This is a genomic window from Hydrogenovibrio sp. JE_KL2 (genome assembly GCF_009296185.1).
Classification (GTDB): domain Bacteria; phylum Pseudomonadota; class Gammaproteobacteria; order Thiomicrospirales; family Thiomicrospiraceae; genus Hydrogenovibrio.
The window spans coordinates 459585-515937 of record NZ_WBJR01000001.1; the positions used below are offsets into that span (position 1 = coordinate 459585).

The 56353-nt window shown below is 43.8% G+C and carries 62 protein-coding genes (2 of these 62 only partly in view); 25 read left to right on the plus strand and 37 right to left on the minus strand.

Annotation, left to right across the window (positions count from 1 at the left end; all coding sequences use genetic code 11):
* Both F8R13_RS02195 and F8R13_RS02200 read right to left on the minus strand, forming a co-directional pair.
* A protein-coding gene (locus tag F8R13_RS02195; protein WP_152831690.1) for a hypothetical protein crosses the window boundary here: on the minus strand, window positions 1-830 show its 5' portion. Its footprint begins 406 nt before the window's first position; the window shows 830 of its 1236 coding nt (coding positions 1-830); its start codon is at window positions 828-830; its stop codon lies beyond the left edge, outside the window.
* Between the two features lie 2 nt (window positions 831-832).
* Window positions 833-2218: a cytochrome c gene (locus F8R13_RS02200; protein ID WP_152831691.1), complete on the minus strand. Its 1386-nt coding sequence runs from the start codon at window positions 2216-2218 to the stop codon at window positions 833-835.
* Between the two features lie 258 nt (window positions 2219-2476).
* Here F8R13_RS02200 and F8R13_RS02205 point away from each other — a divergent pair, with 258 nt between their 5' ends.
* Both F8R13_RS02205 and F8R13_RS02210 read left to right on the plus strand, forming a co-directional pair.
* Entirely contained in the window at window positions 2477-3790 is a 1314-nt protein-coding gene (locus tag F8R13_RS02205) for a sensor histidine kinase KdpD (protein WP_172967669.1), read from the plus strand.
* On the plus strand, window positions 3783-4355 hold the full coding sequence (locus tag F8R13_RS02210; RefSeq protein WP_216642577.1) for a response regulator: 573 nt from the start codon (window positions 3783-3785) through the stop codon (window positions 4353-4355). Before F8R13_RS02205 ends, F8R13_RS02210 begins: the two co-directional genes overlap by 8 nt.
* A gap of 75 nt (window positions 4356-4430) precedes the next feature.
* Here the strand turns inward: F8R13_RS02210 and F8R13_RS02215 are convergent, their stop codons facing one another.
* The 4 genes from F8R13_RS02215 to F8R13_RS11435 form a co-directional block, all read right to left on the minus strand.
* The gene (locus F8R13_RS02215) at window positions 4431-4691 is read right to left on the minus strand and encodes a hypothetical protein (protein WP_172967670.1); all 261 of its coding nucleotides are present in this window, start codon (window positions 4689-4691) and stop codon (window positions 4431-4433) included.
* A gap of 176 nt (window positions 4692-4867) precedes the next feature.
* A complete protein-coding gene (locus tag F8R13_RS02220) occupies window positions 4868-5359 on the minus strand; it encodes a DinB family protein (protein WP_152831694.1) in 492 nt (163 codons plus the stop codon).
* A gap of 31 nt (window positions 5360-5390) precedes the next feature.
* On the minus strand, window positions 5391-6245 hold the full coding sequence (gene ilvE / locus F8R13_RS02225) for a branched-chain-amino-acid transaminase (RefSeq protein ID WP_152831695.1): 855 nt from the start codon (window positions 6243-6245) through the stop codon (window positions 5391-5393).
* 22 nt (window positions 6246-6267) lie between these two features.
* Complete coding sequence (locus F8R13_RS11435; protein WP_172967671.1) at window positions 6268-6405, minus strand: hypothetical protein; 138 nt, start codon at window positions 6403-6405, stop codon at window positions 6268-6270.
* A gap of 155 nt (window positions 6406-6560) precedes the next feature.
* On the opposite strand from F8R13_RS11435, the gene F8R13_RS02230 reads away from it, so the two are divergent.
* A complete protein-coding gene (locus tag F8R13_RS02230) occupies window positions 6561-8027 on the plus strand; it encodes a PLP-dependent aminotransferase family protein (protein ID WP_152831696.1) in 1467 nt (488 codons plus the stop codon).
* A 35-nt stretch (window positions 8028-8062) separates the two neighbouring features.
* Here F8R13_RS02230 and F8R13_RS02235 read toward each other — a convergent pair whose 3' ends face one another.
* Window positions 8063-9466: an SLC13 family permease gene (locus tag F8R13_RS02235; protein ID WP_152831697.1), complete on the minus strand. Its 1404-nt coding sequence runs from the start codon at window positions 9464-9466 to the stop codon at window positions 8063-8065.
* A gap of 88 nt (window positions 9467-9554) precedes the next feature.
* Between F8R13_RS02235 and F8R13_RS02240 the strand changes: the two genes are divergently transcribed.
* The gene (locus tag F8R13_RS02240; protein ID WP_172967672.1) at window positions 9555-10358 is read left to right on the plus strand and encodes a helix-turn-helix domain-containing protein; all 804 of its coding nucleotides are present in this window, start codon (window positions 9555-9557) and stop codon (window positions 10356-10358) included.
* A 30-nt stretch (window positions 10359-10388) separates the two neighbouring features.
* Here the strand turns inward: F8R13_RS02240 and F8R13_RS02245 are convergent, their stop codons facing one another.
* From F8R13_RS02245 to F8R13_RS02270, 6 genes are all read right to left on the minus strand, one after another.
* Entirely contained in the window at window positions 10389-11189 is an 801-nt protein-coding gene (locus F8R13_RS02245) for a hypothetical protein (protein ID WP_152831699.1), read from the minus strand.
* Between the two features lie 269 nt (window positions 11190-11458).
* Window positions 11459-12217, minus strand: coding sequence for a hypothetical protein (locus F8R13_RS02250; protein WP_152831700.1), 759 nt, complete (start codon window positions 12215-12217; stop codon window positions 11459-11461).
* A 94-nt stretch (window positions 12218-12311) separates the two neighbouring features.
* A complete protein-coding gene (locus F8R13_RS02255; protein ID WP_152831701.1) occupies window positions 12312-12599 on the minus strand; it encodes a YciI family protein in 288 nt (95 codons plus the stop codon).
* A gap of 27 nt (window positions 12600-12626) precedes the next feature.
* A complete protein-coding gene (locus tag F8R13_RS02260; protein ID WP_152831702.1) occupies window positions 12627-13217 on the minus strand; it encodes a TetR/AcrR family transcriptional regulator in 591 nt (196 codons plus the stop codon).
* A 39-nt stretch (window positions 13218-13256) separates the two neighbouring features.
* Window positions 13257-13970, minus strand: coding sequence for a DUF4395 domain-containing protein (locus F8R13_RS02265; protein ID WP_152831703.1), 714 nt, complete (start codon window positions 13968-13970; stop codon window positions 13257-13259).
* Between the two features lie 20 nt (window positions 13971-13990).
* Window positions 13991-14386: a hypothetical protein gene (locus tag F8R13_RS02270; protein WP_152831704.1), complete on the minus strand. Its 396-nt coding sequence runs from the start codon at window positions 14384-14386 to the stop codon at window positions 13991-13993.
* Between the two features lie 207 nt (window positions 14387-14593).
* On the opposite strand from F8R13_RS02270, the gene F8R13_RS02275 reads away from it, so the two are divergent.
* Window positions 14594-14893, plus strand: coding sequence for a hypothetical protein (locus F8R13_RS02275; protein WP_152831705.1), 300 nt, complete (start codon window positions 14594-14596; stop codon window positions 14891-14893).
* A gap of 124 nt (window positions 14894-15017) precedes the next feature.
* Here the strand turns inward: F8R13_RS02275 and F8R13_RS02280 are convergent, their stop codons facing one another.
* The 15 genes from F8R13_RS02280 to F8R13_RS02350 all read right to left on the minus strand — a co-directional run bounded on the left by F8R13_RS02280 (window position 15018) and on the right by F8R13_RS02350 (window position 25032).
* Window positions 15018-15401 (minus strand): carboxymuconolactone decarboxylase family protein, encoded by a 384-nt coding sequence (locus tag F8R13_RS02280; RefSeq protein WP_152831706.1) that lies wholly within the window; start codon window positions 15399-15401, stop codon window positions 15018-15020.
* A gap of 57 nt (window positions 15402-15458) precedes the next feature.
* A complete protein-coding gene (locus F8R13_RS02285; RefSeq protein ID WP_152831707.1) occupies window positions 15459-15827 on the minus strand; it encodes a MerR family transcriptional regulator in 369 nt (122 codons plus the stop codon).
* Between the two features lie 130 nt (window positions 15828-15957).
* The gene (locus F8R13_RS02290; protein WP_152831708.1) at window positions 15958-16182 is read right to left on the minus strand and encodes a hypothetical protein; all 225 of its coding nucleotides are present in this window, start codon (window positions 16180-16182) and stop codon (window positions 15958-15960) included.
* A gap of 271 nt (window positions 16183-16453) precedes the next feature.
* Window positions 16454-17266 (minus strand): DUF2189 domain-containing protein, encoded by an 813-nt coding sequence (locus F8R13_RS02295; protein ID WP_152831709.1) that lies wholly within the window; start codon window positions 17264-17266, stop codon window positions 16454-16456.
* A gap of 367 nt (window positions 17267-17633) precedes the next feature.
* Window positions 17634-18194 (minus strand): histidine phosphatase family protein, encoded by a 561-nt coding sequence (locus tag F8R13_RS02300; RefSeq protein ID WP_152831710.1) that lies wholly within the window; start codon window positions 18192-18194, stop codon window positions 17634-17636.
* Between the two features lie 127 nt (window positions 18195-18321).
* Window positions 18322-18876, minus strand: a complete 555-nt coding sequence (locus tag F8R13_RS02305; RefSeq protein WP_152831711.1) for a VOC family protein — start codon at window positions 18874-18876, stop codon at window positions 18322-18324.
* Between the two features lie 28 nt (window positions 18877-18904).
* Entirely contained in the window at window positions 18905-19354 is a 450-nt protein-coding gene (locus tag F8R13_RS02310; protein ID WP_152831712.1) for a GyrI-like domain-containing protein, read from the minus strand.
* Between the two features lie 45 nt (window positions 19355-19399).
* Window positions 19400-19654 (minus strand): DUF2164 domain-containing protein, encoded by a 255-nt coding sequence (locus tag F8R13_RS02315; RefSeq protein ID WP_152831713.1) that lies wholly within the window; start codon window positions 19652-19654, stop codon window positions 19400-19402.
* Window positions 19655-19675: 21 nt separating this feature from the next.
* Window positions 19676-20167, minus strand: a complete 492-nt coding sequence (locus F8R13_RS02320; protein WP_152831714.1) for an ATP-binding protein — start codon at window positions 20165-20167, stop codon at window positions 19676-19678.
* A gap of 43 nt (window positions 20168-20210) precedes the next feature.
* Window positions 20211-20855: a DUF4386 domain-containing protein gene (locus F8R13_RS02325; RefSeq protein ID WP_152831715.1), complete on the minus strand. Its 645-nt coding sequence runs from the start codon at window positions 20853-20855 to the stop codon at window positions 20211-20213.
* Between the two features lie 123 nt (window positions 20856-20978).
* Window positions 20979-21590, minus strand: coding sequence for a hypothetical protein (locus F8R13_RS02330; RefSeq protein ID WP_152831716.1), 612 nt, complete (start codon window positions 21588-21590; stop codon window positions 20979-20981).
* A 6-nt stretch (window positions 21591-21596) separates the two neighbouring features.
* Entirely contained in the window at window positions 21597-22223 is a 627-nt protein-coding gene (locus tag F8R13_RS02335) for a hypothetical protein (RefSeq protein ID WP_152831717.1), read from the minus strand.
* 123 nt (window positions 22224-22346) lie between these two features.
* Window positions 22347-24065: a proline--tRNA ligase gene (locus F8R13_RS02340; RefSeq protein WP_152831718.1), complete on the minus strand. Its 1719-nt coding sequence runs from the start codon at window positions 24063-24065 to the stop codon at window positions 22347-22349.
* Between the two features lie 114 nt (window positions 24066-24179).
* Window positions 24180-24806 (minus strand): hemolysin III family protein, encoded by a 627-nt coding sequence (locus F8R13_RS02345; RefSeq protein ID WP_152831719.1) that lies wholly within the window; start codon window positions 24804-24806, stop codon window positions 24180-24182.
* 25 nt (window positions 24807-24831) lie between these two features.
* Window positions 24832-25032 carry a hypothetical protein gene (locus F8R13_RS02350; protein ID WP_152831720.1) on the minus strand — a complete coding sequence of 67 codons (201 nt, stop codon included), beginning with the start codon at window positions 25030-25032 and terminating at the stop codon, window positions 24832-24834.
* Between the two features lie 125 nt (window positions 25033-25157).
* Between F8R13_RS02350 and F8R13_RS11715 the strand changes: the two genes are divergently transcribed.
* The 3 genes from F8R13_RS11715 (at window position 25158) to F8R13_RS02360 (ending at window position 28032) form a co-directional block, all read left to right on the plus strand.
* Entirely contained in the window at window positions 25158-25286 is a 129-nt protein-coding gene (locus F8R13_RS11715) for a hypothetical protein (RefSeq protein WP_256370029.1), read from the plus strand.
* A 94-nt stretch (window positions 25287-25380) separates the two neighbouring features.
* Window positions 25381-26697, plus strand: coding sequence for an anti-phage deoxyguanosine triphosphatase (locus F8R13_RS02355; RefSeq protein WP_253806336.1), 1317 nt, complete (start codon window positions 25381-25383; stop codon window positions 26695-26697).
* Between the two features lie 63 nt (window positions 26698-26760).
* Entirely contained in the window at window positions 26761-28032 is a 1272-nt protein-coding gene (locus F8R13_RS02360) for a cation:proton antiporter (protein ID WP_152831722.1), read from the plus strand.
* A gap of 9 nt (window positions 28033-28041) precedes the next feature.
* Here the strand turns inward: F8R13_RS02360 and queG are convergent, their stop codons facing one another.
* Entirely contained in the window at window positions 28042-29220 is a 1179-nt protein-coding gene (queG, locus tag F8R13_RS02365) for a tRNA epoxyqueuosine(34) reductase QueG (protein ID WP_152831723.1), read from the minus strand.
* A gap of 297 nt (window positions 29221-29517) precedes the next feature.
* On the opposite strand from queG, the gene tsaE reads away from it, so the two are divergent.
* The 11 genes from tsaE (at window position 29518) to F8R13_RS02420 (ending at window position 41682) form a co-directional block, all read left to right on the plus strand.
* The gene (tsaE, locus tag F8R13_RS02370) at window positions 29518-30165 is read left to right on the plus strand and encodes a tRNA (adenosine(37)-N6)-threonylcarbamoyltransferase complex ATPase subunit type 1 TsaE (RefSeq protein WP_371414877.1); all 648 of its coding nucleotides are present in this window, start codon (window positions 29518-29520) and stop codon (window positions 30163-30165) included.
* 17 nt (window positions 30166-30182) lie between these two features.
* Window positions 30183-31805, plus strand: coding sequence for an N-acetylmuramoyl-L-alanine amidase (locus F8R13_RS02375; RefSeq protein WP_253806299.1), 1623 nt, complete (start codon window positions 30183-30185; stop codon window positions 31803-31805).
* Window positions 31806-32082: 277 nt separating this feature from the next.
* Entirely contained in the window at window positions 32083-33936 is a 1854-nt protein-coding gene (gene mutL / locus F8R13_RS02380; RefSeq protein ID WP_152831724.1) for a DNA mismatch repair endonuclease MutL, read from the plus strand.
* A gap of 4 nt (window positions 33937-33940) precedes the next feature.
* The gene (gene miaA, locus F8R13_RS02385; RefSeq protein WP_152831725.1) at window positions 33941-34912 is read left to right on the plus strand and encodes a tRNA (adenosine(37)-N6)-dimethylallyltransferase MiaA; all 972 of its coding nucleotides are present in this window, start codon (window positions 33941-33943) and stop codon (window positions 34910-34912) included.
* A gap of 189 nt (window positions 34913-35101) precedes the next feature.
* A complete protein-coding gene (hfq, locus tag F8R13_RS02390) occupies window positions 35102-35365 on the plus strand; it encodes an RNA chaperone Hfq (RefSeq protein ID WP_029908759.1) in 264 nt (87 codons plus the stop codon).
* A 51-nt stretch (window positions 35366-35416) separates the two neighbouring features.
* Window positions 35417-36712, plus strand: a complete 1296-nt coding sequence (gene hflX / locus F8R13_RS02395) for a ribosome rescue GTPase HflX (protein WP_152831726.1) — start codon at window positions 35417-35419, stop codon at window positions 36710-36712.
* A 93-nt stretch (window positions 36713-36805) separates the two neighbouring features.
* Window positions 36806-38002, plus strand: coding sequence for an FtsH protease activity modulator HflK (gene hflK / locus F8R13_RS02400; RefSeq protein WP_152831727.1), 1197 nt, complete (start codon window positions 36806-36808; stop codon window positions 38000-38002).
* A gap of 1 nt (window position 38003) precedes the next feature.
* On the plus strand, window positions 38004-38861 hold the full coding sequence (gene hflC / locus F8R13_RS02405) for a protease modulator HflC (RefSeq protein WP_152831728.1): 858 nt from the start codon (window positions 38004-38006) through the stop codon (window positions 38859-38861).
* A 59-nt stretch (window positions 38862-38920) separates the two neighbouring features.
* Complete coding sequence (locus tag F8R13_RS02410; protein ID WP_152831729.1) at window positions 38921-39109, plus strand: DUF2065 domain-containing protein; 189 nt, start codon at window positions 38921-38923, stop codon at window positions 39107-39109.
* A 49-nt stretch (window positions 39110-39158) separates the two neighbouring features.
* Window positions 39159-40334, plus strand: a complete 1176-nt coding sequence (locus F8R13_RS02415; protein ID WP_152831730.1) for an ATP phosphoribosyltransferase regulatory subunit — start codon at window positions 39159-39161, stop codon at window positions 40332-40334.
* A 25-nt stretch (window positions 40335-40359) separates the two neighbouring features.
* Window positions 40360-41682: an adenylosuccinate synthase gene (locus F8R13_RS02420; RefSeq protein WP_152831731.1), complete on the plus strand. Its 1323-nt coding sequence runs from the start codon at window positions 40360-40362 to the stop codon at window positions 41680-41682.
* 94 nt (window positions 41683-41776) lie between these two features.
* Here the strand turns inward: F8R13_RS02420 and F8R13_RS02425 are convergent, their stop codons facing one another.
* A complete protein-coding gene (locus F8R13_RS02425) occupies window positions 41777-42133 on the minus strand; it encodes a response regulator (RefSeq protein ID WP_152831732.1) in 357 nt (118 codons plus the stop codon).
* A 177-nt stretch (window positions 42134-42310) separates the two neighbouring features.
* Between F8R13_RS02425 and F8R13_RS02430 the strand changes: the two genes are divergently transcribed.
* A complete protein-coding gene (locus F8R13_RS02430; RefSeq protein ID WP_152831733.1) occupies window positions 42311-44212 on the plus strand; it encodes a SurA N-terminal domain-containing protein in 1902 nt (633 codons plus the stop codon).
* 78 nt (window positions 44213-44290) lie between these two features.
* Here F8R13_RS02430 and F8R13_RS02435 read toward each other — a convergent pair whose 3' ends face one another.
* The 4 genes from F8R13_RS02435 to F8R13_RS02450 are packed head-to-tail and all read right to left on the minus strand — an operon-like array spanning window position 44291 to window position 47051.
* Window positions 44291-44563 (minus strand): cupin domain-containing protein, encoded by a 273-nt coding sequence (locus F8R13_RS02435; RefSeq protein ID WP_152831734.1) that lies wholly within the window; start codon window positions 44561-44563, stop codon window positions 44291-44293.
* 26 nt (window positions 44564-44589) lie between these two features.
* The gene (hflD, locus tag F8R13_RS02440; protein ID WP_152831735.1) at window positions 44590-45279 is read right to left on the minus strand and encodes a high frequency lysogenization protein HflD; all 690 of its coding nucleotides are present in this window, start codon (window positions 45277-45279) and stop codon (window positions 44590-44592) included.
* The gene (gene mnmA / locus F8R13_RS02445; RefSeq protein WP_152831736.1) at window positions 45276-46469 is read right to left on the minus strand and encodes a tRNA 2-thiouridine(34) synthase MnmA; all 1194 of its coding nucleotides are present in this window, start codon (window positions 46467-46469) and stop codon (window positions 45276-45278) included. Before mnmA ends, hflD begins: the two co-directional genes overlap by 4 nt.
* 21 nt (window positions 46470-46490) lie before the next feature.
* The gene (locus F8R13_RS02450; protein ID WP_152831737.1) at window positions 46491-47051 is read right to left on the minus strand and encodes an rRNA large subunit pseudouridine synthase E; all 561 of its coding nucleotides are present in this window, start codon (window positions 47049-47051) and stop codon (window positions 46491-46493) included.
* A 216-nt stretch (window positions 47052-47267) separates the two neighbouring features.
* On the opposite strand from F8R13_RS02450, the gene F8R13_RS02455 reads away from it, so the two are divergent.
* Window positions 47268-49487, plus strand: a complete 2220-nt coding sequence (locus tag F8R13_RS02455) for an NADP-dependent isocitrate dehydrogenase (RefSeq protein ID WP_152831738.1) — start codon at window positions 47268-47270, stop codon at window positions 49485-49487.
* Window positions 49488-49583: 96 nt separating this feature from the next.
* Window positions 49584-50945, plus strand: a complete 1362-nt coding sequence (locus tag F8R13_RS02460) for a diguanylate cyclase (RefSeq protein ID WP_152831739.1) — start codon at window positions 49584-49586, stop codon at window positions 50943-50945.
* Between the two features lie 89 nt (window positions 50946-51034).
* Here the strand turns inward: F8R13_RS02460 and F8R13_RS02465 are convergent, their stop codons facing one another.
* Window positions 51035-51604 (minus strand): alkylphosphonate utilization protein, encoded by a 570-nt coding sequence (locus tag F8R13_RS02465; RefSeq protein WP_152831740.1) that lies wholly within the window; start codon window positions 51602-51604, stop codon window positions 51035-51037.
* 192 nt (window positions 51605-51796) lie between these two features.
* On the opposite strand from F8R13_RS02465, the gene F8R13_RS02470 reads away from it, so the two are divergent.
* The 3 genes from F8R13_RS02470 (at window position 51797) to clpA (ending at window position 55306) form a co-directional block, all read left to right on the plus strand.
* On the plus strand, window positions 51797-52597 hold the full coding sequence (locus F8R13_RS02470; protein WP_152831741.1) for a DnaJ domain-containing protein: 801 nt from the start codon (window positions 51797-51799) through the stop codon (window positions 52595-52597).
* Window positions 52598-52742: 145 nt separating this feature from the next.
* Window positions 52743-53057 carry an ATP-dependent Clp protease adapter ClpS gene (gene clpS, locus F8R13_RS02475; RefSeq protein WP_152831742.1) on the plus strand — a complete coding sequence of 105 codons (315 nt, stop codon included), beginning with the start codon at window positions 52743-52745 and terminating at the stop codon, window positions 53055-53057.
* Entirely contained in the window at window positions 53057-55306 is a 2250-nt protein-coding gene (gene clpA / locus F8R13_RS02480) for an ATP-dependent Clp protease ATP-binding subunit ClpA (protein ID WP_152831743.1), read from the plus strand. The genes clpS and clpA overlap by 1 nt, the downstream gene beginning before the upstream one ends.
* Before the next feature lie 153 nt (window positions 55307-55459).
* On the opposite strand, the gene infA is transcribed toward clpA, so the two are convergent.
* On the minus strand, window positions 55460-55678 hold the full coding sequence (gene infA / locus F8R13_RS02485; RefSeq protein ID WP_024851017.1) for a translation initiation factor IF-1: 219 nt from the start codon (window positions 55676-55678) through the stop codon (window positions 55460-55462).
* Window positions 55679-55795: 117 nt separating this feature from the next.
* Window positions 55796-56353, minus strand: partial view of a leucyl/phenylalanyl-tRNA--protein transferase gene (gene aat, locus F8R13_RS02490; RefSeq protein WP_152831744.1) — the 3' portion only. 210 nt of this gene lie beyond the right edge of the window; the window shows 558 of its 768 coding nt (coding positions 211-768); its start codon lies beyond the right edge, outside the window — the gene reads right to left on this strand; the stop codon is at window positions 55796-55798.

Sequence of the window (56353 nt, forward strand, 5' to 3'; positions counted from 1 at the left end):
GCAAAAATAGCTAATGCCAAGGGGCTAGAGAATGCATGAAAACTAGCGGGTAGATCCGCTAACCACCAAGTGAAAGTGACAATTTGAGCGACGACTCCAACAAGAATGATTTTGGTTCCTAGTCGATTAACAAATGTTAGATAGTCTGCTTCATAGTCCTCTCTAACGCGGTAGTAGTTAACATAGGCTTTCAGAAAAGCGCCTAGTACAGTTACACTCATGGCGATAAAGAATAAAAAGCGTCCAGCTTGCCATGCATGGATATGCGTGCCTGACATATCGACTTTCCCGTTCGGCGCATACCAGCTCATCCATTGATCCGGTAACAAGGCTTGATAGGAAAGTGCGTGCATGATGAAACCATCTAGAAGAAAAAATGCCAGTCCGATGATTCCCCACCAGACAACAGTGCCGGAAGCCCCTTGATGGTTTTTGAAATAAAAAGTGAACCAGCTTGAATAGCCTAGTATGAGTGTGAAAATAAACCCGATAGCCCATGCGCCGGACAAAATGTTGGAAGAATACCATTGCGGATCATAGATAACTTGCGTAAACAGCAGGGGAGCAACGCCCAGCACAATAAGCATACTGACGCTGACTTTAGCTGCTTTAGTCATCCCTATCGACAGACGTTCCCAGTGTGGGGTCTGTCGTTTAGCAAATGCATAAAGAGACAATCCGGCTGTTCCCAGCGCGATATTGACAAATAGTATGTGAAAAACCCAAGTGGCAATCATGAGAACCTGAAATACAATTGGGTGAGACGGTATACCAGCTGGGTCTCTGAGTACTTGCAAAGTCGTTGCAATGCTATGACTGTCTAGTTCCATATTTATTCTCCTTTGGTAGCAAGCGCAATGGTTTGCAGGTGCGATGATTTTTGTGAAAGAGAGGCAAGGTATTCCGCAACCAGTTCTTGTTCTTTATCGGGTAGTGGAATACGTGGCATATAAGGTACTAAGCCGTTATAAAGCGCGCCACTCAAGTAGGCTTTGATTTGTGCGACATCCGTTGAGCCATGCAGTTTTTGAATCATCGGTCTTAATCCGGTTGCTCCCATACTGTGGCAGTTGGCACACATAACTTTAGTGATAAATTCTCCGGCTTGTAAGCGGTTGGCTGCCGTTACATGGCGCAGGCTTTCCGGTACGAATGGATGGGTTGCCAAAATCCCTTTTTCAGCAATCAAAGGTAAGTTGGATTTAATTTGTTTACCAGGAACATCGCGCGCAATGGTTTGGTTGGAATAGATATACTGTCCCGCCACATAAGGCTTTCTTATTGATTCACGAGAGCGTTCTTCCGGCCAAAGCCCTGCAATAGCAATAATGGCAGTCATAGCAATGGCAAAGCCTTGTTTTAGCTGCATGGGTTTCCAGGCTGTCCAAGAAAAATACACCAGTGTTGCACCCAGAACGGCAAACAAAGTGGGAGCAATGTAGCCAGGTAGCTGCGTCTGCATGATAATTTTTGCATTGGACGGTAGTGTTTGCACATACCACATCCACATAATCATGCCTAGAAACACGCCTGCTAAGCCCATTTTAGATAAAAAACGGGTGATTTCGATGCGCACGTTTTTGTCTTTCATGGTGGCTGCAAGAATACCTCCGACAGCGCCAGCTATGGCAAACATAAAGGCAGTTCTTAACCCAAGGTGTGCAAAAAAGTTCAGGTTGAAAAAGGCATCAAGTGTCGACCCTGTGTCGTACCAAGACTTGTTTCCAGGCCACATCATAAAGGATAAAATACCCACTATGAGTAGCATCGTTGCCCAAGAAGCTAGTGCAAATACCCAGGTTAACTTGAGGTGAGTACGGGGGTCGATTTTGCCGATCAGATAAACCAAGGCATAAACCCCAATAACCTCTACGGTAAAGTAAACCCATTCGGCTGCCCAGACCCAAACAAAGTTATGGATCAACCCGCCAACGCCTCTGGGAGAGGCTACCGTGATGGCATACCAAATACCTGGACCAGTAATAGAACCGATGATGTAGGAAAATACCAATAGAAATACGCCGTACTTCTTAATGTATTCCATGAGTTCCGGCTTGTTTTCGGTGACGGATTTGGTCTCAATTAAGGCAAATAGCCAAGAGGCACCTACTGATGTATGGGACGCCAATACATGAATTGTGCCGATGATTCCCATTACCCAAGCTGTTCCGATGGTTGGAACATACCATGTGGGATATAGCCCAAGGGTGTCGAGCATAGTTTTTCTCCATTCTTATAAGTTAAAGCTTATGTGCTATAAAGTGTTTTTATAACAGTTTGTTTTTACTGGATTTTTTGTCCGGGTAACATCTTAAATAAAAATCAAACGCTAACTCTGCGACACAATGTCGCATGCGACAAAATACCGCAGAGCGAGAAAATGTTTAAAATAGTGAGCCTGATTTGATAAAACTAAAGAACAGACGTTTAACTGACTGGATTTGAGAGAAGAATGCCGCATCACCGAAAGAGAGCTATGACCCCTGAGTTGCGTTACTTGAGCAGTATGCTGATATTTTTGGCGCTCATCTGGTCTGTGACGTTGTCGTGGTTTTCTCTGTATTTAAAAATTCACTTTTCCGTGCCGCTTGTCGGGCTGTGGTTTGGCCTGATGTTGTTCACCTTAGGTTTCAGTTATTTCTTTACCTATTTACCTATACTGCAGCCTAGCGGAAAGCATCAGTTTAACTTTGCGTGGTTTGGGTTGCTGGTTTGGATCATGTTTCTGAATGCCGGATTGCTTTATGAAACAGGTGGCTCAATCAACCCATTAATCAACTTGCTCTTGTTGCCTTTAGCGTTGGGAATGTTGATACTCTCGCCGCAATACTTCATTGGCTTGGCGGTGATCTCAGCCTTCTTTTATTTGTTTGTAAGCAGTCATTACGTACCAATCATGTCGATGAAGGTACAGAGCCTACAGGCATTTTTCGCTTGGTACCTACATGGTTCTGTGCTGGTCTTCATGCTCTTGGTGTTGTTCTTGGCGCTGTTCATTCTGCCTTTGAAACAACGGCTGGAAAAACAAAAGGCTATTTTGGAGCGTCAGAAAAAACTGGCACTGCAAAACGAATATTTTATGTCTATCGCCGGGTTGGCATTGTCGTCGGTGCATCAGCTTAGTACGCCGCTCAATACTATGGCGCTGCTAACGGAGCTGATGAAAAACGAAGTTAGCACGCCGGAAGGCAAAGATTATATCGAGACCTTTTCCGAGCAGCTGGCGGTGTGTAACCGTGCCCTTGAGACGCTGAGAAACCGTGCTGATTACGCACAACAGACGCAGAGACACCCGGTTGCTTTGCCGATATTCCTGTCGGAGCTAAAACAGGAATTTGCGCTGATTCAACAACAAAGTGTTCTTAAAGTTCAGTTGGGCGAAGCCCTTAAACCCATGGAAAATTTTGTATTGCAAACCGACCCGAGTCTCAAGCTGGCGTTATTGAATTTGCTGGACAACGCGGCAAGATATAGTCGGGATTTTATTTTGATTACTTGGCAAGTTACGGATAACGCTTTGATTATCTCCATTCTCGACCATGGCGGCGGCGTGGCGGAATCTGAACTATCTTTGCTGGGCAAACAACCACAGGAGAACAGTCATGGATTGGGTATGGGCGTGTTCTTAAGCCGCATGATTATCGAGCGCTTTCACGGCAGATTGTCGTTCAGTAATTATGTGGACGAAGTCGATAACAAAACAGGAAATAAGACCGGTTTGAAAGCAGAGATTCAGTTACCCAAACAATTGATATTTTTGAAAGACCAACTTGAGGAAGGAAGTGAGTGAAATGGTAACTTCTCCGATTTTAATCGTCGATGATGATGAAACCTTTCTAAGAGTGCTACAGCAAGCTTTGAAGCACGCCGATGTTCCGGCAGTATCGGCACGGACACCGGATGATGCCTTGGCGGTTATCCGCGAACAAACGTTCGAATACGCCGTCTTGGATTTGAATATCGACGGGCATAGCGGACTCAATTTAATGAAAGAGCTTTTGCAGCTACAACCAGACTGTCAGGTGTTGATTTTGACCGGTTATGCCAGTGTCGCTTCCGCGGTGGAAGCCATGCGTTTGGGGGCGATGGATTATTTGTGTAAGCCGGCATCCGTATCGGACATTATCAAGGCATTAAAGTTAGAAGCCTCTGAAGAAACCGTGTTAGAGCAAAGTGATGCCGATAATGAGGCATCGGAAGACTTTCAACCCATGTCCGTCAAACGTTTGGAGTGGGAGCACATCCAAAAGGTGTTGGTCGAGCATGACGGTAATGTCAGTGCTACGGCACAAGCGCTAAACATGCACCGCCGAACCCTGCAAAGAAAGCTACAAAAACGCCCGGTAGAAAAGTAATGCCAAGGGAGGAGAGCCCTATATAAAAAGGCCCCGAAACGGGGCAAGGTTAGTATGACAGATAAGCTTAAAGTTTTATTCAAAACTGTAGGTGTCGTATACCTGACCATAGACGCGAGGTTTATCTGCACAGGCGTCCCATGACCAGCATAGTGCTTTGTTTTGGTACACTTCCGTGTACATTTTCTTTGAAGCTTCAATGGCATTGACTTTTTTGGCCAATTGCGTAATTTCTTCTTCACTACCATCAAAAGCCCAAGTATCGCCAGCAACACTTGCTTGTGACCAACCTAAGATTGCGGTCGCTGTAATTGCATAAACTGTATTTTTCATCATTACCTCTCAGGTAAATAATTATTCAAAATAAGAATATAAGTTAATTTTATAAGTTATTAACTTTATTAATATTAGAGTTTACTTATTTATTATTGAGGTGCAATGAAACTTTATGGCTAAAGTCTTGATAAATCATGACAGCGTTAATAAAAATCTACCAGGTTGGGGTAAGAGAGTTATTCAACCCAGAGAATATCGGTTTCACCGAAGTCATAGCCCAACTGACCAATCAGTGTTGAAACCTGTCCTCGGTGATGGGTTTGGTGCAGAAACAGGTGGGTGAGAACTTGCCCAAGGCTAAACGCCTGGGCGCTGTTGGTCATGATGCTGTGGTATGAAAGCACGCGATTCAAATCCGGCTCCTTGAGTTTGCCGATCAAAGTCATGATTCGCTCATCCGTGCGTTCTCGTTCGGCACGTAGTTCGTCAAAATCTTCATACAGGATCTCACGCAAACTGCTCACCGAAAAAGGTTGGTTTTCAATTCTGCCTAGCCAAACCTTATCGGTGAGCAGTAGATGGTTCAAGGTGCCGTGAATCGACTCAAAGAAAGCTTTCATATCGCGCTTGCGCTCTTCATCCGACAGGGTGGCACAGGCAGCATAAAACTGTTGATTCATTGCTTGATTGTAGTGCGCCTGCCATTGAAAGTTTTCAACCTGAGTCATCGGTGATTTCCTCTAAGTTTGCGTGCGAAATTTATGCATGCGTCATTTCGTAAAACGCCTGCTTCAATTTCAAAAACATAGGGCCGACAGCGTGTTTAAGCTGGCGACCATCCACTTGTGATACGGGAATCAGTTCGGCTCCACTTCCTGTCAGAAAGGCTTCGTCTGCATTGTAAACATCATACAGAGTCATGGGTTTTTCTTCGACGGCAATATTTAACCTGATTGCCAATTCCATCACTGCATCCCTTGTGATGCCTTGTAAAGCACCGGCTTCGCAGGGTGGCGTTGCCAACACATCATGCTTGACGATAAACAGATTCGCCGCACTCGCTTCGGCAACTTGCCCGCTGTGATTCAACATCAAGGCATCGTCAGCACCCGCCTGATTCGCTTCCATTTTAGCCAAAATATTATTGATGTAATTCAGCGTTTTGATTTTCGGGTCAAGCACATCTAAAGGGGTACGGCGAACCGAAGCAGTAATCAATTTAGCACCATGCTGTTGGATGGCTGCATCTCCCATTTTCAGACCACGATACAGAATGAAAACATTTGGTGTGTCGCAATTTTTTGGGTCAAGTCCCAAGAAGCCTTCGCCGCGAGTGACCACCAGACGGATATAACCGCTGTCCATTTTATTGGCGGCAATCAAGGCTTCGCAAGCTTGTGTCAAAACATCAAGAGGGTAAGGAGTCGTCAGCTTCAATGCCTGTGCGGATTGCTGCAAACGAATCAAATGTTCACGCAGTCTAAAAGTGCGCGCCTGATAAACGCGCATGCCTTCAAATACGCCATCGCCATAAAGCAGACCATGATCCAACACAGAGATGCGTGCTTCGCCAACCGGTATAAGGTTTCCGTTAAACCAACAAAACTCTTCCATTTCCGTTCCTATTTTGAGTCAATCAATGAATGTTCCACCACCAGTTTTCACGCAGTGCGTAACTGATAGGCGGGCTTGGGTCGATAAATGCCTGCCAATAAAGAAATAGTAACAATGAAATGATGAATAACCACAACCCTGTTTTTTTCCAATGCGACATTGCATTTTTCCTTAAAAATCATAGAGATTTAGTCTAGTGGTCGTGCTATATTAAATACAGATTTAAAAAAATAAAATTTTTTCGGTACAGATTGTTTTTCTATAATTTTGTACCGGTATTTTTTAAACATTTTGTACTGGTATGTGGATGGTGTAATGAACCCTAAGCTTTCTAAACCGAATGAGAACACGGATTTTCTCTATCAAAAATTAGCGACTCAGCTTGCCCAACAGATTCGTGACGGACTTTATCAGCCCGGCGATAAACTCATGCCAGTTAGGCGGTTTGCCGAGAATCAGGGCGTGAGTATCGCCACGGTGGTGTCGGCATACTACCAACTTGAAGCCATGGGGTATGTTGAAGCGCGCCCTAAATCCGGCTTTTATGTCAAACGGCTTTATCAAGAACAAATTGACCGCCCTTCACAAAGTGAACCGGATGCCGTGCCGACTGTGGTGACAGGGCAGGAGATGGTGTTGCATCTGGTCAAAGCCACTAACAATCCTGACATGACGCAGTTCGGTGCCGCAGTGCCGGATGCGTCTTATCTACCAACCCAGTTGATTGCTCAAGCCGTCAGACAAGCCGCTAAGAAGGATGTTGCGGTATTGAACGACTATCTGTTTCCACCGGGTTTGCCGGAGTTGCGCAAGCAGATAGCACGGCGGATGGTGGGGAACGCCTGTGATGTGTCTGCCAAACAAATTGTGATTACCAATGGGTGTCAGGAAGCGATACGTCTGGCACTAAGGGCTTGTGCGGGGCCGGGAGATGTCATCGCTATTGAGTCGCCCACGTTTTACGGCTTATTGCAGGTGATTCACTCTTTACGTATGAAGGCGATAGAAATCCCCACCGACCCGGATACCGGCATGTCGATTGAGGCGCTTGAAATGGCGATAGACCAATGGCCGGTCAAAGCCTGTGTGTTGGTGCCGAGTTTTAGTAATCCATTGGGTTTAAGCATGCCGGATGATAAAAAACGTCGATTGGTTGAATTATTGTCAAAGCGGGAAATTCCGATTATTGAAGATGATGTTTACGGAGAAATTTCTCATGAAAGCCCAAGACCAAAACCACTGAAAGCGTTTGATAAGGGGGATTGGGTGATCTACTGTTCGTCTTTTTCCAAAACCTTGTCTCCGGGGTTGCGTGTCGGTTGGGTAGCGTCTAAACGCTACTACGACAAGTTGGAGTATTTCAAATATGTGTCCAATCTGGCAACGGCATCCGTCTCGCAACTGGCGGTCGCCGATATGCTTCAATCCGGCAAATATGATCGTTACCTGAGTAAAATCCATAGTCAGTATGCTTATGCCGTAGAGCGAATGACGGCTGCGATCGTCAAGTTGTTTCCCGCTGGTACGAAAGTAACGCGACCGAAAGGCGGTTTTGTATTGTGGATAGAATTACCCTTTAAGATTGATACCTTCGAGTTGGCGAATCGATTGATGCGCCATCAAATCAGCATCGCACCAGGGCGGATTTTCTCCACCACCGACAAGTACGATCACTTTTTTAGGGTTTCCTGTGCGGTGGACTGGAACCACGAAACCGATTTGGCATTGCTGAAAATCGTCAATGAAATTCAACTGATGCAAAGCGGCATGAGCGCCTCCTAATCTGGCAGAAAATCTGCCAGGTTGGGGTGTTGGGTTTATAGCATTCCTAGGAATTTCCACCAGAAGTAATCCAGTGGTAGCAGCAACAGAACCGTCGCTATAGCCAAAATCAGTACCAGCTTCATGCCGTGAATCATCTTTTCACCTGCCAATTGCATTCCAATTACCAGTGGCGGTACTTGGTAGATGAAAATCGGTGTAGAGAACCCCAGTACCTGAGTCATCAAGACGCTGTTCAAAGGCAAGCCTGCGGCCTGTGCCAATTGTTGCGCCAGAGGCGTTAATACAGCCGGAACTCCAGGGGTTGTGGTGGCAATTGATGTCATCATTGCCATAAATGCCAGAGACATAAAGTTCATGAAATCGTGCCCGGCAGACAAGGGTAATATCTGTGTCAGTTGCTTGGCCATGACGACACTTAATCCTGAGCTAGACAACAAAGCTCCTAACCCCAATATCCCGGCAACAATCAGAAAAGGTGGCAGTTTGATGTCATCATTAAACTGTTTGCCGCTCACTAAGCCAAACCCGGGAAGCAACAACAAAAAGGCCGCGCCTACCGCAATCCATGCCGGAGAAATATGATGTATGAAATCTGTTAACCATAGGCCGACGGTAAGCGCCAGAATCACCGACATTTTGAACTGTGCATTGGTGAAAGGCGGTTTGGTTTCATGGGGCGATACATAAGGTTTGGGGGTGTCCGGGAATTGCCACAAGATCAATCCCCAAATCATCAAGGCTTTCAGTAATCCCAATACTGGAAAATGTAGCATGAGGTATTCACCGTATAGTGGTTCGATTTTATAAAGGGTTTCGATACTTCCCACCAAAACCATATTGGGTACGTTGTTCGGAAGCACCGAAAAGGTCGGGAAAAAAGTGCCGAAAATAGCGGCCAGTACTAACCCGGTTCTGCCCTTTGAACCGCTGTGAAAGCCGAATCCTTCTGCCATGACAATAATGATGGGAATCAGCAAGGCAATGCGTGCAGTTGCAGACGGCATAACAAAGCCCAATAAAATGCCCACTACAATGACACCTAACACCAGCCGTGCATAGCTACCGTTCAATTTGTCTGCCACACTGTGGACGATGCGGTCACTTAACCCGGTATTTTTTACTGCGGATGCAATCACCAAACCACCAAAAATCATCCAGAAGGCCGAAGAGGCAAAGCCTGAGAAAATCACTGAAGGCGCGCCCAGGTTCATCAACATCGCAACGAGGAAAAACAACACGGCAGTTAAGTGTTCAGGGAGTTTTGCCGTCGCCCAAAGGCTGATAATAATAATGCCCAGTCCTGCGACATGCCGTTGTTCGGACGGTAAATTCAAGATAGGGAAAAACATGATTACGATGCCGGAGATGGCAGCAAACAAAGTCACTAAGCTTGAAAAAGAGAAGTAAGCGGGTTTGTGTTGAATGATAGATGACATGGTCTTGCTCCAAAATAATGGGTTATGAGTATTTTCTTGAAAACCATGGGGTCTGTCTTGCTACAATTTGACAATGAATATCGAAAAAGTGACAAGTGAATCACCGTCAATAGAGCCGCCATCTCCGGCTTCTTATTATCTGGATGAAAACCGGCCGGTGCTGGCTCGCGCTGTGGAAATGCAAAAAGCGAGACAAACGCGGTTTCATAACCATCCCAGAGCCCAGTTGATTTACGCTATTAATGGCGTAGTGAGAGTGCTGACCGCTGAAGGCACTTGGCTGGTGCCGCCCTCTCAGGCAGTGTGGATTCCATCCGGTGTCATGCATGAGACTCTGGCAGTCAATAAGGTGTCGGTGCGTAATCTGTTTATTGATCCTACGGCAACAGAAGGCTTACCCAAAAACGTTTGTGTTTTTAATGTTTCTACTTTGCTGAGAGAGTTGATTTTAAAGGCCGTTTCAATCGGAAATGACTATCAACCGGACTCCAGTGAATACCGCATCATGCAGGTGATTCTGGACACGCTCAAAGAAGCACAGCCAACAATCTTGCACCTACCGATGGGAAAAGATCTGAAACTAAACAAAGTGATCGGTGAACTGCTCCAAAATCCTGATGACAGCCGAACTCTGGAAGAGTGGGCATCCTATGTTGGAGCAAGCAGTCGAACGTTGGCAAGACTATTCAACAAGGAAACCGGCATGAATTTCGGGCAATGGCGCAATCAGTTACGCTTGATTGAAGCAATAGATCGACTAGGGCAGGGGCAATCGGTGACTAACGTTGCGATTGACTTGGGTTATAACAGCCCCAGCGCGTTTATCGCCATGTTTCGTAAGAAGCTGGGTAAACCGCCGGTAGCTTATTTTAGAGATATTTTTGAAAATTAAATGAGTAAAAACTTCTGATAAAAAATTGTTTTACCCGTCAATCTCCTGCATCTCGTTTTTTGTTTTTAAGGTTTTGAATGTCATGCCAATCAGAATTGCCATGAACACGAAGAACAATAACTTAACACCCCCCGTCATTAATTGCCCCGCCAGATGATAAGTTAAGAAGTCGTTCAGAGGTGGAATTAGCTTGATGACTAGGCTGACAACAAAACTGGTGACAAAAGGGAAGAGAAAGGTAATGACCATGATTTTAAGGACATACCCTTTACTCATACGCCAAGCATCCGAAAAGCTAGTTGGTTTGTCGGCAGCAATACCTGGAAAGACCAAGTAGAGTCTGACGGAAAGCACAAGTCCGATGATTAAACCGGCAATCATAACAATGAAAGGGAATAGTTTAGCCAAACTACTACTAACGAAGCCCATGGAAACACTTGATAATAGGCTGAAAACCAAAATCAACAGAATATAGATAACAGTTAAGCCTAGGGCATAACCCATGAATTTCAACTCTCTCATGCCGGGTAAATAGAGTCCAAATTTACTGACGGATGATGTTCCTAGTATTGCCATTCTGTAACTGTTAATGAGCAATCGGATATACAGAAACACTAATAGGAGAATGTATAGCAGGTTGTCCCCCAGTATTTGTAAAAAGGCTTTTCCGATAAGGTCTTTTGGTAAGGCCATAATTCCCTGAAATTTACTCAAGAATAAAATAAAACACCCCATTAACAGGGCGATGGGAAGAATAGTATTTTTGAGAATTTCTAATTTATGTTCTTTTACCAGTTGGATGGTTTCTGAAAAAATGTCCTTGACTAACAAAGCTGACCCTCCTTGATTTAAGTATTTTTGCTATGTTTCAACGTTTGAAACTATAGTTTAAATGAGAGGGGTAGATGGAAAATTCGAGGCTAAAATTTTTTATTGCGCCATAAATCATGAAGAAACTATGAAGCCAGTTGTGACCACAATTTTAAGCAATTAATACGCAATTAATTTAATTGGATTTGGGTGAGGCGCAGCAAGTCTTGGCAGCCTATTTTCGAGAGATATCAGAAGCTGAATCTCTCGAAAAATCTGCCAGGTTGGGGTTAGTGACTACTTTTCGCTGCGCGTTGTTTGAAGGCGATCAGGAAGAAAATAATCAGCAACAAGAGGGTGGCGGTTGCTGAAAATCTGCTCAATTCCAAGCCACCGTTCGCCACTGGTTTGTCTAGGAAATCACCGACAACCGCACCCAGTGGGCGTGTCAAAATAAACGCTAACCAGAAGAGCACCACGTGTGAAATTTTGGTTTTGAAGTAGGCGATAGCAATCAAGGCCAGTGCACCACCAAAGATAAAGATACTCGCTTCATAGCCCAAACCTTGCGTATCCGCAACCCAGTCGCCCAACGCCGTCCCCAATGTTTGCGAGAACATAATTGTCAGCCAGTAAAAAGCTTCGGATTTAGGGGAGCTGACCGAGTTAATGGAAACCGTTCCCAGTGTTTTACGCCAGATGAACAGTGAACTCAAAAGCAGCAACAACAAAATAGTCGAGCCACCTGCATAGCCTATACCTAAAGATCGGTCCGTAAAGTCTGCCATGGTGGTGCCGACCGTGGTGGTGGCAATGATGGTAATCCAGTAGATGACTGGATGAAATGCTTTTGAATAGATTTGTGCAGCAACGGCAACAATAAACACGCCAGCAAAGATATAGGTGCTTTCCAAGTAGCCCAGTCCTAAAGACATGGAAACCGCGTCGCCGCCTGTTTCACCCAAAGTGGTTGCAAATATTTTGATGATCCAGAAAACAAGGGTGACTTCTGGAACTTTACTCAGCACTTCATTCTGATGGGGGTTCATATCATTTCATCCAGTGTTGTTTTTGGCGTTTATCATAACGCGTCTGAATGACAAAATGCTTTCAAAAGATTGAACGGATGAAAATTTGGATTGATTATTTTACGAAAGGCTCGAAGCCAGATTGCATTTTGGAAGGAATGAATTCATGTACTTCGTAGTCGGCAATCCCTTCACGAAAGAAAGGGTCAAGAGCGAGTATAGCCATGAGTGCTTCTTTATTAACGCCGGAGGCAAGAATGACACCACCGGTTCTCGGCACGCGTCTACCGGAGGCAATGAATACGCCGGCATCATATTGTGCATCCAAAAAAGTGATGTGTTCGTCAAGATACTGCTCAACGTCTTCAATCGGTCTTTTATAGGTCAATATCACCACAAACATGGGCTTTCCTTTGGGATTTAAAAGCGGTTAGTTATTTGCATTCAAGCTATGACGCATCAATTGCTGAATGTTTTTAGTCAAATACTCGGTTGATTGGGCTTCTTTACTGCCGCCCGGCAAGTAGATGCGCACCGGGTTGGCTTGAAAGTGAAAGAAGAGTAACCCCATCAAACTGGTGGTCAAAAAGTGTGGATCACAGTTGGGATCAATCTCGGTAAACACGGCATGCAGGGCATGGCAAGTGTCGGACATAACATCTTCCGCTAGAAATTTTAGATGTGCTTCATCCTGCTCCAAAAGCTCACGGATAAATAACTGGCGAAACGTCTCGTTACTCACCATTTGCTTACAGGCGAGCATAATGAATTCATCCAGCTTTTCATCGGCAGGAAGGTTGGAAGACAAACAAGCAATCAGTACATTGTCTTCTTTGCAGAAAACATACTTTAACGACGCTCGATAAAGTTCGCTCTTGTCTTTGAAGTGATTGTATAGCGAAGGTGCTTTGATATTGCATGCCGAAGCAATATCACGCATGGTCAACGCATCATAGCCTTTAGCAGCGAAAAGTTCGGCAGAGGTTTCTAAGATGCGTTGTTGCGTGTTGTTTGTTGTCATGTATTTTCTGATTGTCGTTTTGTATTAAGTTGATTCAAATTATGTCGCTTCGTGTTTACGTCTAATTTCATCCCAATCGATATTGTGACAAGCATAGCAGGGTTCTTTGATAATGCCCATCCAAACCAATAGACTGTGTATTTTACAACCTAAACAAAAGCCAAGTACAGCTTCAAACCACATGAGTGCGATACAAACCCAAACTAGGTTCACCGGAAACCAATAGGGAATGTAGTTATAAGTCGTCGGTAACAGCTCGGCGCCAAACAATGCATTGACCCAATTGGCGAATACATCCGGGTTGAAAAACACCAAGCACAATGTCACTAGGGTAATGCCCAAACTCCATGCAAAACGTTTTGGCGTGAGTGGCTTCCATTCCGCGCGCTTGTTGCGCGCCAGGTAGTTTGACAGGTGAATGGTGGGCGATAGGCGGGATGTCCAGACAAACATTCCCGCAAGCAACTCGAACAAACCATAGAACAATAATGCCGTTTGCACTGTGTAATCATAAGTGCGACGGGTCATTTCGCCCGAGTAGATGATCTGAGAGGCATCATTCACCTCATAAGTGTCTTCGATGCTGTTTGCATTTACAATCCAAGGCGAAGTGTAAGCGACATCGAATAATGTCAATGCCATAAACAATGGAATCGCCAGCATCATTCCCGCGCGGATACGCACCGCCGTGTCGTTGATAAACAGAACTTCCTCGTTGGGATCTCTAAACCAAGTATTTTTAAACCAAGACATCGTTGCCTCCTTGAGAAGAATTAAATTTTTTGCACCGAACCAGAGATAGGCTTGCTGAAAAAAGTGCGAAAAATCATTGAAAGCGAATAGCGTTCATTGTGATTCCACGGCATGAGAGACATGAATCGCGCCAAGAAACAGTAATCAAACAACACCATGGCAGTTGTGCCCAAAATCACAAAATACAGTATCCAAACCATTGGTGCCCAGAAGGCAATCAGCAGCAGGGTATAAGCGATGCGCACCTGTACCGGAAAAGCCAATAATGATTTGCTCTCTGCATAAAAATGGACAATTTGTATCACCGTTAACGCTGTTGCCAAAGGCAAGCCATAGTGCCAACCGCCGACATCCAATATCAGCAAAATATCGGTGATAAACCAGTAAACCCAAACCTTGTTCATAACTCTATCCATAGTAGTGTGCCTTTTATATAACTAACTAACGTTTGTTAGTATAAAGATTGTCAGGTAATTAACAAGTAAAATTTCTGCCAGGTTGGGGTAAAAAGAATCGTGAGATAAGCTAGAGATGTGCTTGAACCTTGAGTGAGGAGGTTATAGAGATATTGAGCAATACTCTGTATCATCTTGCTCAAACAAAATTAAAAACAAGGTGTATCTATGTTGAAGAAAAAAAACGGTTTTATGCTGCTTTCGGTTTTTCTAGCTATAGTAAGTGTTAACGCCTACGCAGGCATTGCTGAAGATGCCAAGGAAGTTAAGCAAAAGATCAAGCAAGAATCCAAAGATGCCTATCATACAACCCGAGATTATATTGATGATCACAAAGGGGAGTGGAAGGATAACGCCAAAGACGCAAAAGAAAAATTCAGGAAAGATTCTAAAAACGCCTACGAAAAAGCAAAGGAAGACTCTAAAGAAGCCTATGAAAAAGCCAGGTCTTTTATAAAAGGTGAATAACCCCTAAATTACTTTTAAAACATCAGTATTTTAGGGAGGGAAGTCGTTTATAGATTGCTCTGTTGTTGCGTTTTGAGCTTAAAAATAAGTGTTAAATAAAGATTATATTTATTGAAGACTAACTTCATTTGCATTCTTCAAATACTTCTTGAGCCGCAAAGGTTCCATTCAAAGCAGCAGGGAAGCCTGCGTAAACGGACATTTGTAAAATAACCTCAATAATTTCTTGCTGGGTGCAGCCAATATTCAGAGCAGCTTTAATATGAACTTTCAGTTGTGGAGTTGCATTTCCTAAAGTAGTTAGCGCAGCAATTGTTGCAATTTCACGCGATTTTAAGTCGAGAGCAGGGCGGTTATAGATATCACCAAATGCAAATTCAATAATGTATTGCCCCAAATCAGGTGAGATATTTTTGAGCGAATTGATGACATTTATTCCTGCTTCACCATCAATTTTATTGAGATTGTTTAAACCGCGTTCAAATCGTTCGTTGGACGTGCTTTTCATTAGAATACTCCTTTGTTTTGATTCAGGAGCAGTCTACTTCTTAGAGTTAACTCTAAGTCAATGGTTATTTTCTAGGATAGTTTGAGCTTTGTAAAAAGCAATTTTTTCATTCAGCTTTTTTAGATGTTGCTGCTGCGCGTTTAATTTTGTTTGAAGGGCTTTTGCGTGATTCTCAAGCAATGTTTGACGGGATTCTAGAGTGGTATTTCCTTGTGATCGCAATTTGGCATATTGCTGAATTTCAACAAGGGGCATGTCTGTTTCTTTTAGTCGTTGGATGAACTTAGCCCATTCTATATCTTTTTCAGTGAAATGGCGGTGTCCATTTGCAAGTCGTTGAACATGATTAAATAAACCGATTTTTTCGTAGTAACGAATGGTATGAGGGCTTAATCCGACGCGTTTGGAAAATGTGGTGATATTCATTGGGTACCATTGCAATAAAAAACTATTAGATTTGCATAGTTTAGCGCAATGCGAGTTTGGTTTAGAGTTAGCGTAAAGTGGGTGATTCAATTAATGTTGAATTTCACTTTACGCTAGCCCCAATTATTGATTACTTATCGATCTGTTTACTTTTATTGACCCAGGCGATGGCTTCGCCAGCAAGTGCCCCTCCACCCGGGCCTCCATATCTTAAAACGTCTTTAGCCCAGCTTTCAAAGCCGGCACCTGTGGCAGAGTCCGGTGTTGGGAAGTTAAATGAGCTTAAGTCATCACCTGCAAAAGCAGCCGTACTAAAGGCCGCTGCGAACAATATTCCAATCAGTTGTGTTTTCATACGTCACCTCTGAATTTTGTGGCATTAAATGAGAAAAAGTAACTCGAGTAAGTTTTTCACTCACTTTCACTATACGCCAAATTTAAATACAGAAAATAGGGTTGGCAGCATCTTCAGAGATCAGTCAGCTTTTCATTAACATTCATCAAAACTTTGTGAAATAGTGAACGAATATTTAGTGAAAATCTGCCAGGTTGGGGGGAGGGGAATTTAAGTGGTGGAGGTAAAACACGCCACCATCTGTAATGGCGGCGCGTAGTGTTTTGAATGATTAAGCGTTATCGAACTCGATTAGTTGATTAAACGCATGCCAGCTGGCATAACCGAGTAGGGGCATGATCAGAATCATTGCAAACCCAAGGGTGACAAGTCCTAAGGTTAAGAACGCGCCAATGGTCAACGCCCAGACAAACATCACCAGTTTGTTTTCCATCACGACCTGAAAGCTTAAAATCATCGCGCTGATGACGCCTACTTTGGGGTCTTTTAGCAGTAAAGGCAGAGTAATGACGCTGATGCTAAATACAAAGGCGGAGATAATCACCGCACCAATCATAAAGAACACCAAAAAGTTCAGACCTGCTTCAGACTTTAAAAAGCCCATTAAGCCTTCATCAGGGTTGATAATTAACAGACTGCCAGCTTGAGATAGTGCTGCAATCAGTGGTGTTGCTAGCGACCACGCTGCGGTAATCATTCCCAGTGCTAAAGCGAAAGAACAAATTTCAGAGGTGTTGCTGCACCAAGCAGTGATAGATTCACGCAAACTAGGGCGTTTGCCTTGCTCCAATTGTTGAGCAATATAGTAAAGCCCTGTCGCTAAGAAAGGAGACAGCATGACAAAAAAGGTCGCATACTTGAATATCATCACCGCTTGTTGTCGGAACATGAGGAAAACGCTAAACATCGCGAACCACATTACAAATCCGTAGAACAAAGACTCTCTCGGCGCATTGGGAATATCGTCCCAGGCTTTTTTCAACCATACCCCGATATCCGAGACTTTCGCATCATGCGAAATCAGGTGTTCTCCGTTTTCAAGATAATGGTCATGTAGGTGTGAAGATGAAATTACTTGCGGCATAAACTTCTCCTTTATTTGCATCGTGCAAATTGGTGATACGCAATTAGTTTTCTCGTTTAGCATTTCCTACTATTCAAGTAGGTTATTAATAATATACATAATCCTAATGGCAAATTGATTGAATAAATTTATGCGTTATATCTTTGTTATATAAAAGAAAATAATAATATTATTGAATGATTAATGGTGGATTTAACAATTTGGAAACAGTTCCTGAAAGAGGGGGAGATTTTTCAGTTAACAAGCTAAGCAAGTTTTGTATTTTCTGTACATGAGAAAGATGGGGAAAGTTATTTTTATTTTATTTAAATCCAATAGGTAAGAATTTAATCTGACTCTGACACCATTGATTTGTTGTCATTGAAGATTATTCCTGCTTATAAACGCCATAGCTCCAGTGCTTTGAACTTAGACTCTTTGGGCCTACCCATCCGTTTCGCTTTAATTCATTCGCTAAGATTCGGTTATAAACACCATGACCTACAAATAACACCTGTTCGTGCTCGCCAGCTAATTCCAAAAGTCTTTTGACGGCATTAACAGCTCTTGTTTTTGCTTCTTTAAATGACTCGGAATTTCTCGAATAACCTAGTAACCAAAGAACCCTGAAAAAAACAGCCCAAATTTTTGGCGATAATTTCAATGTAGACCAATTAGCGACTGGCAAACCTGCTTCATTAAAAATGGCATCAGATAACACAATTTTTTCTGCATTTAATGCCATGGCAGACTCTATTGATCTTGGTAATTCACTGCACACAATAGCTTTACATCTACTTGCATAGTTCACTGCCCCCTCAGAGGGTGTGGATGAAGGGCATAAGCCTGAAGCGTTGTACTTCTGCACCCATTTTTGGAAGTCTGATGCATTGAGCTTATTAAGTGATGGAAGAATGGGCTTTCCATGTCTAAGAAGAATTATTTCCATTTTTTCCTGCAATTATACCGAAGCCATCATCGTAACATCTCTCAGAGTTAACAGGGGCGGAGAAGAGGAGAGTTAATTTTACTTTCACCTCGATGATTTGTTCCTATTATCTAGGCCGGGCGAGCCTTTAGGGTTGTTCATCTCTGGACGGTAGTTTGCGCATGGCTTCTTTCCAAGGCGGTTGCTTCCATTCCGGGTGTTTTGTCCAAATGTTTTTCAGTATTTGTATCCAGCGGTGATAGGCGCCGATGGAAGGCAGTAAAGGCGTGTGCGCCAATTCAAAATGAATGCCGGTATAAGGGTCGTCGAAAAACACCGCATAATAACCCGGTGTATAGATTGGATACTCAGCTGGCGGATCGGTGACGGTAATATTGTTTTTCAGTAAGAAATCCTGATAAAAACGGTCGATTTCCTTGCGGTTTTTTGCCCAGAGTGCAATGTGGTGAATGCCGGTTTGGTGCTCGTCGGATTTGAGTTTTTCTCCACTAGTGGCTGGTTGGATGCCGATATAACTGTGAAAGAAAGGGAAACGTGCCATGTAATAGGTAGAACGATAGCCGATATCTAGCGTCCAGAAGCTGGTGTATCCGAGCCAACCGAAGAGCTTGTCGAAAAACGCTATGGATTTATCATATTCAAGTACTGAAAACTCAACATGGTGAATGCCTTTCCATCTCATTGGGTGCTCCTTGTTTTATTGGCGAGAACTATTTCACGGCAATGTGGATGTGAACTTCATCACCGCCTTTCCAAAGCTCAAAATCTGTGGTGTAGGCACGCTGATATTCACAGTTATCGGCAGAGAAATATGCCCATATATCGGCCCAGGTGTTGATAACGGTTTGCGGCATGTCACCTTTGCCTACGAAAACCAGATAGTTGCCTTTTTCAATAGTGACGGGTTTCAGAGACGCATTGTCGTTAGTCAAAAAGTCAGTACCTGCCATCACATTGAATTCGCCCGAGGCATCAGACTCGTAATCGTAATAAACACCGTAGACCTGTGACTTTTGTTCGTCCAGTAATGGCGCAACATCTTGCCAGAACTGTTGCCATAAAGGGGCAATTTTCGAGGTTTCCGGGTTCATTTCATCGACATTTCGAGTTCTAACCACCAATCCGTGAACTTGAATGGCTTCGATTGAGACAGGTTTCATCGTGTTCCTCCTGGAAAGAGATAGGTTGATGGATTAGGTCGAGTGTTATCTGCTAAATTCTGTGGTTTTTTCAAGTTCGTAAATGGCATTACCAATATCATCCAGCCTTTTTTCAAGAATGGATTGCGCGTCGTAAAGGCCTCGATTATAAAAATAGGAGCCGATTTCTTCCGAGAAAAAATCCAGCAAAAACTGTGAATCAAACTGTCCTATATCTTGGTTCAATTCTTCACGAAAATAAAGTTGTATTTTTTTGATGATAACGGCAGTTTCTTCTTTTGAAAATTCAATCTCAGGCATGGTTTATCCCATCGTTTTGCATCAATGGGGGCAGACGCCATTGATTGTTGTGACTATATTAAAGCCCTCATTGGAAGTTGGCGCAACAAAATACTTTGTTACCTGTTCAAACATAGCTTCCGTGTCTGTTGCTGCTCGTTGAGGCTGTTCTATTCGTCTTTTAGCAATCTGCGCTAAACAGACTTCATTGGGTACATCCAAGTAAATCAGTTTATGATCTGCACCCACTTCTGAAAATATACTCTTGAACCACTCTCTCTGTTTCGTAGTATTAGCAGGAAAATCCATCACAACGGTCATGCCCGTATTGAGCATATTTTGTACAAGGGCTTTTACCAAAGGTTTTAATCTATTCGAATACTTTACGTAGTCTTCCAAGCTTTGAATTTTGTTGGGGTATAAAGATTCAAGCCACTCATCTTCTGAAAGAAGCACCGCATTGCTGTCGATTGCTAATTCAACCGCCTTGGTGGATTTACCAGCGCCCATTTTCCCACATAGAAACAACAACATTTTTTACAACCTACGTTTACCAGTTCAATTTCACTACATTGATTTAATAGGCATTAGCCTTTTGCACATTTTTGCCCCCTTTAATCAGCAGCCAGATTGCGAAAGACATCTCACCGAAAATACTCGGAATGGCTACCAGTGCAAGGAAAATAGAGGCGTAAGTTTCATAATCAGACAACATGAAATGTGCGGCAGTATCCAGCATATACATGAAGCCAGCGATCACCAAAAACACTGCGATGATTTTAGGCCGACCAATGATATTACCCAATAAAATCAAATGCACGCCAAAAAAGAAAAGTCCAATCAGCCAAATGGTGTTGAAAACACTCACATACCTTAGGATTTCTTCACCTGAAATTGAGGAGAACACGAATGGCAGGGCAGAGATTGCTACACCCATAATGATGGCATGCGCCATTCTAAACAGCGCCGCTAAACCAGATAAAGGATGCGTTTTATAAAGTTCATAAAGCGACCAGGCAATGACGATATCGAAAATCACCGTAATCATAAACGCCAAGGTGCCGGCTCTAATAAAAAGAGGGGAGCTTTGAACCGCCTGTTTAGGATTGTTCAGTAACGCTTCAATCACAAAGAAATTGGCAAATATCGCTGCAAAGAAAATAATGAAATAACTAATCCCGGTAATCAGAGAGAGCATTCTGGGTGTAAAAGTTTTGGACATGGCATTTAACCCTCAATATAGAGTGTGTCGTACTTGACTTATCTTACGGTGGAATAATGGTTGTTATGCGAAAGTATGTGATAGAGCTGAATATACTTCATTTTATATTTAAAAGGCATAGGTCTAATTTGTTTTATTGGAGTTGTTTTGTTCAAGAAATATTTCTGCGTCAGAAATGTAAGCTTTGTAGAAAGTAAGCCCCATTTCAGCTATAGATACCGGATGCAAGTCCATAATTTTCACTTTTAAGTGATGCCATGGAGGGTTGTACCATTTACCTCTATTTTTAAAACGGGTTAATTGAGGGCTTGTTGGAATTACATCTAGAGATACATTTGGAAAAATATCAGGGCTATCGATATTAATTGTTAGAGTTCCTGATTCAAGCTTTGATGATATTGAGTTAACAGTAATACCATTTCCTGTTTTGTCTTTTATTACCATTTTTAATGGTTTGGTAACGGTCGAGCTAATGCAGTGCATTTCGGAATTTCTTGCTTGTTTAAGAAAAACAAGCAGTGGATCCTTCTTTCTCAAAATTGTGTATGGCTTGTACCATTGAGTAAAACCTTCATTACTTTTTAAGTTTCTTTCCGTTAGTTCCCAAGAACGTTCAATCCGAAATAAGAAGTTTTCCCAGCTTTCTTGAAATTCATCAAAACTTTCCGTCTGCTTCATTTTGTTAATTTCTAAAGCAGCTATTTTGAGATCTCGTTTAGGTCCAGATAATTTCATATTTTTTTATTCCAAACCTAGTTCTTCCTCTATTCTTGAAAGTTCGGCTAAGGTGATTTTAGGATTCTTTTTAGCTTCTGCTAAAAATAAACTTGCATGGCGAAGTATCAAGTGAGAGAAAAGTCCACTATCAAGTCCTTTATTTGACAGGCCGATGTCCTTTCTCATTTCTTTAAAAAAGTCTCCCATAAGAAATACCGTTTTTGCGCATGGTTCGGAAAAAGCCATAAATTCTTTCCATTCGATGAAGCTTTTTAGAACACCAGGGCCACCCCACACAACAAGCTTTCTTTGCCATTCTTGGAGAAATGGAACCAAGTCTTTATCTTCACTCCCATCTTCTCCATGCATCATAGAAAAAAGCTCTTTTAAAAATGCATCATACATTTCAATTTTTTGCGCGCGCAGGTGTGCTTCTGTTTCTTTTACACGTTCAAAATATCGTCCAAGTACTAATGTAATTGTTGCGACAATTATTGTAGAGGAGGCAGTTAGCATTCCAACCGCTAGGTCAGAATTCAATGAGGTAAACCAGTTCCAGAGCGCAACTACAAGCCAATAAATTATTCCACCAAATACTGCCAATAAAAAAATACCGATAGCTATTTGTACCTTACTTGTTTCTTCTGCCATGAAGTCCTCCCATTGTGATATGAAGCCAATAACTTCATATTTGTTAAGTTATGATTTAGGAAAGTATGTTTGGTTCTTTCAGGAACTTAACAAAAAAGCGGCTAAAGAGCCGCTTTTATTTTCTTAGTTACCGCTTAGTTTTCCAAGTAAGAAATCCATAAATTCCGTTTCTGGAATATCTTGCGCATTTTCATCGCGGCGGTATTTGTATTCAATCTCGCCTTTATCCAAACCGCGTTCACCAATGACGATGCGGTGAGGAATACCAATCAACTCCATATCGTTAAACATGACACCTGGGCGTTCGTTGCGGTCGTCAAACAACACTTCAATGCCTTTGGCTTTAAGGTCGTTGTACATCTTGGTTGCGGCTTCTGCTACGCGCGGTGATTTGTGCATTTGCATTGGCACGATGCACACTTGGAAAGGGGCTAGTGCTTCCGGCCAGATAATCCCTTTATCATCATGGTTTTGCTCGATGGCAGCGGCAACCACACGGGTGACACCGATACCGTAACAGCCCATTTCCAATACTTGCGCACGACTATTTTCATTCAATACAGTTGCGTTCAAGGCTGTGGAATATTTGTTACCCAATTGGAAGATATGACCCACTTCGATACCACGACGGATTTCGATTTTCCCTTGTCCACATGGGCTTGGATCACCTTTAACGACGTTACGAATGTCTGCCACCAAAGTAGGGGTAGCGTCTCTGTCCCAGTTTGCTCCGGTTAAATGGAAGCCGTCTTCATTGGCACCGCAAACAAAGTCACTAGCATGGGCGGCTGTGCGGTCAACAATAACAGGAATGCTCAAACCAACCGGGCCGATAGAGCCAGCAGAACAACCTGCGGCCGCTTTGATTTCTTCATCCGTCGCCATCTCGAAAGGTTCTGCAACCAATTCCAATTTCTCGGCTTTGATTTCGTTTAATTCGTGATCGCCACGCACAACCAATGCAACCACAGGTGCGGCTTCGGTAGCGCCTTTAACCAGTAGTGTTTTTAGGACTTTCTTTTTCTTAAGTTGTAGGAAGTCACACACTTCTTCAATGCTGTGTTTGTTTGGGGTTTCTACTTTAGTGAGTTCTTCACTTGGCGCGGCACGCTCGCCTTTTGGTGCTAGGGCTTCTGCCAACTCAACGTTTGCGGCAAAGTCTGACTCGGTAGAGAAGGCGATGTCGTCTTCACCTGACTCTGCCAATACGTGGAACTCATGCGAACCATCACCACCGATAGAACCTGTGTCAGCCTGTACTGGACGGAAATCTAGCCCTAGGCGAGTGAAGATGCGGTTGTAGGCATCGTACATTTCGTCATAGGTTTCTTGCAGGCTGTCACGATCCATGTGGAAAGAATAGGCGTCTTTCATGATGAACTCACGTGAACGCATCACACCGAAACGTGGACGAATCTCGTCACGGAATTTGGTTTGGATTTGGTAGAAATTCACTGGCAGTTGTTTGTAGCTGCGGATTTCCTTGCGAACCAAATCAGTGATGATTTCTTCGTGGGTTGGACCTAATGCAAAGTCACGATCGTGACGGTCTTTGAAACGAAGCAACTCTGGGCCGTAGTCTTGGGCACGACCGGATTCTTCCCATAGTTCAAGCGGTTGGACGACAGGCATCAACAACTCTTGCGCGCCGGAACGATTCATTTCCTCACGGACGATTTGCTCGACTTTACGCAGCACTTTCAAGCCTAGCGGTAGCCAGTTGTATAGACCGCCGGCAAGCGGGCGAATCAAACCTGCACGTAACATCAATTGGTGGCTGATAACAACGGCGTCGGCTGGGGTTTCACGAGTGGTGGCGAGCAATAAGTTTGAGGTTTTCATTCTAAGGAAAGACTCTTTTCGTTTTTAAATTAATTTCTAAAGTAACAGGTTAAATAACAGGGTTGGAGATCAGAAATAACCCCGTTTTGGAATGGGGTATTTTAGCACGCAGAATTATCTAACGTAAGCGATAACGGTGATGAAATGACAGAAGGAGCCGCCAATGACAAACAGGTGCCAAATGCCGTGGGCGTGTTTGAGTAGGTTTTTGTCGTCCAACACATAGAAGATAATGCCGATGGTATAGGCGAGGCCGCCTGCGGTAAGCCACCAGATGCCGGCAGTTGGCAGGGCGGCTTTGAGTGCGCCGAAGTCGAAAACAACCAGCCAACCCATAATGAGGTAAATGCCGAGTTGTAGCCACTCGATGCGGTTTTTAATCACCAACTCCAGCGTGATGCCGATAGCGGCGAGTGACCAGACAGCTACAAGTAGCCAAATGCCGCCACTGCCATAGAGCGTTACCAGCGTAAAAGGGGTATAGGTACCGGCAATGAGCAGGTAGATGGAAATATGGTCGAGTTTTTGGAAAATGCGTTTGGCTAAAGGATGTTTGAAGCTATGGTAAAGCGTGGAAAAGCTGTAGAGCAAAACCAAGGTTAAACCAAAAGTGAGAAAGCCAATGAATAAGGGAATGCTTTGTTGTTGAACAGCGACAGTAATCAGCGAACCAAATGCCATTAAGGCAAGTACGGTACCGACAAGGTGGGAGATGCTGTTGAATTTCTCGCTGTGATACATAGGTTCGCTTGATTATTTTGTAGTCTTAGTGGTATTTTTCTTTACAATTTTTGATGGCTGCCCAGTAGGCATCATTTTTGTGCGGGTCACCACCTTGCGTGTTGTCCCATAAGGTGCTGGCTCTATTTTTACAGTCCGTGTATTCTTTACTTTCGCAACCCGAGAGGGATGCCAAAGTGATCGTCAGCATTAAAAAAGAGAATAGACCGAGTACTGCTGTTTTCATGAGAAATCTCCTATATCCATCATGAATGCGTGTTTAAGACTCTATTTTTATTTTATGTGAAAATGTTCTAAAGACATTTGAGTTTTTATTTAAACATGGTTTACCCCAACCTGGCAGATTTTTGAATGAAATTTTCGTTAATCGTCAATCTGGCAGAGGGTTTGAGGAAAGATAGCCTGCGTCAAAGTATGAAGTTTTTGGTGAATGACCGTAAAATCGGTATGATGAACGCACAAATGCTTGGCATACTTTAATTTCGCAACACCGACCCTTTGGAAGAAAGGAACATCCGTGACAATTTCCGCACACGAACAAGAGCTTGATTGGACACAGCGTTATACCAACTTTTTGGATAACGAGGAATCCCGTCCTGCGCGTATCGTTTATCAACGAGACAGAGCGCGAGTGATTCACTCGGCGGCGTTTCGTCGCTTGCAGGCGAAGACGCAGATTTTCGGTTTGAATGAGTCCGACTTTTATCGCACGCGTTTGACGCATTCGATGGAAGTGGCGCAAATCGGTTCCGGTTTGGTGGAGCAGTTGATTACGGTGGGTGACGGTAAAGCCTATATGGATTGGTTGCCATCGTTTTATTTGATTGAGGCGATTTGTCTGGCGCACGACTTAGGGCATCCACCTTATGGACACGGTGGTGAAGTGGCGTTGAACTATATGATGCGTAAACATGGCGGCTTTGAGGGCAATGCTCAGACCTTGCGCATCCTTTCCCGATTGGGGGAGTATACGCCGAAAAACGGTATTGACCTGTCTCGCCGTGCGACTTTGGGTGTACTGAAATATCCTGCCATCTATGACGAAGTGGTCACACAAAGCATCGATTATCAAGCACGCATTCATCAGGCGGATGCGTTTGATTTCCGTACCCTGGATATGAGCCGTTGGTACCCGCCGAAAGCGAGTGTGTACCAAGAAGAACGTGAGCAGTTCGAGTGGGTGCTGGGCTTGTTTTCGGATAAGGATAAAGAACTTTTCACGAAATTGGTTTCCAACGAAAACCATTTTCAAAATGATTTCCATAAAACACAGTATAAAGCGTTCGACACCACCATTATGGAGTTGGCGGACGATATTGCTTATGGCATCCATGATTTGGAAGATGCGGTAGCGATGGGGATGGTGCTTCGTGATCTATGGCAGACAGAAGTCATGGAAAGCGAGGTCTTCAAACGCTATGCACTTTGGGGGGATGAGATGACGACCATGTTGTTCAGCCCGCGTTCCAAAGACCGTAAACACGCCATCAGTAAAATGGTGGGGATTATGGTCGAAAGTATTTTTGTCGATGAAAATGAGATTTTCGAGCACCCATTGTTGCGCTATCAGGCTAGATTGGGTGAAGCGGAAATGGCGGTATTGGAGCTGTTAAAAAAATTCGTTTACGTGCATGTCATTACTTTGCCGGAAGTCAAAGGTATGGAGTATAAGGGGCAGTTGATTGTGCTTGACCTGTTCAAGTCGTTACGCGCCAACCCGGAAGCCTTGCTGCCGCGCAATACCTATGAAAAATATCAACGTGCAGAGTCTGAAAGGGCGCAGCAAAGAGTCATTTCCGACTATATCGCGGGCATGACCAATACTTATGCCTCGCGCTTGTATGAGAAGTTCTTTACGGCATCTCAAGGCTCGATCTTCGACCGTCTTTAAGTTTTTAAGCTGTTTAAGGCTTGAAATTTATCTTAAGTTTTCAAAATAAAATCAAGGTAAGTTATGGGATTTCTTGAAATCGGCCTAATCGTGATTGGGCTTATGGTGTTATCGATGGTGGCGCAAGAGCGCCTCAAGATTCCTCTGCCAGTGACTTTGATTTCCGTGGTTTTGCTGTTTGCGGTGTTTGGCTATCACATAGAACTGAAAGGTTCGACTTTTGACTCCATGCTGATGCTGATGTTGCCGCTGCTGATTTCTTCTGATGTACTCAATCTTAAACCGGACCAGCTTAAGAAAAACTGGCTGAGTGTGGTGTTGACCGCTGGTGTTGTGGTGGTTGCATCGGTGATTTTAGGGGTGGTGCTCAAGGCCTATATTTTACCCCATTATGATTTGAGCATTCCTGCCATGGTGGCGTTGATGGCAATGGTGGTGGCGACCGATCCGGTGACCGTTTCCGCCGTGTTCAGCAATTTTCGGTTGCCGAATCATTTGAAGTTCATTGCCGAATCCGAATCTTTGTTCAACGATGCCACAGCCTTTGTGATTTTTGGTATTGCGTTAACCATGTTGGCACAGCCAATGACGGCAGGCGAAGTGCTGGTGTTCTCGGTGGTGACAATCATTACGTCATTTTTGGTGGGGTTGGTTGTCGGCGTGGTGGGTATCTTATTGCTTAAACTTTCTAATGGTGCGCAGACGGAAACCGCCATTATTTTGTTGGTCGCCTATTTGTCATTTGAGTTTGCTGAGTATTTTGAGGTGGCGGCAATCTTCTCGCTGGTGGTGTCGATGGTGGTGATGAACGCCGCGATTTTGTCGGAAGACTCTCGTTTGAACATTCATGCAAATCGTCCGGGGTTGCGGCATAAACTGTTCTCGCACTTGAACGACACTTATCAAAATCATCCATCTATTGTGCAGTTCTTGGGGTTTGCCGCGTTGTTGGCAAACGTGCTGTTATATATCTCTATCGGTGAGATTATTGATTTGCATTGTTTGTTGGGCTACTGGAAAGAGATTCTTGCGGTATTTGTTGCAACCAGCTTGATCCGCGCATTGATGATGTGGCGATTCAAAAACACTTCTCACCGAATTGAGTCGATGAAAACCATTTCCTTCGACTGGTGGGTGGTGCTGACGTTTGCCGGGGTAAAAGGCGGGTTGTCTATTTTGATGGTGCATATGTTGCCGGAAACTTTTGCCTATAAAGATTTATTCACAGCGATTATTCTCGGCAATATTATCTTAACGACCTTTGTGTATTCATTGTTGCTGACGGTTTATGTCAAGATGCGCAAAGTATCGTTTTCTTCCCAAGTCGGGCTGTGAGGGCTAAGCTTAGCGAGGCTTTTTCGGCAGGTAATACTTGGGGGCGACAGCTGGCTTACCTTGCTGGGTAAATACCCCCAACCTGGCAGATTTTTGCGTTTGTGCCTGTTGCTGTTTCTTTTGTGTTTGCTGGGTAATCGCCCAGTCTCTGTGTTCTTGTACCAGTTCTGAATCTGTTTTTAAGGCCGATAGCGCTTCGATGTTTTGTGGTCGGTAGTCGTCATTGCCAATCGCAATACACAAGTTTCTTTGCCAAAGTGCAAACCCAATCCGTCTGATGGGTGACCCTTCAAAGTGATTTAAAAACTCTTCTTCAGTCCAGCTCAGTAATGTCAGAAGTGTTGCAGCATCCAGTGGATGTTTTGCCTTGATTTGCTTGGCTTTAAAAGCATCTTCGGTTGTGGGGTCGGTGAACTTATTCCAAGGGCAAACCAATTGACAGTCATCACACCCATAAATACGATTGCCGATCAGCGGGCGCAATGCTTCATCAATAGAACCTTGGTGTTCTATGGTCAAGTAAGAGATGCAGCGGCGGGCATCGACTTGGTTGTTAGGCAGTATCGCTTGCGTTGGGCATTCGTCAATGCAAGCGATGCAAGGACCGCAGCCTTGTTTTTCAAAAGGCGGGTCTGCTGGCAGGTCAAGGTTGCAATAAAGTTCGCCCAGAAAAAACCAAGAGCCAGCGTGGGGGTGGATAATCAAACTGTTCTTGCCGATAAAACCCAGCCCTGCCTGTTGAGCGATGGGGCGCTCAAGCACGGGAGCCGAGTCAGCAAAGGCTCGGTAAGTAAAGTCCGGCACCTCTTGTTGGATTTTACTGGCTAGCTGTTGCAAGCGCTTGCGCATGAGCTTGTGGTAATCCTTATTCAGCGCATAGCGAGAGACATAGGCTTTGTCATTGGTTTGCAATTGTTCAATAGGCGAATGGGCGTCGGCATCGTAGTAGTTCATCCGGACACTGATAATGGATTGTGTACCCGGCACAAGCTCAGAAGGGCGAGTGCGTTTCGTGCCGTGTGCGGCCATATATTGCATCTCACCATGGAAGTTTTCTCCCAGCCAATTGAAGTAGGTCGCTTCATAATCAGACAGGTCGATTGACGTGATACCGACATCCGCAAACCCTAAGGTTTTCCCCCAGTCTTTTATTTTGGTCACTAATTGGGTGTGAGTGATGGTTTGCAAATGTTTTCTCTGTAGCGCTAAGTATTGCGCTCATTTTAACGTGTTTGAGGATCATTGAATGAAGGATTGTGTGTTGCAAAAAAGCATCATAAATAAAATTTTGTTCATTTTAGGCTTTCTTTTTTATACAATTTCTATAGAATGATACGTAATTCATTGAAATAACTATAAAACTAGAATTTAAACGGAGTGGTTCAGAGTAGCTACTTTGTTGTATTTATTGAATTTTTCTGCATTCAGATGGCGTATTAAGTCATTTAGCCTTGTTTTTGATGGGGATTTTGCAGGGAGAATTCTGTGAAAATACACGACGATTTAAATATGCAAACACCCGAGCAAGCATTGATAAAAAATTTAACCGGACGCCTTGATGATGAATCGGCAACCGAGAAATTGGCAAAGTTGTTTGCGGAGTCGTTGCAAATACTGGCAACCCAACATACGCAAGAATTGAAAAATCTGCCAGGTTGGGTAGATACTCAGATTAGCGATGGTTTAGTGATTTATCTGGAAGGGAATCTTGGTGCAGGAAAATCTTTTTTTTCCAGAGCATTGATACAAAGTTTTCTACCTGGACAAAAAGTGAAAAGTCCGACTTACACGCTGGTAGAAACTTACGAAGGCCCTTTGGGGGAGATACATCATTTTGATTTGTATCGACTTTGTGACCCGGAAGAACTTGAGTTTTTAGGAATTCGAGATTTATTGAAAACCCACTTTCTTTCTTTGGTGGAATGGCCGTCAAAAGGAGAAGGTGTTTTGCAAGGTGCGGATCTTGTTGTGCAATTGCAGCATGCAACTGAAGTTGACGACGATAATAAACACGAGGCGGGGCGGCTCTTTACGATCACCCCAGTAACGGATACAGGTGGACGTCTTGTCAAAAATCTGGCGGAATTGATGAACAATTCTGGCATGGTATTTGGTTCACAAGGTGTTGAATGAAGTAATATGGAAAAACGATGGGTAATGCCATGACCAGAAAAATGCAGTCACACGGAAAGTCATCTTTTATCGCGATGCTGATTATGTTTTTGGCATTGGTTTATACGTCAAACGCCATGGCAGCGGCAACGTTGTCGAAGATTCGCGTGGGGCAGACCAATGAAAAAACGCGCATTGTCTTCGATATCAAACACAATCATTCCTTCAAAATCAGGAAGTTGGAAAATCCTTCCCGTATCGTCGTAGATTTCTACAAAGCAAAAAACGATGTCAGCTTCAAAAAAATGAAGTTTCTTGATCCAAGATTGGGATCAATTCGTCTTTATGACAAAAAATCCAAGGTTCGAGTGGTATTGGATTTAAGAAAAAATTACGAGTACAGCTATTTTACGCTTGGTAAAAACAAATCAGGCGCGGAACGAGTAGTGGTAGATGTCACCAAGACTTTGGCTAAAAGAGTCGTTGCAAAAGCAAAACCGGTAAAAAAAGCAGAAGCTAAAACCCTTGCCGTTAAAAAACAAGTTAAGCCTGTCAAAAAACCTCAAGTTAAGCAGGTAGCGAAAGTAAAAACTGTTTCTAAGCCTGCTAAACCGATCAAGGTTGCCGTCAAAAAGGATGTTGTGAAAGCTAAACCAGCCGTTGCCAAGCCGAAGGTTCAGGTAGCTGAGAACAAAAAACAACTGAATCCTAAGGCAAGAGATATTGCTGAAGAACAAAACACGCAAGATGTGATGAATGCCGGAAGCTCGGTGTTTGACCCAAAAAATAAAGATTTGATTGTAGCGATTGATCCTGGACATGGTGGTAAAGATACTGGTGCAATAGGGATTCACGGCATCTATGAAAAGAATGTCGTGTTGGCAATGGCGAAAAAACTCAAAAAATACATTGACGATCAACCGGGTATGCATGCGGTGTTAACGCGTGACCGTGATGTGTTCATTCCGTTAGCAAAACGTGTGCGTTTGGCGCACAAGATGAATGCGGATATTTTCATTTCTATTCATGCGGACTCTTTCCCTGACAGAAGCGCGAGAGGGGGGTCTGTCTATGTGTTGTCAACTCGTGGCGCAAGCTCGGTGATGGCACGTATTCTTGCGAAGTCTGAAAATGCCTCTTTGAACGATATTAAGTTGAAAGGACGTGATTCTGACGTGGCGTTTGTGTTGTCTGACTTGTCTCGTGAAGCCAATATTCGTGCAAGCCGTAAATTGGCAAGAGCGGTTCTGGGTTCAATGGGTCGTTCGGTCAAGTTGCATAAGCATAGCGTGCAGGCGGCAAACTTTGCGGTATTGAAGTCAATCGATATGCCTTCAATGTTGATTGAGACAGCGTTTGTTTCTAACCCATCAGAAGCAAGAAAGCTGACGAATGATCGTTTTCAAGACAAAATGGCGCGCTCCATTGCTATGGGTGTGACAAAGTTCGTTCGCAATAATGGCGATGAACCACGTTGGGGTGAAAAGCTTTATTTGCATTATCGTGTTCAGCGTGGCGATACATTGTCTGAAATTGCCGCAAACTACAAGATTTCAACGCGTGAGTTGAAGAGAATCAACAAAATCAAAAAAGCCGACCAGCTTTATGTTGGCAGAAGATTGCGTATTCCGGTGTCGGATAGCGTTGTTGCCTCGTTGTAAGAATAATAACTCCTGAGTATTCTCGGCTAACCCCATCCCCTTGGGGCGTCGAGGTCTTGCTTCTCGATCATTTGTCCTGATCGAGTTCTTTATTAAAGACCGTTTATCGGTCTTTTTTTTCGCCTCATGAAAAAGTATCCGCATTGCGGTAGGCAGCTAATCACATATTATTTCAAGGTTAGAAGCTGTATAATTGCTTGCATCTTTTGGACTTTCATTAACTTTGAATTTGGCTTAAATCGTTTTGCAAAAAGAATCCTCACTTCACGCTTTAGATATGCACTCATCACGATCATTTGATAGAGAAATTGCGCTTTTACCTAACCATTTGGCAGATCAAATTGCTGCCGGTGAAGTGGTTGAAAGACCCGCTTCAGTGGTAAAAGAGTTGTTGGAGAATGCACTCGATTCGGGGGCAGATTACGTCGAAATTTACATCGAAGAGGGTGGCGAAAAACGTATTACCGTAGTGGATAACGGTTGTGGTATCCGCAAGGAACAAATGATGTTGGCGGTAAGCAGACATGCCACCAGTAAAATCGCCAATTACGAAGATTTGTCTGCTGTTTCTACTTTGGGGTTTCGTGGCGAAGCCTTGGCGAGTATCAGCTCTGTTTCTCGGTTTACTTTAACGACCTGTCATTATCAAGATAAGCACGCTTGGAAATTGGTTGGGGAAGGTGAATCTGGTTGGCAAGATATCCAACCTGCGGCGCACCCAGTTGGAACCTGTATTGAAGTTTGTGATTTGTTTTTCAATACGCCTGCACGTAAAAAATTCCTGAGAACCCCGAGAACCGAGTTCTCACATATTGACGAGTTGGTCAAGCGAGTGATGCTCAGTCGCCCTGATGTGTCAATGAAGCTAGCGCATAACAACAGCGTTGTTCGCCAAGTGCAGGCGGCAGAAGATTTGCCGGCTTTAAAAGTTCGGTTGAAGCATTTGATGGGTGCGCCGTTTGTTGAGCAGAGTTTTGATGTGGATTTTGAAGCGCAAGATATTCGATTGAGCGGTTGGGTGGGTTATCCCACTTTTAACCGTGCGCAGACCGATATGCAATATTTGTTTGTGAACGGTCGTATCGTTCGCGACAGGTTGTTGTCTCATGCCGTGAAGCAAGCCTATGCAGATGTACTTTATCATGGCCGTCATCCGGCATATTTGTTGTTCGTTGAAATTCCTTTCGACATGGTGGATGTCAACGTCCATCCAGCTAAGTACGAAGTGCGTTTTGCCAATGGGCGTTGGGTATATGACTTCTTACGTCGGTCGGTTCGTGAAGTTGTGACCAAACCTGTAGGTGTCGGTAACGCTCCGGGTAAGCCTTTGAATATGCCTCAGGACGCGGTAAAAGAGCAGGGTTATCAAGCTTCCATGTCGTTTCAAAGTTATGACTCTGCACCGGTGGCAAATGAGCAAAATGTTTTTGAATCCAAATCTGTATTTGAGTCCAAGGCGAATTATCAGCCAAACTATTCGTCTGCATTTTCGGAAGTGGCGAGCGGTCATGAACCTCAAGCAAAGTCTAGAAATAATGCACAAACACCTCATGTGCTGGGTTATGCAAAAGCACAAATAAAAGGGGTCTTTATCCTTGCTGAAAATGCGCAGGGTTTGGTGTTGGTAGATATGCACGCTGCACACGAGCGTATTGTCTATGAGCGTATGAAAAAACAGTGGGAAGTGGACCGTCTGATTTCGCAGCCGTTGTTGGTACCGATTGTGATTGCGATGGAAAGCTCTCAATTAAAGACTTGGCAGGCTTTTGAAGCGGATTTTCAGCGTTTAGGTTTTGAGATGGAACCGTTTGGTCCTGAGCAGTTGAAAGTAACGGCCGTGCCGGCGTTGTTGGCAAAATCGGATGTGACAAATTTGATTCATGACATGATTGCAGATTTTGCGGTGGTGGGAGAGTCTCAGGCTGTGGAGGAGAAAATCAATGCGATTTTGTCGACTATGGCGTGTCATGGTTCCGTTAGGGCGAATAGACAATTAACTCTTGAAGAAATGAATGCATTATTAAGGGATATGGAAGCAACAGAAGCATCGGCACAATGTAATCATGGCCGCCCGACTTGGGTGCAGCTTTCTATGGAACAGTTGGACTCACTTTTCATGAGAGGGCAGTAAGGAGATGAAATTTTCACCTGAAGAAGTCGCGTCACTGATTGCAAATAAGCAGTGTTTGGCAATTATGGGGCCGACAGCATCTGGCAAAAGTCGTCTTTCTATGGCATTAGCGGAATATTTGCCTGTTGAAATCATTAGTGTGGATTCGGCGTTGATTTACCGAGGAATGAACATTGGTACCGCCAAACCGACGGCAGAGGAGTTGCAACAAGTTCCTCATCATTTGATTGATATTATGGAACCTACCGAAAGTTACTCTGCCGCAGATTTTGTTGCGGACGTTCATCGCCTTGTTCCAGAAATCTTCTCGCGAGGGCGGGTGCCTTTGCTGGTAGGCGGTACGATGATGTACTTCAATGCGTTGCAGAAAGGTATGGCAAAGCTACCGTCGGCAGATGAAGCATTACGAGAGAAACTGTTTAAAGCATGGGAAGCAAATCCAGAAGAAATGCACGCAAGGCTAGCTGAGGTTGATCCTGAAGCGGCAGAGAGAATTCATGCTAATGACTCTCAGCGATTAACGCGTGCGCTGGAAGTTTATGAGTTGACCGGTAAGCCATTGAGCGAACTCCAAAGAACAGAACAGAGCGAAGGGTTGACCGCATTTCATCTCGTCAAGGTTGCTTTGATGGTAGAAGACCGCGCTAAATTGCATGAGCAGATCGCAGTTCGTTTCCAACATATGATTGGTCAAGGCTTTTTGGCAGAGGCTGGGTGCCTATTTCAGATTCCTTCTATTCATGCCGACTTGCCATCAGTGAGAAGTGTGGGTTATCGTCAGGCTTGGCCTTTCTATCATGGTGAGTATGGGTATCAGACATTTGTCGATAAAGCTATTGTGGCGACTAGGCAGCTCGCAAAGCGCCAGATTACATGGCTAAGAAAAGAAGTGGTTGATTTGACGCTAGACCCATTTGAGGTAACGTTGGAACAGCAAATAGCGGAAACCTGTCAGTTATTGAAAAATTCCATTTAGTGGATGTTTGGTTTAGGCTTGAATCTATATTTAGTCTATAAGGGATTGCTGTTTACCTTTGCAATTCCGATATGTTATGATTTTGCAAGCTATCTGCGCAAATCCTCTAAATGAACGGATTCGCGCATGGCGGAAAATAAAATACAAACAATATATAATGCAAGAAAACTCTGAAAACAAGGAATAATCATGGAGAATAAAAAAGTGACCAAAGCTTTGCCGATTCAAGACCCGTACCTAAATGCGCTTAGAAAAGAAAAAATCAGCGTAGCCATTTATTTGGTAAACGGCGTTAAGCTACAAGGTCGTATCGATTCATTCGATCAATTTGTCGTATTGTTGCGCAGTAATGTGACGCAAATGGTTTATAAGCATGCAATCTCAACGATTGTTCCTGCACGTGATCCTAAAGCATACGAATTCGATTCTTCAGATAGCTCCGCAGACGCTTAATTCCTTGTCGATACAAATTCATCCCACCTTTAAAGGCGCTTTCAAATAACCATGGAGTTATTTGGAAGGCTCGAACAACGTGAACTTGAAAAAGCCGTTTTGGTTCACGTTGATTTTTACCAAGAATCAGACCGCGAAATACTTGAAGAGTTCTATGAACTTGTCGATTCTGCTGGTGCTGAAGTCGTTGAACTCATTACCACCAAACGTCAATCACCTGATCCAAAATACTTTGTTGGTAAGGGTAAAGCTGAAGAAATCAAAAACGCCGTAGAGGTTCATGAAGCCGATGTGGTAATTGTGAATCATGCTTTGTCCCCAGCCCAAGAGCGTAATTTAAGTAAATATCTTGATTGCCAGGTATTGGATCGTGTTGGCTTGATTTTGGATATTTTTGCGCAACGTGCCCGTTCACATGAAGGTAAGTTGCAAGTCGAATTGGCGCAACTTAAGCGAATGGCAACCCGACTGGTGAAGGGCTGGTCTCACTTGGATCGTCAGGGCGGTATCGGAGCCAGAGGGCCAGGGGAAACTCAGTTAGAGACTGATAGACGTTTGATTCAAGGCAAAATCAAGCAGCTTGAAACCCGCATTGAAAAAGTTCGTCATCAGCGTCAACTTGGCAGACGTTCGCGTAAAAAGTCGGATATGCCGACGGTTACCATCGTTGGTTATACCAATGCCGGAAAATCGACTTTGTTCAATCAAATGACGCAAGCCGGCGTCTATGCGGAAGATCGCTTATTTGCGACCTTGGATGCAACCTTGCGAAAAGTGAGATTGCCAGGCGCTGGCTCGGTTATTTTTGCGGATACGGTAGGGTTTATTCGTCATATTCCGCATGATTTGGTGGCAGCGTTTCGCTCAACTTTGGAAGAAACTAGCGAAGCCAATTTGTTGATTCATTTGGTTGATGCGTCTGATCCTCACCGTGACGAGAAGATTGCTGATGTATTGGATGTCATCAAAGAAGTGGGAGCAGAAGATGTCCCTCAGTTGCTGGTGTTCAATAAAATCGATTTACTGGATCCTCCGGTTGCGCCTCATGTTGATTTGAATGACAAACAGCTGCCTGAGCGTGTGTGGATATCCGCACAAGACGAGCAGGGCATAGAGCTGATGCTAGATGCGGTTGCCAGTTATTTTAGAGGCAAGTTTGTTACCGTTAAATTGACGTTGGATGTAACTGCAGGAAAACGTCGTGCTGAACTTTACACTTTAGGCACGATTTTGGATGAGGGCTTTGATGATGAAGGAAATAGCCAGTTTACAATGAGCTTAACCGAGCAAGAATGGAAGGCAATTCAAAGCTGGCCGGAAGTGAATGTTGCTGAGTTACAGAGTTAATAAGCCGAATCTAGCTTTAAATAAGAATAATTGATGACATTTGTGGTCATTGAAACTAAAATATCGAATCTATTTCAATTTCTGGAGAAAAGAATGGCGTGGAACGAGCCCGGTAAACCAGGACAAGATCCATGGGGAAATAACTCGAACGGCCCTAATAAGCCTAACGGACAAAAACCCGATCCTGACTTAGATGAACTGCTTAAAAAGCTGCAAAATTTCCTCGGTGGTGGAGGGAGTAAAATGGGCGGAGGCTTTAATGTCAAAGGCATCAGTGTTGCAGTGATTGTTGCCATTGTTGTATGGCTGCTGAGTGGTATTTATACTGTTGACTCTCCAGAAAGAGGTGTTATTAAGCGCTTTGGTGCCTATGTTGGGCAAACCACAGCCGGTCTACATTGGCATCTTCCATGGCCGATTGAAAGTGTGACGCTTGTCAACGTTGATCGTATCCGTACTGCTGAAATTGGTTACCGTACCGATTCGCGTCGAGATGGAAACGTACCTTCCGAATCTTTGATGTTGTCGAAAGACGAAAACATCGTCGATATCAAAATTGCAGTTCAATATAAGGTCAGCGACGCTAAAAAATATCTTTACGATGTTTCCGATCCTGATATGACCCTTCGTGCACTGACTGAAAGTGCGCTACGTGAAGTGGTTGGTCAGAACACAATGGACTTTGTACTGACCGAAGGACGTGATGAGGTTGTTAATAAGGTTAAGGTGATTACTCAGAAGAACCTTGATAAATACGAAACCGGTTTGTTCATTACCTCTCTTAACTTACAGGATGCACAGCCACCTGAGCAGGTGCAAGACTCTTTTGCGGACGTTGTAAAAGCGCGTGAAGACAGAGAGCGTTTAATCAATGAAGCGGAAGCTTACTCGAATGATATCCTGCCTAAGGCAAGAGGTAACGCAGCGAGACAAATTGAAGAAGCGCGCGCTTATCACGACTCTGTGATTGCACGAGCGACGGGGCAAGCCAGCCGTTTCGACAGTATTGTTGCCGAGTACAAAAAAGCGCCGAAGGTAACGCGTGAGCGTCTATACATTGATGCAATGACCAATGTGCTTGAAGCGACATCAAAAGTATTTGTTGGATCTAGTTCAAGCAACAACTTACTATATCTACCTTTGGATAAGATGATTGGCAACTCAGCAAAAGTACCTTTCAAACCCGCTGAAAATGTTTCTTCTTCGAAGCCGACCACTTCAACTCAGGAAACGCGTCCAGACCCACGGACAAATATTCGTGAATTGTTAAGATCAAGGGAGCTGCGTTAAGATGAGAGCCATTTTATTAATAATCGCTGCAGCCGCAGTTCTACTGGGGATCAGTTCACTTTATACGGTTCAACAAGGGCAAACAGCACTGTTATTCCGCTTTGGTGAGATTGTTGAGAGTAATATCAAGCCTGGTCTGCATTTTAAAATGCCGATTGTGAACAATGTACGTAGCTTTGATGCACGTCTACAAACGTTAGACGCTGCTCCTGAGCGTTATTTGACCAGTGAAAAGAAAAACTTGATCGTTGATTCATTTGTGAAATGGCGTATTGCGGATGCGAAGCGTTTTTACACAACAATGAACGGTGATATTCGCTTGGCAAATATGCGTTTGGCACAGATTATCAAAGATGGCTTGAGAGCTGAATTTGGTAGCCGTACTGTTCAGGAAGTTATTTCACAAGATAGAAACTTAATCGTTAGCGATATTCGTAAGAAAACTGCTGAAGCGGTTAGTTCTTTCGGTATCGACTTAGTTGACGTTCAAATCAAGCGTGTAGACTTACCGCAAAATGTTAGTGACTCTGTTTACAGAAGAATGGAAGCTGAGCGTAACCGTGTTGCAAAAGACTTGCGTTCTCAAGGTTCTGAGGCAGCTGAGAAGATTCGTGCCGATGCAGACAGACAGCGCACAATTATCTCGGCAGATGCTTACCGTGATGCCGAAACGATTCGCGGGGAAGGGGATGCTAAAGCAGCCCACATTTATGCTAAAGCCTATACTAAAGATGATGAATTCTATGCGTTCTATCAAAGTCTGAATGCATACCAGCAAGCGTTTAAAGATAAGTCTGATGTGATGGTGGTTGATCCTAAGTCGGATTTCTTTAAATACTTTAACCAACAGAAAAAATAATCAATTAAGTTTTAAGTAAAAAAGGTGGTGTTAGACCACCTTTTTTGTGGAAGGGATTTATGTTGGATAATGTGCTGATTAGCGCGATCGCGCTGGTATTTATTTTCGAAGGTTTAATGCCTTTTGTCTTTCCACATTTTTGGCAAAGAATGATGTCGGAAGCTGTGAAGTTGGACGAAAAGAAGATACGACTAATGGGTTTTTTCAGCTTGTTAATCGGCATGGTGATTTTATTTTTACTTGCCTAGAAGTTTAGTCTTCTCAGGCGAATCGTTTTAAAAAGAAAGAAAGAGTTCAATGCAACAAAATATTTGGTTTACCCCTGATGGTATTGAAGATCTTCTCCCTGAAGAGGCGAAGAAGCTGGAGTATTACAGACGCCAGCTGTTGGATGGTTTTGAATCATCTGGCTACGATTTGATACTGCCACCTATTGCGGAATATACAGATTCTCTGTTGACCGGGACTGCACGCCACCTCGCGATTGATACTTGCCGTTTTCCCGATCAGGAGTCAGGAAGAATGATGGGTGTCAGAGCGGATATGACCCCACAGGTAGCACGCATCGTTGCCAACCGTTTAAAGAATAAAGATCAGATTATTCGCCTGTGTTATTTTGGTGAAGTGCTCAAAACACGTAACAATAAGGCAAAAGGTTCTCGTAGTCCCATTCAAGTTGGCGCTGAGTTGTTTGGTCATGAAGGTGTAGAAAGTGATATCGAAGTGATTGCTTTGATGTTGAGCTCAATTAGGGCACTAGGTTTGAATGATCTAACCTTGAGTCTTGGTCATGTGTCGATTGTAGAAGAGCTGATGCGACTGGCGCAACTGAATAAGAAGCAAACGCAGCAGTTGGTTGACATTCTAGTGAGAAAAGCCGTGCCTGAATACCATGAGTTCACAGCGGCATTGAACCTAGAAGGTGCGTTGAAAAATGCTTTTGAAAACTTGCTATCTCTATGTGGTGATGCTGATGATGTTTTGGCAAAAAGTGAGACATTATTGTCTGGACTGTCTGCCAAAATGGATGAATCTGTCGAGCGTTTGAAACTGGTTGTCGGTTATTTCAATGTGGCTTCCGATTTGTTAGGTATTCATTTGGATTTAGCCGATTTAAGAGGCTTTGAATACCACACAGGCGTTATCTTTGGGTGTTATTCAGCAGGCCAGAAACTGTATATGATTGCCAAGGGTGGTCGCTATGATGAAATCGCATCGGATTTTGGTGCAGCGCAGCCTGCAACTGGTTTTAGCTTGGATTTGCGCAGCACATTAGACCTGTTGGATTGCCCACCTGTTGTTGAAAAAAAGGTGGTGTACGCACCGATTGAAGCTGATCCTGAGTTGGTGAAAGAAATTTCAAAATTGAAAAAAAGCGTCATTGTAAAACGCTACTACGAGCTGTCTGAGATTCCTACAGGTAGCGAGTACTTGACCAAGCAAAATAACGCTTGGCAGTTTGTTCAGAAATAGTTCCTTTGAGTTAAAGAAGAAAGAAATGACAAAAAAGAATATCGTTGTGGTCGGAACCCAGTGGGGCGATGAGGGTAAAGGTAAAATTGTTGACTTGCTGACAGACCGCGTAGCTGCGGTAGTTCGCTTTCAAGGTGGGCATAACGCCGGCCATACCCTTGTTATCGATGGCAAGAAAACAGTGTTGCATTTAATTCCTTCCGGTATCTTGCGTGAAGACGTTGAATGTTTTATCGGAAATGGCGTGGTGCTTTGCCCACAAGCTCTTGCAAAAGAGGTTGGTGAATTGGAGGCATCAGGGGTTTCAGTCAGCAAGCGTTTGAAAATCAGTGATGCTTGTCCATTAATCTTGGATTACCACGTGGCATTGGATCAGGCGCGTGAAAAGGAACGTGGTTCAAAAGCAATCGGAACCACAGGACGCGGAATTGGACCAGCCTATGAAGATAAGGTTGCTCGCCGAGGCTTGCGTGCCGGTGATTTGAGAGACATGGCGACGTTTAAGGAAAAGTTGGCGTCTACACTGGCTTATCACAACTACATGCTGACCAATTACTACAAAACAGATCCTGTCGATTTCGATACGCAGTGGGCAAAATGTGCTGACTACGAAAAAATGATTCTACCGATGTTGGCAGATATTCCTAACATGATTGACCAATATAATCGCGCCGGGAAAAACTTGATGTTCGAAGGGGCGCAAGGCACTTTGTTGGACATTGATCAGGGAACTTATCCTTATGTTACCTCTTCGAACACGACAGCGGGCGGTGCGGCTTCGGGTAGTGGTGTGGGGCCTTGTCAGCTGGATTATGTTCTGGGTATCACCAAGGCGTATGCGACGCGTGTAGGTTCAGGACCTTTCCCAACCGAATTGCCTTACGACAAGAACACCGATGAAGGCGATGAAATCGGAAAGGTTCTAGGAACACGTGGACATGAGTTTGGCGCGACTACCGGGCGTCAAAGACGCTGTGGCTGGTTTGATGCGGTTGCCTTGCGCCGTTCTGCCCAAATCAATAGTTTGACGGGTGTGTGCCTAACGAAACTAGATGTACTAGATACTTTAGATGAAATCAAAGTTTGCACACACTATCTGAGTGATGGTAAAGAGTTAACTTTGCCGCCAAGCAGTGCAGAAGATTATGAAAAAGTTATTCCTCATTACCAAACGCTGAAAGGTTGGAAAACATCAACTGTCGGTATTGCTTCATGGGATGCATTGCCGGAAGAAGCGAAAACCTACATTCAGTTTTTGGAAGCACAGATGGGTGTTCCTGTTGCGATTTTGTCAACCGGCCCTGACCGTGCTGAGACCTTGATTCTAAGCGACCCTTTTGAGTCTTGAGTGATCTCCTTCCGAAATAAAAAAAACCGCCGTTTGGCGGTTTTTTTATAAACACGAAAATCTGCCAGGTTGGGTAGTTAATTTTTACCTAGCCTCAAATCACTTTTCGGATAATACCTGGTAGCTTGGCAGGGTCAAAAGGTTTTACAATCCAACCCGTGGCGCCTAGCTTTTTGCCTTGGTCTTTCATTTCGCGACTGGCTTCAGTTGTCATCATTAACACGGGTGTAAATTTGTAATTTTCTTCTGCTCGAACCTTTTCGAGAAATTCGAGTCCGTTCATAACGGGCATATTGATGTCCGAAATAATGGCATCAAACTGTTCTTGTTGGGTTGCATCAAGTGCTTCTTGACCATTAGAAGCCAAGGTGAGTTCGAACTCCGAACTCAAAACCATTTCAACCAGCTTCCTCATGGAAGGGGCATCATCTACGTAAAGAATTTTATTCATAGTCTGTTGACTCTTTGTGAGTGCATTTATTTCACTTTTATACTACGTAATTTTATCACATTTGTACTTAGCAGTGACTGTAAGGTTATATCAATGAAATTAATATGAAACCCAGTCAATAGCCTGATAAAATAGCCACTTTCAAGTTTAATTACATCAGAAAATAGGTTGTCCGTAATGTTACAAAGCATTAGAGAACGCGCGCAAGGATGGATTGCGTGGATCATCGTAGGTTTGATTATTATCACATTTGCGCTTTTCGGTATTCAGGAATATGCACAAGGTGAGAAAAAAACAGCTGTAGCAGTCGTGAATGGTGAAGACATTACTGCAACAGATTTTCTGAAATTATACCATCGCCAAAAAGCGCGTTTGCAGCAACAGTTTGGCGATATGTATGATCAAATCGTAAAAGATGATCAGTTAAGAGATCAAGTCTTGAACGCTTTGATCGAGTCATCAGTGGTGGAGCAGTGGGCAAAATCGCACAATATGGCAATTACCGATGCCGAGTTGTCGATGGTTATTCAATCTGCAAAAGTTTTCCAAAAAGATGGAAAGTTTGACCAAGCGACTTATGAAAACATCCTGACTCGCAATGGATTGACTGTAGGTGGCTTTGAGCAAGAGCAACGCGATTTCTTGCTTGAAAACCAAAGTCGTCAGTTGACTTCTATTTCTCAGATGGCACCTGAAAGTCTTTTCAAGCAGTTGGTGGATCTTCAATATCAGCAACGCAAAATGAATTATTTGAGAATTGATCAAAAGCCGTTGATGAAAATGGCGGAGATTACTCAAGATCAAATGCACAGTTACTATGATAAGCACAAGCAGCAATATGTGATTCCTCAGCAAATCAGCATTGATTATGTTCTGTTATCTGAGGACGAATTGGCCAAGAAAATTAAAGTGACTGATGACGCTTTGCAAGCCTATTATCAAGACAATAAAGATCAGTTTACTGAACCTGAGCAAAGACAAGCTAGCCATATCCTGATTCGTATTGATGGGAAAACCAACGCTGAACAGGCATTGAAAAAAATTCAGGACATTCGCAAACAAATCCTTGCAGGCGCAGATTTTGCAGAAATGGCGAAAAAGTATTCTCAAGACCCAGGATCTGCGAAATTAGGCGGTGACCTAGGTCTGTTCCAGCAAGGTATGATGGTACCAGCGTTTGATAAGGCTGTATTCGCGATGAAAGTGAATGAAATCAGTGAGCCAGTGAAAACGAACTTTGGATATCACCTAATTAAATTGACAAAAATCGAACCTAAGCGCACTAAGTCTTTTGCGGAAGTGAAAACGGATGTGGAAACGATGTATCGTAAGAAACAGGCTGAAAAAGAGTACTTCGAGTTACAGGATAAGCTGAACTCTATCTCTTATGAGCAACCTGATACATTGGAGCCTGCAGCGGATGCGGTTGGTATGGATGTGAAAACGTCAGAACCTTTCTCAAAAGCCGGTGGTGTTGATGGGTTGACGCAAAACCCTAAAGTCATTAAGGCGGCATTCTCTGATGAAGTTATGAAGGGTAATAACAGTTCTTCGATTGAATTGTCTCCAACCTCTTCGGTTGTGATTCGAGTTCATAAAGTCATTCCAGCTAAGCAACAAGCATTTGATGACGTCAAAGACGAAGTGGAACAATCTCTAAGAAAAGAAGCTGGTGTTAAAGCTTCTGCAGATTTGGCGAAAGGTATTCTGGATAAGGTCAAATCTGGCGCGTCACTGAAATCCATGGCTCGTGATGGTGTTGACTATCATCAAACGGATTGGCTGGATCGTCAAAACCGTTTGGTATTGCCTCAGTTGACGGCGGCATTGTTCAAAGCACCTAAGCCTAAAGATGGTAAACCATCGTTTTCAACTTATCAGTTACCTTCAGGGGATTCTGTTGTGATTGAAGTGACAGGTGTTCAAAAAGGTAAAGAACCTAGCGATAAAGAAGAGTTGAGTCAGTTGAAAGAGTCTGTTGTCGGTGTGTTGGGTGATGCTGAAGTTAAAGCCAGAATTCAGGCACTAGTTTCTTCTGCTAAAATTGAGAAAAAACCGATTTATCAGAAGATTAAATAACGGCTTTGACAACAATAAAAAAAGCGCCATTAGGCGCTTTTTTTATTTGGATTTCGCTACTAAAACTTTAATGTTCTTTCATCTGAATTGGTAATGCTTTTTAACTGGAAGGTGAATGATCCATTCGCAACTCATGCCTTGCGGAAAGGTTACTAGATCGCCTTTACCAAACTCAAAAGTTTTGCCGTTTGCATGCACGGTGACTTTACCTTCGAGCAAGTAGCAGACTTCTTCGGTATCGTAATGCCAAGGAAAGCTTGAAGTTTCTTTTTCCCAGATAGGCCACTGAAAAACACCGAGTGAATTCAGCTCATTTTCAGAAGGGTGGTTTTGTATTTTTACATCAGACATATCTTGCTTAGCCTTTCTTGTTGTTTCTATTGCTTGTCTTGCGAATCTTTTTCGAAGTAAGGCGACTCGGTAGAGGTTGGGGTTGTACGCAGTAACGTTTGCGCAGAGCGTAAGTAACGTTTACGAGACCATAATAGCCCCCAGCGACTACCGCCTACCTGACGCCATAACATCGATGCTCGAATGCCTGCAAGAAGCAGACTTCTGATTTTGTTGGCGATGTGCGGGTTTTGTAAATGACCGTGAGCACCATTGACCATAATGCGGGGCGTTAACGGACTGATGTTTTCAGTGTAAGCTCGGGCAAGCGCTGCGATGACGTTTTCGTGAAATTCGCCAAAGTGTTCACGGCTGGAACGAGCAGACTCAATAACCTTGAAAACTTTGCTAAGCGCATCGCTGTCATCAGAAAGCTTTTTTTCTAAAATCATCAGGTTTAAAACATATTTAGTGATTTCAATATTGCGGATTTGCTCGGCTTGATTTGAGCTCATTTGGCTTAATAGCGTATTGACGCCTTTTTGAATGTTCATAACGTCACCGCCGAAAACATCAAGGGTGTCGTTCGGATTTTCACAAAACAAAGAGTTGATACTGGTTTCAAAAGCTATGGAGTCGGTTTTACCCGTGGTCGCTAAATCGAAAACTTGTTGAGCGACTTGGTATATGCCAACTAGCGCAATGGCTTTATCTTGATCCGTGTAACTTTGGTTCATACGTATTCCGCTTGGGTTAAAGAGGTTTCGCTGTTGTGATTGCCATATTCAGGAATCATTTCCAACTCATGGTAGCGCTCGGTAATAATCGCGCCGCCCAGACAATCTTCGCCTTGATAAAAAACGATGGATTGACCCGGAGTGATGGCTGTTTGAGGTTCATTAAAAGCGACGATAATGTTACCTTCGTGCTCTTTTAAAATGATGCAAGGCTGTTCTGGCTGACGGTAGCGAACTTTTGCTTTAAGAGCGGTTCCGGTGGCCGGTGTTTCACCAGCCACCCAGTCGCAAGTGGTTGCTACAAGATAACGGTGGTTGAGTAATGGGTGGTCTGAACCCTGTACTGCAACTAACTGATTTTTTTCAAGGTTTTTGTCTGCCGAAAACCACGGAAGCCCCGAGTCGCCATGACCACCGCCAATACCAAGTCCTTTGCGTTGGCCTAAGGTCAAGTACATTAAACCATCATGCTTGCCAATCACTTTACCTTTGGTGTCGACGATATCGCCAGGTTGTGCAGGTAGAAATTGTTGCAAGAAGTCCTTAAATTTTCTCTCGCCGATAAAGCAGATGCCAGTGCTGTCTTTTTTATCATGTGTAATCAAACCAGCTTCTTCTGCCATCTCACGTACACGGGGTTTTTCAAGCTCACCAATCGGAAAGAGTGAGCGGGACAATTGATGTTGTTGTAGTGTGTACAGGAAATAGCTCTGGTCTTTATTGTTATCCAGTCCTTTCAGAAGATGGAAATGACCGTTCTCATCTTCGTGAATACGAGCATAATGTCCTGTAGCAATATAGTCAGCACCCAAAGTCAAGGCGTGCTCAAGGAAGGCTTTGAACTTTACTTCCTTGTTGCACAGAATGTCAGGGTTGGGGGTTCTTCCGGCTGCATATTCGGTTAAGAAATGCTCAAAAACTCTGTCCCAATATTCTTTAGAAAAGTTTTCGACGTGTAGGGGAATGTCCAGTTTTTCACAGATAGCAAGCACATCTTTCAGGTCTTCAGCGGCGGGGCAGTAATCTTCAGTATCATCGCCTTCCCAGTTTTTCATGAAAAGCCCTTCAACCTGATAGCCTTGCTGTTTTAAAAGCAGTGCAGCAACAGACGAGTCAACGCCTCCGGATAATCCGACGATGACTTTTATGTCTGACGTATTTTTATATGTAGATGGTAATCTTTCTTTCATAAAGCTATTTTATCATGAAACTTAGGATTGAGCTTTCTGCATGATGGATTCACCCGGTTGTAGATTGTTGAGTTGATAAGGTCCTATTTTTGTCCGAATAAGCCTTAAAGTTGGGAAGCCTACAGCGGCAGTCATACGACGGACCTGTCGGTTCCTTCCTTCAGTAATGGTGAGCTCCAGCCATGACGTTGGAATGTTTTTGCGCTCTCTTATTGGAGGGGTTCTCTGCCAGATCCATTTTGGTTCGTTGATCTTTTTTGCCACCGCGGGACGAGTCATGCCATCTTTCAGTTCAACCCCTGTTTTGAGTTGTTTAATGGCTAGTGGCGTAATATCGCCTTCTACTTGCACCAAATAGGTTTTAGGTTGTTTGTGTTTAGGGTCAGAGATTTGGTGTTGCAAGGCGCCATTGTCGGTCAGAAGCAGAAGTCCTTCAGAGTCGCGATCAAGTCTTCCAGCGGCATAAAATCCTGGGCGTTGAATGTAGTCAGCCAGTGTTTCCCGTTCACCACGATATTGGGGTTCGTCGGTGAATTGGCATAAAACGTTAAAGGGCTTATTGAATAGTAATATTTCTGGCATGAATCGATTTAACTTGTGCTAATTGATAGTAGGTTTTGCAATTTGTGCGAATAACCTCACATTTACAGGGCTTGAAGTTATGCAAAGCACGACTGAGTAAGTTAGAATAGTAGCTATTTTAACACTTTCTAATAATGTTGATGCACTTCGGCGTCAAGAGCTTTGAAACAGCTGTGTTGAGCCGTTTGCCAATATTCGAAACTAGGACTGATTTAGATGACTGCAAAGATTATTTATACCTTGACCGATGAAGCACCAGCGCTGGCGACTTTCTCTTTTTTACCGATAGTTGAAGCCTTTACTAAAGCTGCAGGTGTGGCAGTTGAAACAAGGGATATTTCTTTGGCAGGTCGAATTCTGGCGAACTTTCCTGAAAAACTGACAGCTGAACAGCGCATTGATGACGCCCTAAACGAGTTGGGTGAATTGGCAAAAACGCCGGACGCCAACATTATTAAACTTCCAAATATTAGCGCGTCAATTCCACAGTTGAACGCTGCCATCAAAGAGTTGCAGGCAAAGGGGTATGATGTCCCGGATTATCCAGCAACCCCAGCTTCGCCGGAAGAAGAAAAAATTAAAGCCACCTATGCAAAAGTGTTGGGAAGTGCGGTTAACCCTGTACTTCGTGAAGGTAACTCAGATCGACGCGCACCTTTGTCGGTGAAGAATTTTGCCAAGAAGCATCCGCATTCGATGGGGGCATGGTCGGCAGACTCCAAAACACAAGTTGCTCATATGTCTGAAGGTGATTTTTACGGTACGGAAAAGTCGATGACTGTACCAAAAGCAACGAAATTCAAGATAGAGTTTGTCTCCAATTCAGGTGATGTCAAAGAGTTGAAAGCTTATGCACCTTTGCAAGAAGGTGAGATTATTGATGCTGCCGTGATGAGCCAGAAAGCGTTACAGTCGTTTTTGCAAGAAGCGGTGTCTGAAGCGAAAGAGAAGGGCATTCTATTCTCGCTGCATCTGAAAGCAACCATGATGAAAGTTTCCGATCCAGTTATCTTCGGACAAGCGGTATCGGCTTATTTTGCCGAAGTGTTTGATAAGTATGCGACTGATTTTGCATCTGTTGGCGTGAACCCGAATAATGGTTTGGGAGATCTTTATGCCAAAATCAAAACCTTGCCAGAAGCAACGCAAAAGGCGATTGAAGCTGATATTCAAGCGACTATCAGTGAAAAAGCAGATATCGCAATGGTAGATTCCGACAAGGGAATCACTAATCTTCATGTTTCTTCTGATGTGATTGTTGATGCGTCTATGCCGGCAATGATTCGATCATCAGGGAAAATGTGGAATAAAGACGGTAAACAACAAGATACTTTGGCTGTTATCCCTGATCGTTGTTATGCTGGAGTTTACCAGGAAACCATTAACTTCTGCAAGCATCATGGCGCATTTGATCCAACGACGATGGGGACTGTTCCAAACGTCGGATTGATGGCGCAAAAAGCTGAAGAGTACGGTTCACACGATAAAACATTCCAAATGGATGATACGGGCGTTGTTCGTGCTATTGATGCAGACGGTAATGTTTTGTTGGAACAGAATGTTGAAGCGGGAGATATCTTCCGTATGTGTCAGGTTAAGGATGCACCGATTCAAGACTGGGTTAAATTGGCGGTGACGCGAGCACGTGCAACCAACACGCCAGCGGTGTTTTGGTTGGATACTAAGCGTGCGCATGACCATCAGTTGATCGAAAAAGTGAATCACTATTTACTGGAACATGACACAGCAGGGTTGGAAATTCATATCATGTCGCCAGAAGAGGCGACCCGCTTTACGTTGCGTCATGTTAAGGAAGGTAAGGATGTTATTTCCGTTACCGGTAATGTATTGCGTGACTATCTGACTGACCTGTTCCCAATTCTAGAGCTTGGCACGTCTGCAAAAATGCTGTCTATCGTTCCCTTGATGAACGGTGGCGGTTTGTTTGAAACAGGCGCAGGCGGTTCAGCGCCTAAGCATGTGCAGCAATTGCTTTCAGAGAACCATTTGCGTTGGGATTCGCTAGGGGAATTTTTGGCACTTGCGGTTTCGCTTGAGCATTTGGCAACGCATTTTGGAAACGGCCAAGCGCAAGTTTTGGCGGAAACGCTGGATAAAGCAACGGGTCGCTTCCTAGAAAACAACAAATCACCGTCTCGAAAAGTCGGAGAGATTGATAACCGTGGAAGTCACTTCTATTTGGCGATGTATTGGGCTCAGGAGTTGGCGACTCAAGATGCAGATGCAGACTTGAAAGCCATTTTTCATAAGGTTGCTGATGCCCTGACTCAAAATGAAGTGCAAATCATGGAAGAGCTAAACGGTGTTCAAGGCAAGGGCGTTGATGTTGGTGGTTATTACAAGTTTGATATTGCAAGTGTGAACGGAGTTATGCGTCCTAGCCAAACGTTGAATGGCATTGTTGATCATATCTAAGTCCGTTAAGGTTATTGGTTTTACTGGGTTTTATCTCAACGTTGCGCAGTTAAACGGTAAATATAAAACCCTTAAAATCGCGAAGGTAAACGATTTATGAATGTTTTGATTGTTGACCCGTCCTCAAGTTATCGCGAAGTCGTGAAACAAATTTTATTGGGCGAGGATGTTGAAGCGATAGAGTGCGTCAATGGCACCGAAGCTTTGGATTACCTTGAAAAAAACAAACCTGATGCCATCAGCATTGCTCATGAATTGGGCGATATGGAAAGTTTTGCTTTTCTCAGAAAAATCAAAGAAAACAGTAACCTCGATAATATCCCTAGCTTTCTTCTAACGTCGAATACGACGCAGGAATTCAAGCGCAAAGCCTATGATGCAGGCTTTACCGAAGTTTTTATTAAGTCTGATTTTGCCACCCTTAAGCGTGCATTACGAAGTTTGGTGCTCTATGCGACAACCAATATTTCCGCTAGAGTGCTTTACATAGAAGATGCTCAAAGTACCGCGGACTATACCACTTACATTATGAAAAGTGCGGGTTGGGAAGTGGTACATGTGAAAAGCGGAGAAGAGGCTGCTGAGTTGTTGGACGATAAAAATAATCGGTTTGACTTGGTCGTGACGGACTTGGTGTTGGAAGGGCGTATCAGCGGTATTGGTTTAATCAACCTAATCCGACAGGGTAATGAGGATATTCGTAATATTCCAATTCTTGCTGTTTCCGGTTGGAATGATCTGCTCAGACAGTTTTATGTTTTGAAGCATGGCGCCGGGGATTTTATTGCCAAGCCATTTCATGAAACCGATTTTCTTGCCCGCGCGATTAATTTGATTCTGAATAAGAAGAAGTTAGACAAGGTCAAAGCAACGCAAAAAGCCCTCTACGAAAAAGCCAATATCGATGCGGTAACAGGCCTGAATAATAGACACTTCATGGAAGAGTTCGGTTCCAAGATCGTCAAAGACTCAATCGAAAATAACGAAGGAGTCGCGCTGGCATTATTGGATATTGACCACTTTAAGAAAATTAACGATGGAAGTGGGCACTCAAGTGGAGATGAGGTCTTGAGGCAGGTTGCTGCGTTGATAAAAAGTATGCGTCACCCTGGAGATATTGTGGCCAGATTTGGTGGTGATGAAATCATTCTGCTGATGTCTGGTTGCGAGCATAGTGATGTTGAAGAACGTATGGAGGAAATCCGTTCGGGAATCGAGAAACTCTCTCCACAAGGTATTCAGGTCACGGCAAGTATCGGTGTTGCCTGTCATGACAAGCGAGTTATTTCAAGACTGGTATCCTTGCTGGACAATGTCGAGCAAGCAAGCCGCCAAGATGTGAAAGTGGACTTTGATGTCTTGTTCAGTGCCGCGGATCATGCGTTGTACAGCGCGAAACGTGATGGACGCAATAAAGTCTGTATCAGTGATTTACTTGAACATGTTGATGTTAAGTGAGAGTGGAAATAATCTGAAATTGATAAAGCTCTCTGTTGGCTAAAGCAGAACAGAGAGCTTCAAAGAAAGCTTAAAGAAAAGGTGTTAAATTAAGCTTTCTTCAAGTAAGCCGCAACCAAAACGATTTGTGTGCCGTTGACCTTACCTTCAATGTGTAGAGGGTTGTTAGTCAGGTGTATGTTTTTGACCAACGTGCCGCGTTTTGCGGTAAACCCGGCGCCTTTAACATCCAAATCTTTGATAAGCGTAACGTCATCACCTTCATTTAGAATGGTGCCGTTGCTGTCTTTGGTTGGTGTGACGTCTTCATCGTCTTGCGGTAAGCCTGCTTCAGCCCATTTGCGTACATCGTCTTCCATGTACATCATGTCCAACAATTCTTGTGGCCAACCTTCTGCTCTTAATTGATACAAAAGTCTGTAAGCCATGACTTGTACGGCTGGCTCTGGGCTCCACATGCTGTCGTTCAAACAACGCCAATGATTGGAATCCATTTTTTCAGGATTTTCAATTTGTTCAGCGCAGGTTGCACAGACGAGAATAGATTGTTCTGCAGAACCGTCACTAGGGGTTACCTCAAGAGTTTGAAGTCCTTCCTCCGAACCACATAGCTCGCATTTGTGTCCGCTTCTTTCCTGCAAAGTTTGTTCTACGCTCATTTTTCATTTCCCTTTTAAATCGAAAGGGTATTATCCTTTATTGAAACCTTTTTTTGGAAAAAATCTGCCAGGTTGGGGTGTTTGGTTTTTGATTTTTTATTCGCTTTGTTTTTAAAAGCAAACACGTTAGAATAAAACTGAACTTAAGAAGTCATTTTTTAATTTGTTGTAGGCGTTTCACACTCTTTTAGAATGGTAAATTCACCCTTTGATGTCACTAAAGATTATTTCGCTATACTGGGCGTTCATCATCTTGCTTGTGATAAAACCATTAAACAGGCCTACCGGAAAATGGCGAGGCGTTATCACCCCGACGTTTCAAAAATCCACAATGCAACGCAGAAATTTCAGGAAGTCTCCGAAGCATTCGAGATTCTGACAAAGCATAAGGATGCTTATTGGAAGGCTTATTGCCGACACAGTAATCGATCTTCCAATACATCTTCCGGTTATAGAAAAAGCACGCGTCAAGATTCGGCCAATAACAATGCCGGCACGCAAGGCGATTTTTGGGGCTATTCACAACAAACCCGAAAACCCATTCGTGGTAAAGATAAGGTGATTACTTATCCTTTGACACTGCGTTACGCGATACGATTACTGAAGATCGGTTATTTCTATATTCCCGGATTGAAGATTCGCATGAAGTTTTCACGTTTGGCTTTTCAAGGCAAAACCTTTCGTATCAGGAACAAAGGTTACCCTGGATTGTTTGGTGGCGAGAATGGCGACTATTTGGTTAAGTTCAGCCTGAAAATGACCGGGTTAAAGTGGGAGCTAAAAGGCTCTGACTTATATGGGGTGATTGAAGTTCCGGAACCACTGTTGGCATCGGGAAGTAAAATAGAGTTGGAATCCCCGGTTGGACCACTTAAGTTGGTTGTGCCAAAAAACTATTCCTCCAATGATTATATAAAAGTCGAGAATATGGGGTTGCCGGGTGATGAAATTCATTCGCCTGGACACCTTTTCGCCAAATTGATAGCGGCTTGATTTTTGCTAGAGCCCTGTTATCAGCAAAATAAGCTGCCACTCTTTCAAAAGTCGCTTGATTACAGATTATTTGCCCATATATGATAAGAAGAACAAAGATGTTAGATTGATGGGTTTATCAAAGCATCAAATGATAGGATTTTAGATGGCAACTAGGCCCTTTGAAGATGATGGTGCGATTTTAGAGGTAGTCAAGTTACCTTTAAAGCCGCCCAAAAGGTATCAAATCGTACTACTGAATGACGATTTCACACCGATGGATTTTGTAGTTGAAGTGCTCATGCGCTTTTTCGGGATGGACGAAGCCAAGGCGGTAGCCGTTATGATGGCCGTTCATACCCAAGGAAAAGGTGTATGTGGTGTATATAGTAAAGAAGTCGCTGAAATGAAAGTGATGCAGGTAAACCGATATGCTCGGGAAAACCAACATCCTTTGCAGTGCCAAATGGAGATTGTTTAATGTTAAGTAAAGAATTGCAATTGACCCTGAGCAATGCCTTCAGTTTGGCTAGCGAGTATGAGCATGAATACGTCACCCTAGAGCATTTGTTGCTGGAACTGTTGGGCTTACCTTCGGTTAGAGAGGTGGTGGAAGCCTGTGGTGCTTCGGTGCAGAAAATCGAATCAGAACTGGAATCCTACCTTGAAACCGAAACCGCTTCGGTCAAGCCGGAAGAGTTGTTGCCGACCATGGCGTTTCAACGCGTTATTGAGCGTGCCATCTATTTGGTACAGTCGAATGGTTATAACGAAGTGACAGGTTTGCACGCATTGGCGTCCATTTTCTCAGAACAAGATTCACAAGCGGTTTATGTGCTTGAGTCTTGTGGTGTGCATCGTGTTGATGTGTTGAGTTACATTTCACATGGCGTGATTGCCCAGCAACAAGAAGATTTCTTGAACACCAGCACCTCTCAGGAAGCCAAAGAGGACGCTACTAGTGAACAGGAAGGCGATCCTATCACCAGCTTCAGCCAAAACCTGAACGAGTCGGTTAAAAAAGGACAGATTGATCCTATTATCGGACGTGACTGGGAGTTGAACCGTACGCTGGAAGTGCTTTCGCGTCGCCGCAAAAACAATCCATTACTCGTAGGTGAGCCTGGTGTTGGTAAAACCGCAGTGGCCGAAGGGCTTGCCTATAAAATTGTACACAACGATATTCCGGAGCAACTTCAGGATGCAGTGGTTTACAGTTTGGACATGGGTGCGTTGCTTGCCGGTACACGTTATCGAGGTGACTTTGAGAAACGTTTCAAAGCCTTGTTGAAGGCATTGGAAGAACAGCCGCATTCCATTTTGTTTATTGACGAGATTCACACTATTATTGGTGCCGGTTCGGTTCAGGGCGGTGCAATGGATGCTTCTAATCTGATGAAGCCGGCATTGGCATCCGGCAAATTACGCTGCATTGGCGCGACAACCTATGAAGAATATCGTGGCATCTTCGAAAAAGACCGTGCTTTGGCTAGACGTTTCCAAAAAGTGGATGTGCGTGAGCCAACCCCTCAAGAAGCATTTGATATTCTGAAAGGATTGAAATCTCAGTTCGAAGCGCATCATGATGTTAAGTACACCTTGCCGGCACTGCGTACTGCGGTTGACTTGTCTGCACGTTACATTACCGACAGACATTTGCCTGACAAAGCGATTGATGTCATTGATGAAGCCGGGGCAAAACAGGCATTAATGCCGAAGAGCAAACGCCGTAAGCAAATTTCTGTGAATGAGATCCAACAGATTGTTGCGAATATCGCACGTATTCCCGTGTCGCAAATCACCCAAAAAGAACGTGATAAATTGCAGACATTGGAAGAGAGTCTAAGACGAGTGGTGTTCGGTCAGGATGAGGCGGTTTCTCAAGTGGTTTCTGCCATCAAGCTCGCACGTTCCGGTTTGAATGATCCGAATAGACCGACTGCATCTTTCCTGTTTTCCGGTCCGACAGGGGTGGGGAAAACCGAACTGACAAAACAGTTGGCACATCATTTGGGGATTGAAATGATCCGTTTTGATATGTCCGAATACATGGAAGCCCATTCTGTCTCCAGACTGATTGGTGCGCCTCCGGGGTATGTCGGTTTTGACCAAGGCGGGTTGCTGACAGAAGCGGTGAATAAGCATCCGCACTCTGTTGTTTTGTTAGATGAAATCGAAAAGGCGCACCCGGATGTGTTTAACCTGTTGTTACAAGTAATGGATAACGGTACGCTCACCGACAACAATGGACGTAAAGCCGATTTTAGAAATGTGGTGTTGATTATGACATCGAATGTTGGCGCGAGCTATGCGTCGCGTTCTTCCATGGGCTTTGTCGAGCAAGATCATACGTTTGATGTTGATGGCGAGTTGAAGAAAGTGTTTACCCCTGAGTTCCGTAACCGTTTGGATGCGGTGATTCAGTTTAAACGCTTGTCTTCTGATGTCATGCACTCTGTAGTCAACAAGTTTATTTATGCGCTTGAAGCGAGTTTGGCAGATAAGAAAGTTGAGATTTCGCTGACTAAATCTGCACATGACTGGCTGGCAGAAAAAGGCTATGATCCGTTGATGGGGGCCAGACCTATGGCGAGATTGATTCAGGATACCATCAAGAAGCCTTTGGCCGACAAGTTGCTGTTCTCTTCATTGAAAGACGGCGGTAAGGTCGTGGTGGACTTGGAAAAAGATCAGTTGGTTCTGCAAGTGGAAGAGGTAGCAGAAGTCTAAATTCGCTTAAAAATCTACCAGGTTGGGGTGTGCCCCAGCCAACTACTTTTGCTTAAAAAAATTTCAGTTACAAAAAAAGCCCCGGTTGTTTGTCACAATCCGGGGCTTTTTATTTCTCTTTATTCTTTTTTCTGGGGTATTTAATCCCGGCGCTTATTTACCGCGATAAGTAATACGACCTTTCGTTAGGTCGTAAGGTGTCAATTCTACTTTTACCTTATCACCAGCCAGGATGCGGATATAGTTCTTACGCATGCGACCGGAAATGTGTGCAAGGATTTCGTGCCCGTTTTCTAAACGAACTTTAAACATAGTATTGGGAAGTGTTTCTAACACTTCACCATCAAATTCAATAACGTCTTGTTTTGACATAGATTTATTAGCTAAATTAGCCCCCAGTGAAAAGAGAAGCGGGGATTATAGCAATAATGGTCGCGATGTTCAATTAACTAGTCATAATCTTTGTCATACAGCCTGTATCCGGCGTGTTCAAGCGACTTCGGATTGCCAATCAATATCGAAAGCCCAGTTTTTTGGTGGAAAAGATTGTTGGGCATCGGCAATCAATCGCTGCTCGAATTCCTCTCTAGATATTTCAGTCGCGCCAAGAGACAGCATGTGATTGGAAGTCACTTGGGCATCAATCATATTAAATCCCCAGGCCTTTAGTTGCGTGCACAAGGCAACGAGTGCGACTTTGGAGGCATCGGTACGTTTGGAGAACATTGATTCTCCAAAAAATACTTTACCGATGGAGACGCCGTAAAGTCCTCCGACTATTTCGTTGTCTTGCCAAACTTCGACAGAATGGGCATGACCTTTTTCGTGAAGTGCGCAGTAAGCTTCAATCATGTCTTCTGTAATCCAGGTACCATCTTGTCCTTCTCGTGGTGCAAGGGAACAAGCTTCCATTACTGCTCTAAAGTTTTGATCCAGTGTGACTTGAAAATGTCCTTTTCGGATAGTTTTCTTAAGGCTTCTGCTGACTTTAAGGTTGTTTATCATCAAGACGGCGCGTGGGTTGGGGGTCCACCACAAAATCGGGTC

Coding starts and splice junctions, on each gene's coding strand:
- F8R13_RS02455 (WP_152831738.1), top strand. CDS start 47,268: ATGACTGCAAAGATTATTTATACCTTGACCGATGAAGCACCAGCGCTG.
- hfq (WP_029908759.1), top strand. CDS start 35,102: ATGGAGAATAAAAAAGTGACCAAAGCTTTGCCGATTCAAGACCCGTAC.
- F8R13_RS02330 (WP_152831716.1), bottom strand. CDS start 21,590: ATGAAATTATCTGGACCTAAACGAGATCTCAAAATAGCTGCTTTAGAA.
- F8R13_RS02345 (WP_152831719.1), bottom strand. CDS start 24,806: ATGTATCACAGCGAGAAATTCAACAGCATCTCCCACCTTGTCGGTACC.
- F8R13_RS02450 (WP_152831737.1), bottom strand. CDS start 47,051: ATGCCAGAAATATTACTATTCAATAAGCCCTTTAACGTTTTATGCCAA.
- ilvE (WP_152831695.1), bottom strand. CDS start 6,245: ATGGAAGAGTTTTGTTGGTTTAACGGAAACCTTATACCGGTTGGCGAA.
- F8R13_RS02415 (WP_152831730.1), top strand. CDS start 39,159: ATGCAACAAAATATTTGGTTTACCCCTGATGGTATTGAAGATCTTCTC.
- clpS (WP_152831742.1), top strand. CDS start 52,743: ATGGCAACTAGGCCCTTTGAAGATGATGGTGCGATTTTAGAGGTAGTC.
- F8R13_RS02285 (WP_152831707.1), bottom strand. CDS start 15,827: ATGAATATCACCACATTTTCCAAACGCGTCGGATTAAGCCCTCATACC.
- F8R13_RS02235 (WP_152831697.1), bottom strand. CDS start 9,466: ATGTCATCTATCATTCAACACAAACCCGCTTACTTCTCTTTTTCAAGC.
- F8R13_RS02265 (WP_152831703.1), bottom strand. CDS start 13,970: ATGTCTTGGTTTAAAAATACTTGGTTTAGAGATCCCAACGAGGAAGTT.
- F8R13_RS02410 (WP_152831729.1), top strand. CDS start 38,921: ATGTTGGATAATGTGCTGATTAGCGCGATCGCGCTGGTATTTATTTTC.
- F8R13_RS02320 (WP_152831714.1), bottom strand. CDS start 20,167: ATGTTGTTGTTTCTATGTGGGAAAATGGGCGCTGGTAAATCCACCAAG.
- F8R13_RS02255 (WP_152831701.1), bottom strand. CDS start 12,599: ATGTTTGTGGTGATATTGACCTATAAAAGACCGATTGAAGACGTTGAG.
- F8R13_RS02295 (WP_152831709.1), bottom strand. CDS start 17,266: ATGCCGCAAGTAATTTCATCTTCACACCTACATGACCATTATCTTGAA.
- F8R13_RS02425 (WP_152831732.1), bottom strand. CDS start 42,133: ATGAATAAAATTCTTTACGTAGATGATGCCCCTTCCATGAGGAAGCTG.
- mutL (WP_152831724.1), top strand. CDS start 32,083: ATGCACTCATCACGATCATTTGATAGAGAAATTGCGCTTTTACCTAAC.
- F8R13_RS02310 (WP_152831712.1), bottom strand. CDS start 19,354: ATGAAACCTGTCTCAATCGAAGCCATTCAAGTTCACGGATTGGTGGTT.
- F8R13_RS11715 (WP_256370029.1), top strand. CDS start 25,158: ATGAAATTTTCGTTAATCGTCAATCTGGCAGAGGGTTTGAGGAAAGAT.
- F8R13_RS02315 (WP_152831713.1), bottom strand. CDS start 19,654: ATGCCTGAGATTGAATTTTCAAAAGAAGAAACTGCCGTTATCATCAAA.
- F8R13_RS11435 (WP_172967671.1), bottom strand. CDS start 6,405: ATGTCGCATTGGAAAAAAACAGGGTTGTGGTTATTCATCATTTCATTG.
- F8R13_RS02270 (WP_152831704.1), bottom strand. CDS start 14,386: ATGGATAGAGTTATGAACAAGGTTTGGGTTTACTGGTTTATCACCGAT.
- F8R13_RS02470 (WP_152831741.1), top strand. CDS start 51,797: ATGGTAAATTCACCCTTTGATGTCACTAAAGATTATTTCGCTATACTG.
- F8R13_RS02260 (WP_152831702.1), bottom strand. CDS start 13,217: ATGACAACAAACAACACGCAACAACGCATCTTAGAAACCTCTGCCGAA.
- F8R13_RS02305 (WP_152831711.1), bottom strand. CDS start 18,876: ATGAGATGGAAAGGCATTCACCATGTTGAGTTTTCAGTACTTGAATAT.
- infA (WP_024851017.1), bottom strand. CDS start 55,678: ATGTCAAAACAAGACGTTATTGAATTTGATGGTGAAGTGTTAGAAACA.
- hflK (WP_152831727.1), top strand. CDS start 36,806: ATGGCGTGGAACGAGCCCGGTAAACCAGGACAAGATCCATGGGGAAAT.
- F8R13_RS02340 (WP_152831718.1), bottom strand. CDS start 24,065: ATGAAAACCTCAAACTTATTGCTCGCCACCACTCGTGAAACCCCAGCC.
- F8R13_RS02280 (WP_152831706.1), bottom strand. CDS start 15,401: ATGAAAAGCACGTCCAACGAACGATTTGAACGCGGTTTAAACAATCTC.
- F8R13_RS02420 (WP_152831731.1), top strand. CDS start 40,360: ATGACAAAAAAGAATATCGTTGTGGTCGGAACCCAGTGGGGCGATGAG.
- F8R13_RS02435 (WP_152831734.1), bottom strand. CDS start 44,563: ATGTCTGATGTAAAAATACAAAACCACCCTTCTGAAAATGAGCTGAAT.
- F8R13_RS02375 (WP_253806299.1), top strand. CDS start 30,183: ATGGGTAATGCCATGACCAGAAAAATGCAGTCACACGGAAAGTCATCT.
- F8R13_RS02215 (WP_172967670.1), bottom strand. CDS start 4,691: ATGATGAAAAATACAGTTTATGCAATTACAGCGACCGCAATCTTAGGT.
- hflD (WP_152831735.1), bottom strand. CDS start 45,279: ATGAACCAAAGTTACACGGATCAAGATAAAGCCATTGCGCTAGTTGGC.
- F8R13_RS02465 (WP_152831740.1), bottom strand. CDS start 51,604: ATGAGCGTAGAACAAACTTTGCAGGAAAGAAGCGGACACAAATGCGAG.
- F8R13_RS02430 (WP_152831733.1), top strand. CDS start 42,311: ATGTTACAAAGCATTAGAGAACGCGCGCAAGGATGGATTGCGTGGATC.
- F8R13_RS02360 (WP_152831722.1), top strand. CDS start 26,761: ATGGGATTTCTTGAAATCGGCCTAATCGTGATTGGGCTTATGGTGTTA.
- F8R13_RS02250 (WP_152831700.1), bottom strand. CDS start 12,217: ATGAACCCCCATCAGAATGAAGTGCTGAGTAAAGTTCCAGAAGTCACC.
- F8R13_RS02325 (WP_152831715.1), bottom strand. CDS start 20,855: ATGTCCAAAACTTTTACACCCAGAATGCTCTCTCTGATTACCGGGATT.
- mnmA (WP_152831736.1), bottom strand. CDS start 46,469: ATGAAAGAAAGATTACCATCTACATATAAAAATACGTCAGACATAAAA.
- F8R13_RS02300 (WP_152831710.1), bottom strand. CDS start 18,194: ATGGAAATAATTCTTCTTAGACATGGAAAGCCCATTCTTCCATCACTT.
- F8R13_RS02290 (WP_152831708.1), bottom strand. CDS start 16,182: ATGAAAACACAACTGATTGGAATATTGTTCGCAGCGGCCTTTAGTACG.
- F8R13_RS02205 (WP_172967669.1), top strand. CDS start 2,477: ATGACCCCTGAGTTGCGTTACTTGAGCAGTATGCTGATATTTTTGGCG.
- F8R13_RS02460 (WP_152831739.1), top strand. CDS start 49,584: ATGAATGTTTTGATTGTTGACCCGTCCTCAAGTTATCGCGAAGTCGTG.
- F8R13_RS02275 (WP_152831705.1), top strand. CDS start 14,594: ATGTTGAAGAAAAAAAACGGTTTTATGCTGCTTTCGGTTTTTCTAGCT.
- F8R13_RS02200 (WP_152831691.1), bottom strand. CDS start 2,218: ATGCTCGACACCCTTGGGCTATATCCCACATGGTATGTTCCAACCATC.
- hflX (WP_152831726.1), top strand. CDS start 35,417: ATGGAGTTATTTGGAAGGCTCGAACAACGTGAACTTGAAAAAGCCGTT.
- F8R13_RS02335 (WP_152831717.1), bottom strand. CDS start 22,223: ATGGCAGAAGAAACAAGTAAGGTACAAATAGCTATCGGTATTTTTTTA.
- hflC (WP_152831728.1), top strand. CDS start 38,004: ATGAGAGCCATTTTATTAATAATCGCTGCAGCCGCAGTTCTACTGGGG.
- clpA (WP_152831743.1), top strand. CDS start 53,057: ATGTTAAGTAAAGAATTGCAATTGACCCTGAGCAATGCCTTCAGTTTG.
- F8R13_RS02220 (WP_152831694.1), bottom strand. CDS start 5,359: ATGACTCAGGTTGAAAACTTTCAATGGCAGGCGCACTACAATCAAGCA.
- miaA (WP_152831725.1), top strand. CDS start 33,941: ATGAAATTTTCACCTGAAGAAGTCGCGTCACTGATTGCAAATAAGCAG.
- F8R13_RS02230 (WP_152831696.1), top strand. CDS start 6,561: ATGAACCCTAAGCTTTCTAAACCGAATGAGAACACGGATTTTCTCTAT.
- F8R13_RS02350 (WP_152831720.1), bottom strand. CDS start 25,032: ATGAAAACAGCAGTACTCGGTCTATTCTCTTTTTTAATGCTGACGATC.